This is a genomic window from Pseudomonas sp. GW823-FHT05G12 (assembly GCF_058795575.1).
The window spans coordinates 4,998,834-5,055,509 of sequence record NZ_CM179501.1 but is presented as its reverse complement, the minus strand read 5'-3'; the positions used below and the strand labels follow the sequence as shown (position 1 = coordinate 5,055,509).

51 protein-coding genes and 1 pseudogene (2 of these 52 running past the window's edge) are annotated in these 56,676 nt (G+C 61.6%); 27 read left to right on the top strand and 25 right to left on the bottom strand.

Annotated features, from left to right (window positions below; translation table 11 throughout):
* The 4 genes from AC3RCM_RS23120 to AC3RCM_RS23105 all read left to right on the top strand — a co-directional run.
* On the top strand, window positions 1-407 hold the 3' end of the coding sequence (locus AC3RCM_RS23120; RefSeq protein ID WP_019752517.1) for a LysR family transcriptional regulator. The gene continues 499 nt to the left of window position 1, outside the view; 407 of the gene's 906 nt are visible here — the last part of the coding sequence; its start codon lies off the left edge, out of view; the stop codon is at window positions 405-407.
* 136 nt (window positions 408-543) lie between these two features.
* A complete protein-coding gene (locus AC3RCM_RS23115) occupies window positions 544-2,085 on the top strand; it encodes an MFS transporter (RefSeq protein WP_492629163.1) in 1,542 nt (513 codons plus the stop codon).
* Window positions 2,086-2,113: 28 nt separating this feature from the next.
* Entirely contained in the window at window positions 2,114-3,175 is a 1,062-nt protein-coding gene (locus AC3RCM_RS23110; protein WP_049587435.1) for an HlyD family secretion protein, read from the top strand.
* On the top strand, window positions 3,172-4,626 hold the full coding sequence (locus AC3RCM_RS23105) for an efflux transporter outer membrane subunit (protein WP_492629162.1): 1,455 nt from the start codon (window positions 3,172-3,174) through the stop codon (window positions 4,624-4,626). The genes AC3RCM_RS23110 and AC3RCM_RS23105 overlap by 4 nt, the downstream gene beginning before the upstream one ends.
* Before the next feature lie 234 nt (window positions 4,627-4,860).
* Here AC3RCM_RS23105 and AC3RCM_RS23100 read toward each other — a convergent pair whose 3' ends face one another.
* On the bottom strand, window positions 4,861-5,673 hold the full coding sequence (locus AC3RCM_RS23100; RefSeq protein ID WP_492629161.1) for an SDR family oxidoreductase: 813 nt from the start codon (window positions 5,671-5,673) through the stop codon (window positions 4,861-4,863).
* Window positions 5,674-5,798: 125 nt separating this feature from the next.
* Window positions 5,799-6,263 carry a hypothetical protein gene (locus tag AC3RCM_RS23095; RefSeq protein ID WP_014592314.1) on the bottom strand — a complete coding sequence of 155 codons (465 nt, stop codon included), beginning with the start codon at window positions 6,261-6,263 and terminating at the stop codon, window positions 5,799-5,801.
* Between the two features lie 169 nt (window positions 6,264-6,432).
* On the opposite strand from AC3RCM_RS23095, the gene AC3RCM_RS23090 reads away from it, so the two are divergent.
* Entirely contained in the window at window positions 6,433-6,885 is a 453-nt protein-coding gene (locus AC3RCM_RS23090; protein WP_492629160.1) for a hypothetical protein, read from the top strand.
* A 39-nt stretch (window positions 6,886-6,924) separates the two neighbouring features.
* On the opposite strand, the gene AC3RCM_RS23085 is transcribed toward AC3RCM_RS23090, so the two are convergent.
* From AC3RCM_RS23085 to yaaA, 13 genes are all read right to left on the bottom strand, one after another.
* Window positions 6,925-8,379: a mannose-1-phosphate guanylyltransferase/mannose-6-phosphate isomerase gene (locus AC3RCM_RS23085; protein ID WP_003251742.1), complete on the bottom strand. Its 1,455-nt coding sequence runs from the start codon at window positions 8,377-8,379 to the stop codon at window positions 6,925-6,927.
* 35 nt (window positions 8,380-8,414) lie between these two features.
* Window positions 8,415-9,062, bottom strand: a complete 648-nt coding sequence (locus AC3RCM_RS23080) for an alginate O-acetyltransferase AlgF (RefSeq protein ID WP_492629159.1) — start codon at window positions 9,060-9,062, stop codon at window positions 8,415-8,417.
* Window positions 9,063-9,082: 20 nt separating this feature from the next.
* Window positions 9,083-10,240, bottom strand: coding sequence for an alginate O-acetyltransferase (locus tag AC3RCM_RS23075; protein ID WP_003251747.1), 1,158 nt, complete (start codon window positions 10,238-10,240; stop codon window positions 9,083-9,085).
* Between the two features lie 11 nt (window positions 10,241-10,251).
* Window positions 10,252-11,709, bottom strand: a complete 1,458-nt coding sequence (locus AC3RCM_RS23070; RefSeq protein ID WP_064490715.1) for an MBOAT family O-acyltransferase — start codon at window positions 11,707-11,709, stop codon at window positions 10,252-10,254.
* Window positions 11,710-11,907: 198 nt separating this feature from the next.
* On the bottom strand, window positions 11,908-13,011 hold the full coding sequence (locus tag AC3RCM_RS23065) for a mannuronate-specific alginate lyase (RefSeq protein WP_492629158.1): 1,104 nt from the start codon (window positions 13,009-13,011) through the stop codon (window positions 11,908-11,910).
* Between the two features lie 8 nt (window positions 13,012-13,019).
* Entirely contained in the window at window positions 13,020-14,459 is a 1,440-nt protein-coding gene (locus AC3RCM_RS23060) for an alginate O-acetyltransferase (protein WP_492629157.1), read from the bottom strand.
* A 13-nt stretch (window positions 14,460-14,472) separates the two neighbouring features.
* A complete protein-coding gene (algG, locus tag AC3RCM_RS23055; RefSeq protein WP_492629156.1) occupies window positions 14,473-16,032 on the bottom strand; it encodes a mannuronan 5-epimerase AlgG in 1,560 nt (519 codons plus the stop codon).
* Window positions 16,033-16,053: 21 nt separating this feature from the next.
* Window positions 16,054-17,532, bottom strand: a complete 1,479-nt coding sequence (locus AC3RCM_RS23050) for an alginate export family protein (protein ID WP_492629155.1) — start codon at window positions 17,530-17,532, stop codon at window positions 16,054-16,056.
* On the bottom strand, window positions 17,529-18,974 hold the full coding sequence (algK, locus tag AC3RCM_RS23045) for an alginate biosynthesis TPR repeat lipoprotein AlgK (protein WP_129932687.1): 1,446 nt from the start codon (window positions 18,972-18,974) through the stop codon (window positions 17,529-17,531). Before algK ends, AC3RCM_RS23050 begins: the two co-directional genes overlap by 4 nt.
* An 88-nt stretch (window positions 18,975-19,062) precedes the next feature.
* Window positions 19,063-20,229 carry a PilZ domain-containing protein gene (locus AC3RCM_RS23040; protein ID WP_020193026.1) on the bottom strand — a complete coding sequence of 389 codons (1,167 nt, stop codon included), beginning with the start codon at window positions 20,227-20,229 and terminating at the stop codon, window positions 19,063-19,065.
* Window positions 20,230-20,266: 37 nt separating this feature from the next.
* Window positions 20,267-21,748 carry a glycosyltransferase family 2 protein gene (locus tag AC3RCM_RS23035; RefSeq protein WP_003251762.1) on the bottom strand — a complete coding sequence of 494 codons (1,482 nt, stop codon included), beginning with the start codon at window positions 21,746-21,748 and terminating at the stop codon, window positions 20,267-20,269.
* Between the two features lie 86 nt (window positions 21,749-21,834).
* Entirely contained in the window at window positions 21,835-23,151 is a 1,317-nt protein-coding gene (locus tag AC3RCM_RS23030) for a nucleotide sugar dehydrogenase (RefSeq protein WP_010952417.1), read from the bottom strand.
* 837 nt (window positions 23,152-23,988) lie between these two features.
* Entirely contained in the window at window positions 23,989-24,768 is a 780-nt protein-coding gene (yaaA, locus tag AC3RCM_RS23025) for a peroxide stress protein YaaA (RefSeq protein WP_010952418.1), read from the bottom strand.
* A 136-nt stretch (window positions 24,769-24,904) separates the two neighbouring features.
* Here yaaA and AC3RCM_RS23020 point away from each other — a divergent pair, with 136 nt between their 5' ends.
* The 5 genes from AC3RCM_RS23020 to moaE all read left to right on the top strand — a co-directional run bounded on the left by AC3RCM_RS23020 (window position 24,905) and on the right by moaE (window position 29,068).
* On the top strand, window positions 24,905-26,032 hold the full coding sequence (locus AC3RCM_RS23020; protein WP_064490720.1) for a polysaccharide deacetylase family protein: 1,128 nt from the start codon (window positions 24,905-24,907) through the stop codon (window positions 26,030-26,032).
* Between the two features lie 281 nt (window positions 26,033-26,313).
* Entirely contained in the window at window positions 26,314-27,708 is a 1,395-nt protein-coding gene (locus tag AC3RCM_RS23015; RefSeq protein WP_003251772.1) for a PhoH family protein, read from the top strand.
* A 195-nt stretch (window positions 27,709-27,903) separates the two neighbouring features.
* Window positions 27,904-28,374, top strand: coding sequence for a cyclic pyranopterin monophosphate synthase MoaC (moaC, locus tag AC3RCM_RS23010; protein ID WP_003251775.1), 471 nt, complete (start codon window positions 27,904-27,906; stop codon window positions 28,372-28,374).
* A complete protein-coding gene (gene moaD / locus AC3RCM_RS23005; RefSeq protein WP_003251777.1) occupies window positions 28,374-28,619 on the top strand; it encodes a molybdopterin converting factor subunit 1 in 246 nt (81 codons plus the stop codon). Before moaC ends, moaD begins: the two co-directional genes overlap by 1 nt.
* Window positions 28,620-28,621: 2 nt before the next feature.
* Window positions 28,622-29,068 (top strand): molybdopterin synthase catalytic subunit MoaE, encoded by a 447-nt coding sequence (gene moaE / locus AC3RCM_RS23000; protein ID WP_010952421.1) that lies wholly within the window; start codon window positions 28,622-28,624, stop codon window positions 29,066-29,068.
* A 262-nt stretch (window positions 29,069-29,330) separates the two neighbouring features.
* On the opposite strand, the gene rhlB is transcribed toward moaE, so the two are convergent.
* Window positions 29,331-30,773, bottom strand: coding sequence for an ATP-dependent RNA helicase RhlB (gene rhlB / locus AC3RCM_RS22995; protein WP_003251780.1), 1,443 nt, complete (start codon window positions 30,771-30,773; stop codon window positions 29,331-29,333).
* 100 nt (window positions 30,774-30,873) lie between these two features.
* Window positions 30,874-31,530 (bottom strand): alpha/beta hydrolase, encoded by a 657-nt coding sequence (locus AC3RCM_RS22990; protein WP_010952423.1) that lies wholly within the window; start codon window positions 31,528-31,530, stop codon window positions 30,874-30,876.
* A 332-nt stretch (window positions 31,531-31,862) separates the two neighbouring features.
* Here AC3RCM_RS22990 and AC3RCM_RS22985 point away from each other — a divergent pair, with 332 nt between their 5' ends.
* From AC3RCM_RS22985 to AC3RCM_RS22970, 4 genes are all read left to right on the top strand, one after another.
* Window positions 31,863-32,891, top strand: coding sequence for an amino acid ABC transporter substrate-binding protein (locus AC3RCM_RS22985; protein WP_064490721.1), 1,029 nt, complete (start codon window positions 31,863-31,865; stop codon window positions 32,889-32,891).
* Between the two features lie 67 nt (window positions 32,892-32,958).
* Window positions 32,959-34,137 (top strand): amino acid ABC transporter permease, encoded by a 1,179-nt coding sequence (locus tag AC3RCM_RS22980; RefSeq protein ID WP_064490722.1) that lies wholly within the window; start codon window positions 32,959-32,961, stop codon window positions 34,135-34,137.
* A gap of 10 nt (window positions 34,138-34,147) precedes the next feature.
* Window positions 34,148-35,245, top strand: a complete 1,098-nt coding sequence (locus AC3RCM_RS22975; protein ID WP_010952426.1) for an amino acid ABC transporter permease — start codon at window positions 34,148-34,150, stop codon at window positions 35,243-35,245.
* Between the two features lie 10 nt (window positions 35,246-35,255).
* On the top strand, window positions 35,256-36,020 hold the full coding sequence (locus AC3RCM_RS22970; RefSeq protein ID WP_003251792.1) for an amino acid ABC transporter ATP-binding protein: 765 nt from the start codon (window positions 35,256-35,258) through the stop codon (window positions 36,018-36,020).
* 129 nt (window positions 36,021-36,149) lie between these two features.
* Here the strand turns inward: AC3RCM_RS22970 and algW are convergent, their stop codons facing one another.
* Window positions 36,150-37,310, bottom strand: a complete 1,161-nt coding sequence (gene algW / locus AC3RCM_RS22965; protein WP_014592300.1) for a Do family serine endopeptidase AlgW — start codon at window positions 37,308-37,310, stop codon at window positions 36,150-36,152.
* A gap of 168 nt (window positions 37,311-37,478) precedes the next feature.
* On the opposite strand from algW, the gene AC3RCM_RS22960 reads away from it, so the two are divergent.
* The 3 genes from AC3RCM_RS22960 to cysN all read left to right on the top strand — a co-directional run bounded on the left by AC3RCM_RS22960 (window position 37,479) and on the right by cysN (window position 41,296).
* Entirely contained in the window at window positions 37,479-38,237 is a 759-nt protein-coding gene (locus AC3RCM_RS22960) for a Nif3-like dinuclear metal center hexameric protein (RefSeq protein WP_457251887.1), read from the top strand.
* Between the two features lie 223 nt (window positions 38,238-38,460).
* A complete protein-coding gene (gene cysD / locus AC3RCM_RS22955; RefSeq protein WP_003251799.1) occupies window positions 38,461-39,378 on the top strand; it encodes a sulfate adenylyltransferase subunit CysD in 918 nt (305 codons plus the stop codon).
* A 16-nt stretch (window positions 39,379-39,394) separates the two neighbouring features.
* A complete protein-coding gene (cysN, locus tag AC3RCM_RS22950) occupies window positions 39,395-41,296 on the top strand; it encodes a sulfate adenylyltransferase subunit CysN (protein ID WP_003251801.1) in 1,902 nt (633 codons plus the stop codon).
* A 40-nt stretch (window positions 41,297-41,336) separates the two neighbouring features.
* Here cysN and AC3RCM_RS22945 read toward each other — a convergent pair whose 3' ends face one another.
* From AC3RCM_RS22945 to AC3RCM_RS22930, 4 genes and pseudogenes are all read right to left on the bottom strand, one after another.
* Window positions 41,337-41,648: a bacteriocin immunity protein gene (locus AC3RCM_RS22945; protein WP_064490724.1), complete on the bottom strand. Its 312-nt coding sequence runs from the start codon at window positions 41,646-41,648 to the stop codon at window positions 41,337-41,339.
* A gap of 133 nt (window positions 41,649-41,781) precedes the next feature.
* A complete protein-coding gene (locus AC3RCM_RS22940) occupies window positions 41,782-42,045 on the bottom strand; it encodes a bacteriocin immunity protein (RefSeq protein ID WP_064490725.1) in 264 nt (87 codons plus the stop codon).
* Window positions 42,042-44,265 (bottom strand): annotated as a pseudogene (locus tag AC3RCM_RS22935) (pyocin-S2/colicin E7-DNase domain-containing protein). Before AC3RCM_RS22935 ends, AC3RCM_RS22940 begins: the two are co-directional and overlap by 4 nt.
* 112 nt (window positions 44,266-44,377) lie before the next feature.
* Window positions 44,378-44,857 (bottom strand): Lrp/AsnC family transcriptional regulator, encoded by a 480-nt coding sequence (locus AC3RCM_RS22930; protein ID WP_003251803.1) that lies wholly within the window; start codon window positions 44,855-44,857, stop codon window positions 44,378-44,380.
* 127 nt (window positions 44,858-44,984) lie between these two features.
* On the opposite strand from AC3RCM_RS22930, the gene AC3RCM_RS22925 reads away from it, so the two are divergent.
* Window positions 44,985-46,181, top strand: coding sequence for a methionine gamma-lyase (locus tag AC3RCM_RS22925; RefSeq protein WP_064490726.1), 1,197 nt, complete (start codon window positions 44,985-44,987; stop codon window positions 46,179-46,181).
* A 162-nt stretch (window positions 46,182-46,343) separates the two neighbouring features.
* On the opposite strand, the gene AC3RCM_RS22920 is transcribed toward AC3RCM_RS22925, so the two are convergent.
* Entirely contained in the window at window positions 46,344-46,781 is a 438-nt protein-coding gene (locus AC3RCM_RS22920; protein ID WP_010952432.1) for a Z-ring associated ZapG family protein, read from the bottom strand.
* A 135-nt stretch (window positions 46,782-46,916) separates the two neighbouring features.
* Between AC3RCM_RS22920 and AC3RCM_RS22915 the strand changes: the two genes are divergently transcribed.
* The 3 genes from AC3RCM_RS22915 to zapE all read left to right on the top strand — a co-directional run bounded on the left by AC3RCM_RS22915 (window position 46,917) and on the right by zapE (window position 50,234).
* Window positions 46,917-47,552 carry an alpha/beta hydrolase gene (locus AC3RCM_RS22915; RefSeq protein WP_492629154.1) on the top strand — a complete coding sequence of 212 codons (636 nt, stop codon included), beginning with the start codon at window positions 46,917-46,919 and terminating at the stop codon, window positions 47,550-47,552.
* A 25-nt stretch (window positions 47,553-47,577) separates the two neighbouring features.
* On the top strand, window positions 47,578-48,927 hold the full coding sequence (locus AC3RCM_RS22910) for a tryptophan--tRNA ligase (protein WP_020189995.1): 1,350 nt from the start codon (window positions 47,578-47,580) through the stop codon (window positions 48,925-48,927).
* 212 nt (window positions 48,928-49,139) lie between these two features.
* Window positions 49,140-50,234 carry a cell division protein ZapE gene (zapE, locus tag AC3RCM_RS22905; protein ID WP_064490729.1) on the top strand — a complete coding sequence of 365 codons (1,095 nt, stop codon included), beginning with the start codon at window positions 49,140-49,142 and terminating at the stop codon, window positions 50,232-50,234.
* 106 nt (window positions 50,235-50,340) lie between these two features.
* On the opposite strand, the gene AC3RCM_RS22900 is transcribed toward zapE, so the two are convergent.
* Window positions 50,341-51,261, bottom strand: coding sequence for a GlxA family transcriptional regulator (locus tag AC3RCM_RS22900; RefSeq protein WP_196766167.1), 921 nt, complete (start codon window positions 51,259-51,261; stop codon window positions 50,341-50,343).
* A 190-nt stretch (window positions 51,262-51,451) separates the two neighbouring features.
* Window positions 51,452-52,492: an NADP(H)-dependent aldo-keto reductase gene (locus tag AC3RCM_RS22895; protein ID WP_003251817.1), complete on the bottom strand. Its 1,041-nt coding sequence runs from the start codon at window positions 52,490-52,492 to the stop codon at window positions 51,452-51,454.
* 258 nt (window positions 52,493-52,750) lie between these two features.
* Here AC3RCM_RS22895 and rplM point away from each other — a divergent pair, with 258 nt between their 5' ends.
* The 6 genes from rplM to AC3RCM_RS22865 all read left to right on the top strand — a co-directional run.
* Window positions 52,751-53,179: a 50S ribosomal protein L13 gene (gene rplM / locus AC3RCM_RS22890; protein ID WP_003251819.1), complete on the top strand. Its 429-nt coding sequence runs from the start codon at window positions 52,751-52,753 to the stop codon at window positions 53,177-53,179.
* 14 nt (window positions 53,180-53,193) lie between these two features.
* Window positions 53,194-53,586 (top strand): 30S ribosomal protein S9, encoded by a 393-nt coding sequence (rpsI, locus tag AC3RCM_RS22885; protein WP_003251821.1) that lies wholly within the window; start codon window positions 53,194-53,196, stop codon window positions 53,584-53,586.
* 262 nt (window positions 53,587-53,848) lie between these two features.
* On the top strand, window positions 53,849-54,442 hold the full coding sequence (gene petA, locus AC3RCM_RS22880) for a ubiquinol-cytochrome c reductase iron-sulfur subunit (RefSeq protein WP_003251823.1): 594 nt from the start codon (window positions 53,849-53,851) through the stop codon (window positions 54,440-54,442).
* Window positions 54,442-55,653: a cytochrome b gene (locus tag AC3RCM_RS22875; protein WP_010952438.1), complete on the top strand. Its 1,212-nt coding sequence runs from the start codon at window positions 54,442-54,444 to the stop codon at window positions 55,651-55,653. The genes petA and AC3RCM_RS22875 overlap by 1 nt, the downstream gene beginning before the upstream one ends.
* Entirely contained in the window at window positions 55,653-56,432 is a 780-nt protein-coding gene (locus AC3RCM_RS22870; protein WP_020190056.1) for a cytochrome c1, read from the top strand. The genes AC3RCM_RS22875 and AC3RCM_RS22870 overlap by 1 nt, the downstream gene beginning before the upstream one ends.
* Window positions 56,433-56,548: 116 nt before the next feature.
* A protein-coding gene (locus AC3RCM_RS22865) for a glutathione S-transferase N-terminal domain-containing protein (RefSeq protein ID WP_014592290.1) crosses the window boundary here: on the top strand, window positions 56,549-56,676 show its beginning. 496 nt of this gene lie beyond the right edge of the window; only the first 128 of its 624 coding nucleotides appear in the window; the start codon lies at window positions 56,549-56,551; its stop codon lies beyond the right edge, outside the window.

Here is a 56,676-nt window from a genome sequence, read left to right as displayed (position 1 = left end):
CCTACTTCGTGGGCTTGGCGCGTGAAGGGCACCCGGTTTTCGATGACGAGATCACCCCTGAGCGCTTCGCCGCCTACCCGCACATCAGCGTGTCACGCCGTGGCCGTGCCAATGGGCCTATCGACGTGGCGCTGGCCAATTACAAGGTGGAGCGCCGGGTAGCGCTGATCACGACGAGTTTTCACTCCGCGATGTTTTCGCTGCCGGACTCGGACCTGATCTTGCCGATACCCGCCAATATCCTGAACAGTGTGAACCGGCTGAAACTGCCATTGCGGTCCTTCGAGATCCCTGTGCCACTGGAAAAGGTCAACGTCATGCAGGCATGGCACCCGCGGTTCGATAACGACCCGGCCCATCGCTGGCTGCGGCAGACGTTGAAGGCGTGCGGCAGGATGGACCCTTGAGGCGTGGGGCACGTGCGCATCCGCTGCCCGATTGCGTTTGACGCAATATAAAACTGCCAACAAGTCAGTTTTCGTAAGCATTCGACCTTTTTAGACTTGCTCCAGTCGCAAATTTTGTTGCCGGAGATGTCTGCCCATGAGTTCCCTGTCCGTCCCGTCTGCCGCCATGGCCGCCGCCCCTGCGCCGGCTGCGCCCGCGCAGGCTGCGTTCGGCCTGCAGGTAGTGGTCGGGTTGTTCGGTGTATTGCTGGCTGTGCTGTGCGCCGGCCTCAACGAGTCGGTAACCAAGATTTCCCTGGCCGATATCCGCGGCGCCATGGGCATCGGCGCCGATGAAGGTGCCTGGTTGCTGGCGGTATACAGCGCCGCTTCGGTCTCGGCCATGGCCTTTGCGCCGTGGCTGGCCACGACCTTCTCGCTGCGCCGCTTCACCATGAGCGCAGTGGGTCTGTTCGCCGTGCTTGGCCTGCTGCAACCGTTCGCCCCCAACCTGCACAGCTTGATGTTGCTGCGCGTACTGCAGGGCTTTGCCGCTGGCGCCTTGCCGCCGATGCTGATGAGCGTGGCCCTGCGCTTTCTGCCGCCAGGTATCAAGGTCTATGGCCTGGCCTGCTACGCCCTGACCGCCACCTTTGGCCCCAACCTCGGCACGCCGCTGGCGGGGCTGTGGACCGAATACGTCGGTTGGCAATGGGCATTCTGGCAGATCATCCTGCCGTCGCTGCTGGCCATGGTCTGCGTAGGCTGGGGGCTGCCGCAGGACCCGCTGCGCCTGGAGCGTTTCAAACAGTTCGACTGGCGGGGCGTACTGCTGGGCCTGCCCGCCATCAGTTGCACTGTGCTGGGCCTTTCGCTGGGCGACCGCTGGGGTTGGTTCGACTCGCCGCTGATCTGCTGGCTGCTGGGGGGTGGCCTGCTGTTGCTGGTGTTGTTCATGTACAACGAGTGGTCCGAGCCGTTGCCGTTTTTCCAGTTGCGCTTGTTGCAGCGGCGCAACTTGAGTTTCGCCTTGGTGACCCTGGCCGGTGTGCTGATCGTGCTCTCGGGTGTGGGCAGCATCCCCTCGGCCTACCTTGCGCAGATCCAGGGCTACCGCCCAGCGCAGACCAGCCCGTTGATGATGCTGGTGGCCATGCCGCAACTGATCGCCCTGCCGCTGACGGCGGCACTGTGCAACATCCGGGCAGTGGACTGCCGCTGGGTGCTGGGCATTGGCCTGGTGCTGCTGGCGGTGTCCTGTGTTGGCAGCAGCCTGCTGACCAGCGAGTGGATCCGTGGCGACTTCTACCCGTTCTACCTGCTGCAGGTGTTCGGCCAGCCGATGGCAGTGCTGCCGCTGCTGATGCTGTCCACCAATGGCATGACCCCGCAGGAAGGCCCGTTCGCCTCCAGCTGGTTCAACACCGTCAAGGGCCTGGCCGCCGTCATCGCCGGTGGCCTGCTGGATGTTCTTGGCACCCTGCGCCGGCATTTCCATTCCAATCACCTGGTGGACAGCCTGGGCAACGCCCCGCTGGTCGACGGCAACGCCGCCGGCCTGGCCAAGCGCATTCACGACCAGGCGCAGGTATTGACCTCGGCTGACCTCTATCTGGTGCTGGCCTGTATCGCCATGGCCCTGATCTGCCTGATTCCTTTCGTGCCTACCCGGGTCTATCCGCCGCGTGCGGTGGCTTGAACCCTGGATGATTTCGAGAACCATTGAAATGACCAACAACCGCAAAACCCTTTTCATCGGCTCGGTGCTGGCCGTGGCCGTCCTGGCCGGCATCGTCGGCCCCTGGATGTTTGGCAGCGATCACCGCCAGAGCACCAATGACGCCTATGTGACCGCCGACTACACCGTGGTCGCGCCCAAAGTCGCCGGTTTCATCAAGCAAGTGCTGGTGGAAGACAATCAGCAGGTCACGGCTGGCCAGTTGCTGGCGACCATCGACGCGCGTGACTACCAGGCCGCGCTGGATGCTGCGCAGGCGCAGTTACTGGTAGCCCAGGCACAAAGCGCCGATGCCCGCGCCACGCTTGAACGCCAGGACGCGCTGATTGCCCAGGCAGAAGCGGCAGTGAAGGCGGCCCAGGCTGAGGTGGCGTTCGCCGACCATGAAGTCAACCGCTACAGCCGCCTTGCCGAGCAGGGCGCGGGTACCGTGCAGAACGCCCAGCAGGCGCGCAGCGCGGTCGATCAAGCCCGTGCTCGCCTGGCCAACGCTCAAGCTGCGCGGGTGGCGGCGCGCAAGCAGGTGGACATCCTCACGGCTCAAGTGGCCAGCGCCGATGGCCAGCTCAAGCGTGCCGAAGCAGGCCTGGAAAAGGCCCAGCTCGATCTGTCCTACACCCGCATCACAGCGCCGGTGGACGGTATGGTCGGCGAACGCGCCCTGCGCGTGGGGGCCTACGTCAACCCGGGCGCTCGCCTGCTGTCGGTGGTGCCGTTGCAGCAGGCCTATGTGGTCGGCAACTTCCAGGAAACCCAGCTGACCCACGTACAGCCGGGCCAGCCGGTGCGCATCAGCGTCGACACCTTCTCCGGCGAAACCCTGCAAGGCCATGTGCAGAGCATTGCCCCGGCTACCGGCGTCACCTTCGCCGCAGTCAAGCCAGACAACGCCACCGGCAACTTCACCAAGGTGGTGCAACGCATTCCGGTCAAGATCGTTCTCGATGATGGCCAGCCACTGCTCACCCGCTTGCGTGTGGGCATGTCGGTCGAAGCCACCATCGACACGCGTGGCGACAAGCTGGACGGCAAAGAGGTAAGCGCGCGATGAAACCGGGATTACGCTTGAGCCCTTTGCTGCTGGCTGTGCTGCTGACCGGTTGCACCCTGGGCCCGGATTTCCAGCGCCCAGATAGCCAGGCCCCGCAGCAGTGGGCGCCGCTGCAAGGCGAGGCGGCGGCCAGCCAGCCGCAGGCCGAACCGCTTGAGCTGCGCTGGTGGGAAACGTTCCACGATGCCCGCCTGAGCGCGTTGATCCAGCGCGTTGCCGAACGCAACCTCGATCTGCAGATGGCCAGCGCGCGGTTGCTGCAAAGCCGTGCCCTGCGCAGTACCTTGGCTGCCGACGAAGTACCGTCGGTGGACGTGAACGCCGGTTACAGCCGCGCTCGTAACAGCGCCGATGGCTTGAGCGATCCGTCCGGCAAGGCCGGTAAAGAAGCCTTCAACCTCTGGCAGGGCGACCTGGTGGCCGGTTGGGAACTGGATCTGTGGGGCCGTGTGCGGCGTCAGGTCGAGGCTGCCGATGCCACGGTCGAAGTGGCCGAGAATGACCGCCGCGGTGTGCTGTTGGCACTGCTTTCGGAAACCGCCGGTAATTACATCCAGCTGCGTGCCGTGCAGCACACCCTTGAGGTGACGCAGGATAACCTCAGGGTCGCCCGGCACAGCCTGAAGTTGTCCCAGGACCGCCAGGCCGAAGGCGTTGCCACGCGCCTGGATGTGGCCCAGGCCAGCGCCCAGGTCGCGTCTATCGAGTCGCGCCTGCCAAGCCTGGAAGCGCGGCGTGATGACCTGATCAATGCCCTCAGCCTGCTCGCTGCCGAGCCGCCGCGCAGTCTCCAGGCCGAATTGCTGCAAGGCGGCGAGCTGCCTGCGCCGCAGCAGAAGTTTGCCATCGGCTTGCCGTCCGAACTGGCCGAGCGCCGCCCGGACATCCGCCAGGCCGAGGCCCGCCTGCATGCCGCCACTGCCAGCATTGGCGTGGCCAAGGCGGATTTCTACCCGAGTATCCGCCTGTCGGGCAGTGTCGGTTTCCAGGCCCTGCAGCTGTCGGATTTCGGTGGCTGGGATTCGCGCCGGTTTGCCTTCGGTCCACAGATGTCGCTGCCGATTTTCGAAGGTGGCCGGCTCAAGGGCACCCTGGAACTGCGCGAGGCGCAACAGCAGGAAGCCGCGCTGAACTATCGCAAGGTGGTGCTGGGGGCCTGGCATGAAATTGACGATGTGCTACGCCTGTACAACGCCAGTCAGTTGCGCCGTGATCACCTTGCCGAGGCCGTGCGGCAAAACCGTATCGCCCTGGAAACCGCCCAGCGCCAGTATGTGGAAGGGGCGGTGGACTTTCTCAATGTGCTGACGGTGCAAGGCGCGCTGCTGGCCAGCGAGGAGCAATGGATCGACAGCTCGGCCGCGGTGTCGCAGGCGCTGGTGGGGCTGTACAAGGCGCTGGGTGGAGGCTGGCAGGCGTTTGATGAGCCGCCGCCGAATGCTCACGGTTAGAGAGGACGCGCAGTATCTGGAGGGCGGGGTACTGCGGTCCATGGCATGATGCTTTACAGCCTGTACTGGCCTCTTCGCGGGTAAACCCGCTCCTACAGCGGCCTGTGTCCAACCACCGATGCGTGTGTGTAGGAGCGGGTTTACCCGCGAATACGGTAGCGGCGGCAACGGTGAACGGCGGGTGAAAATTGGCCAGCAGGCCCGGCCCTTTCGCGGGTACAGGCAGGCGATCACTCAGAGCGGGCGCAGCAGGCCAAAGCGCTTGCGCAGCGCCCAGTCCAGCAACCGCCGCGGCAGCAACCGTGCCATCAGCGGCAAGGCTGTACTGCCATTCCCCAAACGTACCACTGCGGGCGCCGGCGACTTGCCGACTGCTGCCAGCACGCCTTGGGCAAATACCGCCGCCGACGTTGGCTTGTCCTGCGATGCCCGCGCCCGTGCCTGCACATGCTCACGCAAAGGCCACCACGCCGAGTCTGCCGCCAGCACCTGTTCGGCCTGGCGCTGGGCATTGCTGGCGAACTGCGAGGCAATTGCGCCCGGCTGTACTTCCATTACCCGTACACCGAACGGTGCCAGTTCCAGGCGCAAGGCATCGCTCAGGGCATGCACAGCCGCCTTCGAGGCGCAGTACGCGCCAGCGAATGGCGTGACCAGTACGCCCGATACACTGCCGATATTCACCACCAGGCCGCGTGAGCGGCGTAGCAGCGGGAACAGCGCCCGGGTAACGCCGACCACGGCGAAGACGTTGGTTTCGAATTGCTGGCGCAGGGCGTCGACGCCACCATCGAGCAGTGGGCCCATGGCGCCGTAGCCGGCGTTGTTGATCAGGATATCGAGGGTCTCAAGTTCCTCTGCCAGGCGGGCCAGCGCCTTGCCATCGTTTACATCCAGCTGCCGGGCCGTGTAGCCGGCGGCACTCAGCTGCTCGACATCCTCAGGCTTGCGGGCGGTGGCCCAGACATGGTGGCCCGCATCGCGGAAGGCGTCGGCCAGGGCGCGGCCGATGCCGCTGGAACAACCGGTGATCAGGACGGTGGGCATGGTTGGGGCCTGTTGTCATGGAGGATTGGTTGTGTGGCCTGTGCCGGCCTCTTCGCGGGTAAACCCGCTCCTACACACCCTGCAGGAGCGGGTTGACCCGCGAAGAGGCCGGCATAGGCAACACATCAATTGGCAAATGTACCTTGCAGGCGTTCTGCGCGGAATTCCAGGGTCTGCGGCCGATACCCGGAACGCAGTGGCGGCAATGGCAGGCAGTCTTGCCACTCGGCCCCCGGCTGCAATTCACCTGGCCCTCGGTATCGCGGGGCGTTGTAGGTGTTCTCGGCCAGGTTCACGGTATCGCCCGGTGCGTACGCCGCCACGCGCCAGCGCAGTTCGGTCAGCGGCACGTCGTTGCCGTTCTTCATGCGTACCTGCAAGGCACGGTCGGCGGGGCAGTGTTCGGGGGCGTAGGTCAGACGCAGGTCCAGGCGCGCCAGTCGACTGCTTTCGCGGCTGTCTTGCCAGACGACGAACAAGGCCACCAGGCCCAGGCCACACACAGCCGCCAGGGAGATGGGAAGAGCCTTGGCTGGGTAACGCAACAACAACACCAGCCAGGTGAGGATCAGCAGGGCACCGATCAGCATCGCGTAATCGCCTCATTCGCGCGCAGGGATGGCTACAGCCTACCTAAAACCCAGCAGTCAGGTAACCGGTGAGCAACCATGCCACAAGCCAGACCTGGCAATACTGCGAGTAGTGGAAACGGTACATCCATTCTAGATTCCGCCATGCCTATTCAAAAGGAGCATGGCCATGAGTGACACATCGGTTGAGCAAAAACCTGTGCAAGAAATGAAAAAAACGCCTGCCAACGGCAACGTTACGGCTGTCATCAGCCTTGCGGGTCAAAAGGAGGATTTCGTTTCCGAGGGCGTGGACTACGGGAACGCTGAAAAATCAGCGTGGTTGTACGCCTACAAGGGGCAGGCCGAAGATGCGGACGTCTACATTGACTTCGATCTGGAACTACAGGAGGGCGTGAGGGATGTCGTTATCGGAGGTGAGGCGAACCGGGCGCTTGTTCACAAGCGCGGCACAACCTATGGCGGCTATGCGAAATCCGGGTGTATCCGGAAACTCGAAATGACTGCCACGAGCATCAGGGCTGAATCCTTCGAATTTGAAGGGGAGGATGATTTGCAGCGACCTTTCAAGGTGGTGGGTGGCCCATTCGACATCTACGTCATAGCCCCGAGCGGTGAGTGAGCAGGCTCGCCCCTGGTCAGCCCAGGGGCGAGTCAGCATTTACTGCGCGATGGTCTTTACCGAAACGCCGCGCTCGATGGGGGTGGACGTGCGCCCATACACATCCTCGAAGCGCTCGATGTCATCCTCGCCCAGGTAGCTGCCGGACTGCACTTCGATGATCTCCAGCGGGATCTTGCCCGGGTTGCGCAAACGGTGCACCGAAGCGATGGGGATGTAGGTCGACTGGTTCTCGGTCAGCAGGAACACGTTCTCGTCGCAGGTCACCTCGGCGGTACCGGATACCACGATCCAGTGCTCGGCGCGGTGATGGTGCATCTGCAGCGACAGGCTGGCGCCCGGCTTGACGGTGATGTGCTTGACCTGGAAGCGGCCGCCCATGTCCACCGAGTCGTACGAGCCCCACGGGCGATACACTTCCAGGTGGTTCTGGGTTTCCGTGCGGCCCTGTTCGTCGAGGGTCTTGACCATCTGCTTGACGCCCTGGACCTTGTCCTTGTGGGCAATCATCATGGCATCCTTGGTCTCGACCACCACGATGTTCTCCAGGCCGATCACCGACACCAGTTTGCCGTTGCCGTGGATCATGCAGTTGCGGCTGTCTTGAACCACCACGTCGCCCTTGGTGACGTTGCCGTTGTCGTCTTTCTCGTGCACTTCCCACAGCGACGACCAGCAGCCTACATCGCTCCAGCCGGCCGACATCGGCACCACGCAGGCACGCTGGGTTTTCTCCATCACCGCATAGTCAATGGAATTGTCCGGGCAGCAGGCGAAGGTGGCTTCGTCGATGCTCAGGACATCGCCGTCTTCCTGGCTGCGCTCCAGGGCCAGTACGCAGGTATCGTAGATGTCGCCGTCGTGCTTTTTCAGCTCTTCGAGGAAGCGGCTTGCGCGGAACAGGAACATACCGCTGTTCCAGAAGTAACCACCGGCCTGGACGAACTCGGCCGCGCGTTTTTCGTCGGGCTTCTCGACGAACTGCGCAACCCGCGCCACGCCTTCGGGCAGCAGCGCATCCTGGCTGGAACGGATGTAGCCGTAGCCGGTTTCCGGCTTGGTCGCTGGCACGCCGAACAGCACCATCTCGCCACGCTCGGCGGCCACGGTGGCCAAGGCCAGGGCACGTTGCAGGGCTTTCTGGTCATCGATCACATGATCGGCAGGCAGCACCAGCATCAGCTCGTCGCGGCCTTCGTTTACCAGCTTCATGGCAGCCATGGCCACGGCCGGCGCGGTGTTGCGGCCGAACGGTTCCATGAGGATGCCTTGGGTTTCCAGCTTCAGTGCGGCCAGTTGCTCCTGGACGATGAACTTGTGGTCCTTGTTACAGACCACGATCGGGGTGTCCATGCCCTCGAATACAAGGCGCTCGATGGTTTGCTGGAACAGCGTGTGCTCACCGGTCAGGGCCAGGAACTGTTTGGGGAACTGCTTGCGCGACAGAGGCCACAGACGGGAACCGCTACCACCAGAAAGAATTACCGGGATCATCATGTTTCTCCAATAGTCGTTGAGAGGCAGGGGAATCAGTTGCTAGCCACGGGGCGAGTTACCCACACCGGCGACAAGGTGTTGCCGGAACCCGTTACGTACAGCACTGCGGCTTCGCCGCGCTCCAGGGCGACGGGTTTCACGTCACCCACTTTCTTGTCTCCTTGGTACAGCGCCAGGTTGACCTTGACCGGGTTGATTTCGCGTTCGCCACGGCCGTTGGCGGCCACCGGCTTGACCACTTCGGTCTTGCCGTCGGCGGTTTTCAGGGTCAGTTGCTGGTCGCTCAGGTTCTGCACGCGCACCAGGGCTTTCTGCTTGTTCTTGAACGGTGGTTCTTCGATCAGTTTCGGGGTGCCGGTGTTGCTGTTGACCAGGGTGTAGTACTTGTCCGAGGCCAGCTTGACCGGCACGCTCTTGCCGCCGACCTGGGCGGTGTAGTCGCCGCCTGGCAGGAAGCTGAAGTCGCTGCTGGCCTGTGCGCCAACCTGTTTGATCTGGGTGTTGCCGACCGACGCGGCGGCCGGTGCGCTGGTCGCGTTGTACAGGCGTACGAAGGTCGAGCCTTTCGGCGCGCTTGGGCCATACAGTGCGGCGTCGGCACCGGCGAAGGCCTGCATCGAAGCAAGGGAAAGGCCGGCCGCGAGGGTGAGGGCTTTGGCAATGGAAGTCTTGGTAGTCATGTGCGTTTCCTCTCTATCAGTCAGTGGTCTGTCCGGGTGGACGACAAGGCCAGGTTTTCTTCGGATTTACGGGAGTTTTTCAGCTGCGCGATCCACTGCGGATCGAAGCTGCTGAGGTCGTTTTTCATTGGCAGATAACGTTCGGGGAATTCCCACACCACCACTTGTGGTGCGGCGTTTTTAAAGGCATCGCTTTGCAGGTACTTGAGCATCGGCAGTAGCGGGCCATGGCCGTCTTCGGCGTAGTTGGCGACGTCACTGCGCAGGGCCTGCTGCAGCGCGCCGAGGAAGTTCCAGTGCGGGTTGGCGCTGTAGCTGGTGCCTACCAGTGCAACCGGGATCTGCTTGTCGGCGAACAACGCGTCGCCGGCGTCACCCTCGGCATCGACCGGCCGGGTGGTGCGTTTCTGCAGGTTGTCCGGGGCTGGCAGCAGGTTGCTGAACAAGGGGTCCAGTGGCAGGAAGTTGGTCAGGTCGCCCTTGTAGGGGGCGGTATTGCCGGCTTCGGTGATGAAGGCTTGTGGGTCGCCGTTGAGCAGGCTCTGGCGGCTGACCGCTTCGGCCAGCGCCTGCGCTGCCACTTCGGCACCCATAGGCGTCCAGTGGGTATCGGTACGCAGGAACACCTGGCCGCGGGCCTTGGCCTGCTCCATCGGTGCCATCAGGTCCGGTGCGAACACGTTGGCCTGGCGTGCCTGGGCATGGAACTGGTTGTACAGGTCGTCATGCAGGCTGGCAGGCCGCTCTTTGCCCAGGTACTCGGCGTAGACCCGCGCCTTGGCCGGCACGATCGCCAGCACCAGCTGGCTACCGTGTTGCTGCAGGGTGTCGCGTACGCCACGGATCAGTGCCAGGTTTTCCTGCATCAATTGCTCGGCACCGGCGGTGGGCTTGAATTCTTCGTCGCTGAACAACCACTGGTCGCGGCCCAGTACCACACCCGGGCGGCCTTCGTTGAACAGCTTGAAGTCCATTGCCGCCCACAGGTTGGTGCCCAGGCGCTTGATCGGGAACTCGGCGTCGTAGTGGGTCTCGGCGGCCTTGGCCAGCTTGCCGTTGAGCAGGGTCATCTGCTCGGTGCGCTGGAAGCTCTGCAGGCCACCGGTGGACCAGGCGCCCATGCCGACAAGCAGGCCGAGGAACGACAGGGAGTAGGTGATGCGTAATGTCCGGGTCATGGTCATCAACCTCAGAACTGGAAGTAAAGGAACGGCGAGTAGCTTTGCGCCGAAAGCTTGAGGATCGAGGCGACGAACAGCAGCAGGATCAGTGCGCGAGTCATCACCCGGGTCCAGTCCAGGCCGATCGAGCCGTCAGCGTTGATCTGCACCGGGGTCGCCTTGGGCGTCGGCCTGGCATTGCGGTAGAAGTCGCGCAGGCCGAAGAACGCCAGGGTGAGGTAGGCGATGACCAGGGTGGCCACCTGCAGACCGGTGAGCTGGGCGCGGTTGAGCTCCGACAGCTGCCAGTCGCCGAAGCTGAACATGGCGCCGTACATACGGGCGGCCACATGCAGGTTTTCGGCGCGGAAGATCACCCAGCCGACCACCACCAGCAGGAAGGTGAAGGCCCACTTCACCGGGTTGAAGCGCTGCGGGTTGGTGTCGAGGCCCAGCGCGCGCTCGATGGCCAGCCACATGCCGTGCCAGGCGCCCCAGATGATGTAGGTGAAGTTGGCACCGTGCCACAGGCCGCCCAGCAGCATGGTCAGGAACAGGTTACGGTAGGTATTGAAGGTGCCTTTACGGTTACCGCCCAAGGTGATGTACAGATAGTCGCGCAGCCAGGTCGACAGGCTGATATGCCAGCGCCGCCAGAACTCGGTGATCGACTGGCTGATATAGGGCTGCTTGAAGTTTTCCATGAAGCGGAAGCCCATCATCAGGCCCAGGCCGATGGCCATGTCGCTGTAGCCGCTGAAGTCGAAGTACAGCTGTGCGGTGTAGGCCAGGGCGCCGAGCCAGGCATCGCCCGTGGTGGGGTTTTGCAGGGCGAAGCAGTGGTCGGCGACCACGGCCAGGGTGTCGGCGATGAACACCTTCTTGATGAAGCCCTGCATGAAGCGGGTGCAGCCTTCGGAGAACTTGTCCAGGGTGTGGGTGCGGTTGTTGAACTGGTCGACCAGGTCCTTGAAGCGCAGCACTGGGCCTGCGATCAGGTGCGGGAAAATCGCCACGAACGCTGCGAAGTCGATCAGGTTGCGGGTAGCCGGGGTGTCACCGCGGTATACGTCGATGATGTAGCTGATCGACTCGAAGATGTAGAACGAGATACCGATCGGCAGCAGCACGTGGGTCAGAATGAATGGCTCCAGGCCAAACGACGTCATGATCGCGTTCAGGCTGTCGACGCCGAAGTTGGCGTACTTGAAGTAGCCGAGTATCGCCAGGTCGACACCCACACCGAGCAGCAGCCAGCGCTGCGCCGGCTTGGTGCGCACACCGGCGGCACCGACTTTCAGGCCGATCCAGTAGTTCCACAGGGTGACGCCGGCGAACAGTGCCAGGAAGTCCACCCGCCACCAGGCGTAGAAGATGTAGCTGGCGACCAGCAGCAGCAGGTTGCGATAACGTTGCCCGCTCAAGTAGTACAGGCCGAGGAAGATCGGCAAGAACAGGAACAGGAACACGTTGGACGAGAAGACCATCCCGGTTCTCCTAATTTGTTCACAGCATCCAGGGCAAAGCGCCCCCCAAACCCCCCAGTGCAAGACTGGAAGGCAACTTAGATCCCTGTGGGAGCGGGCAAGCCCGCGAACAAGGGCGAAGCCCTTGCCATGCACCGCGGTGGCTTCTTCGCGGGCATGCCCGCTCCCACAGGTTCCGCCCCCACAATGGGGGTCAATTCATTTCTTGCTCTCTGCACTCGGGTCATAGACCCGGGTCACATCGCCCCCCAGCCGGAAGCTGTTGAACGGCTGCATGTCGTGCTTGCGCTCAAGCGTGTCGCCAACGCAGTGGTACAGCGCACACCAAGGCTCGAGCCAGGAGTACTTGCTGTCGACCTTGAGGTCGGTCATGTCCTGTTTCTTGCCCGCCCGCGCCTTGAAGTGGCTGGGATCGCGGGCGCCGGCCAGCACGCCTTCACCCAGGCGCTGCAAGGCGAAGTTGTTCTCGGCGCGCAGGTCGACGCCATTGGCCTGGGCGAAGCTGGCAATCATCGCCAGCGGCGGCAAGGCGTAGTTGTGATAGGCCAGCGCGCGCTGATTGCGCTTGATTTCGTTGGGCAGGAAGCCCTGGTCATCCACCTGGTTGGCGCCCACCTTGTATTCCTTCACGGCCCAGTCGAACAGGTCGCGACGGTCGGTGGCGACGGCGGTAGCCATGACCGACCAGGCCGCCCAGTAGCTGTGGTTGTTGATCTTCTCCAGCGGCAGGTCGCTCCAGTCACGCACAGTCTGCTCGGCCAGGCGGGTGAGCCATTTTTCGATCAGGTCGGCCTCGGCCTGGTGTGCCGCCAGCGGCTGCGAGTTGGAGAATTTCAGCCGCAACCATGAACCGCTCATGCTGCCCAGCGCCCATTTGCGCATCGACTTGCCGGTATGGTTGTAGTCGGTGGACAGCAATGCACCGGCGCGTGCCCAGGTGCCCAGCCACGTCAGGGTGCAGTCGAGTTGCGCCGGGCGGCCGTCGCGCATGTACTGGCCGACCATCTTGCTCACGCCTTTTTCAAGCGTGGTGATGTCTTCGGTCGACTTGCGGAAGGCCTTTTCCGAGGCTGCGTTGAGCGTTGCCCGTGCCTTGTCTGAGCCTTCGTACTTGCTGCGAAACTGCAGCGGGCCGGTGTATGGCTTGGGCGCCGCTTCGCAGCGGAAGTTACCCTCACCGGTCTTGAGCTTTTCGATCCCTTGGTAGTAACCCTGCGGCGGTACCAGCGCGGCGTGCGCGGCACCACCAAACAAGGCCAACGCGAGCAGGGCGGGGCTGGAAATTCGCTTGAAAATGGTCATGGGTCGCCTCACTGGCCAGCCTGCGCGGTCTGCGCAGGCACGGCGAAGTTGTTGCGTTTGCAGAGCTTGGCTTCGACCTTCTGGGTGCCGCTTTCCGGCCCCTGTACCTCGAACGCCAGCAGGCTCTGGCTGGCCCAGTCCTCGTCTTCGCGCATCTGGAAGACGAAGCGGCCGTCGGTGTCGGAGGTTTCCGGTTTTTCCAGCTTGATGTCCTCGTGGCGGCCGTTGAGGTACCAGAGGGTGGCCTGCAACACCTTCACCGAGGGGTCTTCGAACTTGACGTCCATCTGCAGGTTGCGGTTGATCAGGTCTTTGATCACGCCGCCCTTGCCGTTGACCATCAGCTCGTTCTTGCCAGGCTTGAGGGTGGTGCTGGCGCTCATCAGGGCTGGGCGGTCGTCGCAGCCGTCGTCGAGCAGGCCAAGGATTTGCCGCCAGATGGTTTCCTGGTCCAGGCGGTACAGCGGGGAGAATTCCCAGATCAGGATCTTCGGCGGGTTCTTCTGGAATTCCTCGCTGCCCAGGTACTGGATCATCGACCCTTCCAGGCCACCGCCTGGGAAAGCGACGTTGAGCACGTCGGCGCCGATGTATTGCTCGAGGAAGCCCGAGAAGTTGTAGTTCTTGCCACTGTGGCTGGTACCGACCAGGGTGATCTGCGCGTTGCCGCTGTCACCGAACAGGTCGTCGCCGCCGCTCGCGCCTTTCGGCTCGGTGGCGAACTGGTCCATGTACTGGACGGCGTAGCTGGTGCCGCACAGTTGGCCGGCAACGTTGTGCAGGGTGCCGGTCTTGCCCATGCGCCCGGACTTCCTGGTCTCGAATTCCTTGCGCGGGATGCCTTCGAAGGCCGGCATCTTGTGCACGGTGTCCGCCACGATCTTCGCCGCGCGCTCGGCACCGTATGGCGTCCAGTGCTGGTCGCCACGGAAGTAGAAGTCCTTGCCCTGGTCAGCGGCGGCCAGTTGCTCGTTGGTCAGCGGTGACAGGTCGGGCACGTTGTAGCCCATGCTGGCGAAGCGCTTGAGCATGGCCTGGTAGTTGCCCAGGGCCTTCTGGTAGTCGAACGCGGCTTTTTCGGCCGGGTTGAGCATGTTGCGGTTCACCAGGCCACGGGTCGGCTGGTACACCACCACCAGTTCCACACCACGTTTCTTGAACGCGTCGTGCACTTGCTGCAGGCGTTTGTAGCCGGCCGGGGTGGTGTTGAACTCGGTGCGCAGGTCTTCGCGGGTGCGGAACAGCCAGTCGCCCTGGGCCTGCACCAGCGTGGTGAAGTTTTGCTGATAGCGGGTGGTGTAGCGGCTGGCATCGTGCGCTTCAGGGCACAGCTGGCAGCACGGCTCGGCGCTGAAGGTCGGGGCCTTTACGTCTTCGGCGCGCACGCCCTGGCTGATTGCCAGAAGGGCGGCGGACAGGCCCAGCAGTTTCATCAGGTGTGGAGTCATGGTCTGGGCTTCCTTAATCGATCATTTCGGTCTGGCGTTCGACCGGGTCGATCAGCACAGCCTTCTGCTGGCGTACCAGCAGGTCGAGGATTTCGTCCTGGCGCTCGCCCAGCACACCATTGAGGCTGATGCCGCTGGCCTTGCGTGGGGCGAGCATGGACACCTTGTACAGCTCGACCGACAGCGGCGAGTCGATCGACAGCGGGCCGGAGCCGTTGGCCGACAGCTCGCCACCCACCACGATCAGCGACACCTTGGTGTCGAACGGGTCGAGGGCGATGTCGCGGTCGGTGTCGGACAGGTCCTTGATGTGGCCGTATACGCCGACCAGGCCGTTGGCCATGGCGACGTTTTCATACAGGCGGATGTTCACGCTGTTACGCACGCGGATGCCGTGGCGGCGGTTGTTGACCAGCTTGTTGCCCCAGATCAGGTTGTCGCCGCTTTCGTACAGGGTGATGCCGTCGGTGTGGTTGCGGTAGATCTCGTTGTAGGCCACCAGGTTGTTGACGCTGTTACGGTCGATCACCACGCCCGAGAGCTTGTTGTCGTAGCTCTTGTTGTTGATGATCCAGCTGTCGTTGACCTCACGCGAAACGATGATGCCGTGCTTCTTCTTGGTGCCGTACACCGTGTTGCCGGCGATGATCAGGCGATGCGAACGGTCGTGCGGGTCGATGCCGTAGACGATGTTGTCGCGGTAGGTGCTGTCCTTGATCACGAAGTCCTGGGTTTCGTAGCAGTAGAAGCCGTACCACATGTCGCTGAACTCCGAACCGATGATCCAGCCGGTGGGCTCCGGGCGGCCCATGCGCTTGGCCATGTTCGGCGTGTACTGCGAGATGCTTACGCCATACGACTTGGACTTGGCGTAGCCGAAGCTGGCCATCTTCGTATTGACGATGTAGGTCTCGGTGCCGCCCCACGACAGCAGGAACGGGCGGAATTCCTTGGGCGAGCGGAAGGTCGCCGGGCCGTTGTCCTTTTCCCGCCAGCCGGTCACCTGGGTGTCGGTTACGAACAGCTTGCCGTCATTGACCAGAAATGCGCCGCCCTCCTGGGACAGGCGCAGCTGATTGACCTTGCCGTCGATCTCGAGGATGCCCTTTTGCCCGACCACGATCGGCAGGCGTGCCAGGTAAACCCCAGGCTCGACTTCGCTGAAGTACTGTTTGGGCACCTTCTTGCTCAACTCGGTCAGGTCGACATGGCCGTCATCGACGAAGATCGCCTGCGGGATGCCGTGCTGGCGCTGCACCCACTCGGCGGCCTTGTTGTCGCCGCCGACGAACTCCTTGAGGGTGTCCTCCTGGAACATACGGCGCAGGCTGACCTTGCCCTTGTGGCGGCGGTCGATTTTCTTCTGCACCGCCTCGGCCGTGAAACCGGTGAGGTCGGGCAGCTTTGGCGGGTCCATCTGCAGCGGTTCGATCGGTGCGCTGGCCACCGTATAGGTCTTGGCCTGCTGCAGCTCCTTGGCGATCACCTGGGGCTCTGCGGCAGTGGCCAGGCCGCTTGCCAGCAGCAAGGCACTGGCCAACAGGCTGTGACGTAAGTGCGGGTGAAGGTTCATCACGGTCAGTCCCCTACGGCCTCAGAAGCGCCAGATGACGTCGACGAAGGCGCGGTGCATGTACGAGTCCGCTTCCTTGCCGTAGGCGTCGCCCGGCTTGAATACACCGGCACGCAGGCGCACCAGGGCTGACGGCTCGTCGATTGCCTGGCTCATCGAAGCCGGCAGCAGGCCTTGCTTGAAGTACTTGGTCACGACCACGTCCATTTCCTGGCCAAGGTCCTTCTCGCCGTCGACCAGCTGACGGTTCACGCCGTTGTCGTCGACCACCGCGTTGATACCGCTGGAGCCGATGTTCTGGTTACCGTCGACACGCCAGAACTTGTGGTAGATCAGGCTGGCGTCATAGTCGTCACGCAGCTGCCACGAAGCGAACAGGGTGGCGGCCTGCAGGTTGCCCAGTTCGCCGCGGAAGGCTTCGCCGAAGCGGTGCACGCGCGAGCGGGTGCCGGTGAAGTTGGAGCGGTTGCTCTCCAGGCCGGTCTGCTCGAAGTTGTTCGAACCGTCATCGCCGCCGCCGCCGCTACCGCGGGCGTAGGCAGCGCCGACCTGCCATTGCGGGTCCAGGCGCAGGCGGATACCGAGGTCGGTTGCCCAGGCGTTGACGTCACCGCTCTGCTTGCCGGTGGCGACCTGGTCGTCGCCCACCTGCTGGGTGCTCAGCTTGTCGCGGTCACCGGTCAGCCAGGTGACGCTGCCCCAGTAATTCACGGTGTGGTCGTTGCGCCAGTTGTAGGCGTCGCTGTTGGCCTCCAGACCCAGCCAGGTGAGGTCGCCAGTGCGGGTCTTGTCCAGCGCGTCGACCATTTCGCCGGGGCTCTTCAGGCTGCCGCTGTCATGTGTGTGGTGAGCGCGCAGGCCAACCCAGTGGCCAGGGGTCCACTGCGTGGCGACGTTGCCGTAGATGTGGGTGCGGTCCTTGTCTTCCGGCGCCAGCTCGGTGAGGTCGGTGCGGTATTCGCTGAAACGCTGGGCTACGCCAAGGTCGGCCTTGAGCAGCGTGGTGTCGAAGGTCCAGTTCAGCGCTTCGATGTTGGTATCGCGCCACATGCCATCGTCGCTGCGCAGGCGCTGGCGACCGAAGCGCAGTTGCTCGCCGGGGTAGGCGGTAAGGCCGCTGTAGCCGACCCAGAACTCGCGCATGGCCAGGTAGCTTTTGTCTGGTTGACGGCTGTCGTCGCCGGTGTCGGTGCTGGTGCCGTCGTCGTTCTGGCGCAAGGTGTCGGTTTCGATGGTGTCGGTCGCAGCGACTGCCTGGCCCATGGCGTAGGCACTCCAGTTACCGCGCTCGCCATACACCCACGGGCGCAGATCCAGACCCAGGCCGTTGACGTCGCCGCCAGAGCGGGTGCCGAGGTCACGGTCGTCTTCCGACTGGCCGGTGATTTTCACGTCCAGGCCGAAGTTTTTTTCAGCGGTCATTTCCGCCAGGGTCGGGCAGGACCACAGCAGGGCGAAGCTCAGGCCGATGCCGGCTTTCACGAAGGGATTGAGCGTCATAGCGAGTCCTCACCGTCTACTTCTTTTTCGTCGTCTTGCAAGGCTTCGAGGGCCAGGGTGCTGTTCGCGCCCTGCGCCATGCTGCCGCGTGCACGCTTTTCCTGGTCCAGCAGTTGCTGGGCCTGGTTGCGCTGGTCAGGTGTCAGTTGCTGGTCGAGCTGCTGCAGCAGTTCGGCTGATTGCGGCGTCGGGTTGGCCTGCGACAGCTGGGCGAACACCCAGGCGTTGCCCGGTTGCGGGCGGATGCCGTGACCCTCGCTGAACAGCTGGGCCAGGGCATAGTCGGCGCTGTTCTGCCCGCCACGGGCGGCGGCCAGCAGGTGGTCGACGGCCTTCTGCGGCTCGACATTGCCCAGGTAGCCGCGGCGGTAAAGCTGGCCCAGGTAGTAATGGGCGCTGATCTCACCGGCTTCGGCTGCGGCTTGCAGGTGCTGCTCGGCTTTTTGAGCGTCGGCTGGCAGGGTTTTGCCTTCGTAGTACAGACGGCCCAGCAGCAGTTCGGCGCGGGGCTGTTCAGCTTCGCGGCCTTTGTCGATGTAAGCCATCAACTGGTCGGTGTCGCCCAGTTCGGGGAAGTCGTATACCAGCTGTGCCAGGCTGACCCAGGACGCCGGGTTGGCCGGGGCTACTTGCTCGAGCAGCTCCTTGGCGGTTTTTTCGTCGGTCTGGCCAAGGCTACGGTCGGCCAGCACCCGGGCCACGCTGTCAACCCGGGTGGCCGGTACGGCGCCACGGGCATAGGCGGATTTCAGCTGGCCGAGCAGGGCGGCTTGCTGATCGGCCTGGCCACGTTTCTGGTACACGGTGGCCAGTTCGACGTAGCAGATGTCGGTGGTGTTCAGCGCGGCCTTGCAAATCTTTTCCACTTCACCCAGGTGCTGGTCATAGGTGCCCTGGGTGCGGTACAGCAGCACCTGGGCCAGGCCCGCTTCCGGGTTGCCGGCGGCGCGCCACTGGTCGATCTGCTGCTGCGCGTTGACCTTGGGGAAACTCTGCGGGTAGCTGAGGTAGAGCATTGCCAGCGGAATCAGGGTATTGCTTTGGCCCTGTTGCGCGGCCTGCTTGAGCAGGGTTTCGGCTTCCTCACGTTCGGCCTGGGTGCTGTCCGGCTTGGCCACCAACAGGCGGCCAAGGCGTGCCTGGGCGCGTGGCGACGTGGCGGCCGCAGCGCGATAGGTGGCCTCGGCTTCCTTGATTTGCGAGGGGTCGCGGGTGGCCACCTTGATGTCCGCCAGGCCGACTTGCGCTTCGCTGTAGCCCAGGTCGGCCAGCGCCTTGTAGTTGCGCTCGGCCAATGCCGTGTCACCGCGCTTCATGGCCTCGTTGGCCAGGCGCTGGTCGGGCAGGCCGGCACAGCCGGCCAACGTGATGGCGGCGGCCAGTGCACACAATCCCAGATTCACGCGGACCCTGTGGGAGCGGGCAAGCCCGCGAATTGGCATGGCCGACGATGCTGTCCCTGCTGGCCTCTTCGCGGGCATGCCCGCTCCCACAGGATAGGTGTTGGTATCAGAGATCATTGTCCGTCCCTCACAGGCCACGGGCCACGGCTTTGTCGATCAGCCAGTTCAGCGATGGGCCACGGTCGCTGTTGACCGAGGCCGGGCGGCCGGCCAGTTCGGCGGGCAGGCCGCTGTCTGGCTTGATCTGCACGCGGATGTCGGAGGACAGGTCTTCGCTGTTGAGGCTGGTGCTGCTGACGATCTGACCGGTGCGCACTTCGTCTTCGCCGGCCACCTGGAAGTTGACCCGGGTACCCGGCTTGACCTCGTCGAACTGGCGGTAGCTGAAGCGCGCCTCGACCATCGGGGTGGTGGTGCGTGGGATCAGCTGGAAGATTGGCTGGCCCTTGGCGGCGTACTGGCCGTCGTCCACCAACTGGCGCGCGACCACGCAATCGCAAGGGCTGGTGAGGGTGCCGGACAGCTGCTTGCCGAACAGTTCCTCGATCTTCGCCGGCTCCAGCTGTGCGTCTTCAAGGTTGCCCTTGAGCATGTCCAGCATGCTGGTGGTGAAGCTGGCCAGTGGCGCGCCCTTGGCGATCTGCCCACCGCTTTCGACCAGGCTGCTTACGGTACCGTCGCGCGGCATGGTGACGTTGGTGGTTGGCACTGCGACCACACCGGCTTCGGCGTGGCTGACGAAATACATGCCATACAACGATTTGGCGACGAAGCCGAAGGCCGCAACGCCGACCACGAACACGCCCAGTGTGACGGTGACTGCCTTGAAGCGGCCGAAGGCGCTCAGGCCCGACCCACCGTCCTTCTGCTTGCGCGCCTTGGTGAAGTTGTCACGCTGCAGGGTGCTGAGGACGTCGCCGATGCTGATCAGCTCACCCGACAGGTGGCTGGTGATGATGTGCCGCAACGTGGCGATGTCGCGAGGTTCAAGGTTCTGGAACTGCGCACCGATACGGCCATTGTCCGGGTTGTACGAGCGCACCTGGAACTCGATGTCCATCGACAGGCCCAGGTTGTCGACCACGAACTGCAGGCGCCCGCGCAGCACATCGCCCACCGACTGCGGTTGCTTGGCGTGGAAGCTCAGGCCGCCGGCAGAAAGGTCTTCGACCTTGACTTCGTGGACCTGGCGCTGGGCATCCAGGAACCGCAGCTTGGCGGGAATGCGTACCCGGGCGTGTTGGCGCTGGGCTTCGGACTCATGCACGACATTGACGTTCACGGCGGTATTCATGGTGGTTTGTTCCTGTTAGATCCGATCCGGGTTGGGCTCACACGACCATGAACAGCACAGCAACGAAGATGCTGGCAGCCGAGAAGGTCATGGTCCGCGAGGACCAGGTGTTGAACCATTGTTGAAAGCTGGCGAGGTCACGCTTGAGGGCAGTGGGCTGACGCGTCCACGACTGCTTGTCGAGGCGGAAGAACACGTAGATCTTCATCAGCGCGCCGATGATCTGGTTGTAATAGAGAATCAGCGGGTAGGCCGGGCCTACGTTGTGGCCGGAGCACAGCAGCATGATGGTGAGGATCAGGCGGGTGATGCCGATCCACAGCAGGTACACCAGCAAGAAGGCCATGCCGAACTTGAGGCTGGCGATCACCGCCACGGTCAGGCCCAGGAGGCTGGTCCACATCGACACGCGCTGGTCGAACAACACGATGCTGGTGAACAGCCCCAGGCGACGCAGGCCAAGGCCCAGTGCCCGTGAGTTCTGCCGCAGGTTGTTGCCGTACCAGCGGTACATCAGCTTGCGGCTGGCCTTGAGGAAGCTTTTTTCCGGCGGATGCTCGACCGTGTTGATGGCGGCGTCCGGCACGTAGAAGGTGTCGTAGCCCAGGCGCATCAGGCTGAACCAGCTGGACTTGTCGTCCCCGGTAAGGAACTTGAAGCGGCCCAGGCGCCAGTGCATCAGCGAGTCGCTTTCGACGTCGGCGATGAACTCGGGGTTGGTCACCACGCTGGCGCGGAACATCGACATGCGCCCGGTCATGGTAAGCACGCGCTTGGACAGGGCCATCGAGCACATGTTGATGTGGCGCTGGGCGAAGCGCAGCTTGTGCCACTCGCTCATGATGTAGCCGCCGCGCACTTCGCAGAATTCATTGGTGGTCAGGCCGCCCACATTGGGGAACAGCTTGAACCACGGCACGGTCTTGCGCACCACGCCGTCGGCCAGCACGGTGTCACCGTCGATCACCGCCACCACGGCGTTCTCGTCCGGCAGCATGCGCGAGATGGCGCGGAAGCCGTAGGCCAGGCCATCGCGCTTGCCGGTACCGGCAATACGCACGATGTCCAGCTTCACGTGGGCCGGCGGGTTGTACTTGGCCCACAGGCTCTTCACCAGCAGTTCATCGGACATTTCCACCAGCGAGCAGACCACGGTGGTGGGGAAGCCGCAGTTGATCGCCTCGCGGATCACCGAGCTGTACACCTGGGCGGTGGTCAGCGCTTCGATACGGAAGCTGGTGACCATCAGGTAGACATGCGACGGGTCGGTGGCATTACCCATTTTCTGCACCTTGCGGCGCAGGTACGGGTACACGCCGTAGAGGAAGATCATGCCGCGGATGAAATGGGTGGCGCCCATGGAGTAGCGCCAGATGCCGACTGCGCCGACCAGGAAGATGAAGTGCTTCGACTGCGAGTCGAAGATATCAGCTGGCAGGGCCAGGGCGATCAGCATGAGCAGGCTCATGTAGAGCAGCCACCCGGCGCACTGCAACAGCACTGTCTGGAGCCTTTGCATGTTCAGCATCCGTCGAGAATTCGGGAAAGGGTGGGCAGCGAGGAGGCGGCTCTTGTCGAGTGCCTCGTCGCTGCCCGGCCGGGCACTTACCAGCAGATGCCTTCGGTACGGGCGGTGGTGCTGGTCGGTTTGTTCATGAAGCCGACCAGGTCGATCACCTGCTTGCCGGCTGGCGCTTGCAGGGCCAGCGCACGGAACTGCTCGTCACGGTTGCCGAGGACGATGATGTCGGCGTTGTCGATCACCTGCTGCAAGTTGGCGTTGAGCAGCGACGACACGTGCGGGATCTTCGACTCGATGTAATCCTTGTTGGCGCCGTGAACACGGGCGTACTGGACGTTCTCGTCGTAGATGTCCAGCTGGTAGCCCTTGCCGATCAGGCGCTCGGCCAGTTCCACCAGCGGGCTTTCGCGCAGGTCGTCGGTGCCGGCCTTGAAGCTCAGGCCCAGCAGGGCGACCTTGCGCTTGTCGTGGGCTTCGATCAGCTCGAAGGCGTTCTGCACCTGCGATTCGTTGCTGCGCATCAGCGAGTCGAGCAGCGGCGCACGGACATCGAGGCTGGCGGCGCGGTAGGTGAGGGCGCGTACGTCCTTGGGCAGGCAAGAGCCGCCGAAGGCAAAGCCAGGGCGCATGTAGTACTGGGACAGGTTGAGGACCTTGTCCTGGCAGACCACGTCCATCACTTCGCGGCCATCGACGCCCACGGCCTTGGCGATGTTGCCGATTTCGTTGGCGAAGGTGACCTTGGTGGCATGCCATACGTTGCAGGTGTACTTGATCATCTCGGCCACTTCGATCGGCTTGCGGATGATCGGGGCGTCGAGCTCTTCGTACAGGGCCTGGAGGATGTCACCGCTGGCGCTGTCCAGTTCGCCGATGACTGTCATCGGTGGCTGGTCGTAGTCCTTGATGGCGGTGCTTTCACGCAGGAATTCCGGGTTGACCGCCACGCCGAAGTCGACGCCGGCCTTCTTGCCCGAGCAATCTTCGAGGATCGGGATGACCACGTTCTTGACGGTGCCAGGCAGCACGGTGCTGCGCACCACGATGGTGTGACGGCGGGTGGTGTCACGCAGCACGTAGCCGATTTCGCGGCACACGGACTCGATGTACTCCAGGCCCAGGTCGCCGTTTTTCTTGCTGGGGGTGCCCACGCAGATCATCGACACATCGCTGGCACGGATGGCTTCGGCGAAGTCGGTAGTGCCGCGCAGGCGGCCATTGGCGATGCCCTGTTGCAGCAGTGCTTCCAGGCCAGGTTCGACGATGGGCGACTTGCCCTGGTTGATCAGGTCGATCTTGGTGCTGGACACGTCCACACCGATCACTTCATGGCCACGCGCCGTCAGGCAGCCTGCACAGACTGCACCCACATAACCCAAACCAAAGATGCTGATACGCATCGCTATCACCTCATGTGTTTATCACGCCGACGCCTCCGCAGAGAGCCGGGCTGGGTTGATTAACAACAGTTTTCGGGCGCACGGATCCATGGCGAATGCACACTTCGCCGAGCGCAGGCAAAATAAATCCGGAACGCAAAAAGTTATGCGCTCAAAGTTGGCACTCAATAGCCATTCATTAAAAAACGTGCCCTGAAATGCAGCCGTCTTTATTGCAATGCGTTACTTGGCGCGTTGCTGTGCTTGTTTTTTCAAGTGAATAAATCCTTTGAAATCAACCACTAGGACGATTTGTAAGGGGCGCGTCTCTCCTGCATGGACAAGGTCTTCGGAGGTTTCCGTGATCCCTGTCGATTTTCTCATGGCGGGCAGTGGATACCCGCTGCTGTCATCTGTAAGTCATCTCTCACAGCCCGTAGGCAGGAAAATCGTTACGGCACTATGAGCGATTGGCTTTGGCAGAAGTTCCTGAGCCCGTTTCGCCCGAATGAAAGATTTCTAAATATTTATTCAGTTGCGGACAGTTTCAAATTGATAGCACGTGGGTGTTTCACCCCCGTGTATAAAGGACGTAACTGTTGCGAGATATTTTTATGCCAGCATCTGAAAAATTTTTTCGGAATTCGTCAAAAAAGGTATGAACGGTCTTATGGCGTTTGGCGATAAAGGGAGGTGTGACGGATTTTTGGCGTCGGATTCGTGGCGTGATGGCGGTTTGCAGCGTGCCCTGTTGCAGGGCAGAGAGGGGGGCAGAGCTGCTGGCCTCTTCGCGGGTGAACCCGCTCCTACAGGTAGCGCATTACCTGTAAGAGCGGGTTTGGCCGTGAAGGGGCAGGCTCACTCCGCGGGGTGATCGCGCAGGAACACCAAATGGTCCGGCTTGGACTGCTCGGCACTGTAGTAGTACCCCTGAGCATCAAACTGCTTGAGCTGTTCCGGGGTGCTGATGCGCTGCTGGATGACGAAGCGGCTCATCATGCCGCGGGCTTTCTTGGCGTAGAAGCTGATGATCTTGTACTGGCCGTTTTTCTGGTCCTTGAAGTCGACGTTGATCACCCGGGCCTTCAGTGCACTGCGTTTCACTGCACTGAAATACTCGTTACTGGCCAGGTTCAACAGCACGTCATCGCCTTGGTCGGCCAGGGCCTGGTTCAGCCATTCGCTGATGCGCGTGCCCCAGAAGGCGTACAGGTCCTTGCCGCGGGCGTTGGCCAGCTTGGTGCCCATCTCCAGGCGGTAGGGCTGCATCAGGTCGAGCGGGCGCAGCAGGCCATATAGGCCCGAAAGCATGCGCAGGTGGCCCTGAGCGTAGCTGAAGTCGTCTTCACTCAGGCTCTCGGCATCGAGGCCGGTGTACACGTCACCCTTGAACGCCAGCAGCGCCTGCTTGGCATTGGCCGGGGTGAAGTCTGGGGTCCAGCTGCCAAAGCGCGCAGCATTCAGGCCGGCGAGCTTGTCGGACAGGTGCATCAGCTCGCTGATCTGCGCCGGCGACAGTTCGCGCAGCTGCTGGATCAGGGCCTGGGATTCATCCAGGTACTGGGGCAGGGTGAAACGCTCGGTCACTGGCGGGGTGTCGTAGTCGAGGGTCTTGGCGGGGGAAATCACCGTCAGCATCGGGTCGGCTCCTGGCATCGTTGGCCGAGGATTCTACGGGGTGGGCGGTACAAGTCCAAACTATGGCGACGATAGTCACAGCCCATGGTCGGTGCAGACGCTATAGTTCGCGTTTTGTCGTTGCGGAGCCTCCACTGTGCGCATTGCTTCTGCCTTGCTGGCCGGCCTGCTGAGCCTGGCCGTGCAAGCCGCCCCTTCACCCCAGGTCAGCCTGGACCGCAGCCTGTGGCCCGAACAGCTGGACAGCCCGGCGCTGTTCGATGTGGCCTCTCGGGCAGAAATCCTTTCGTTCGCTCAAGCGCTGCACGAAAGCGAGTTGCTGGATGACGCAAGCCTGGCGGCCCGGCTGGGGTTGCGGCAGATCAACCTGCAGAAGGTGCGCCAGGTTCGTGCGCGCATGTGGCAGCGGTTGTGGGAGGGTTATCAACAGGCGCAGCGCAGCTGTGAGCAGGACGCATCATTCTGCTACCCGGTTACGTCCATGGCGGAGTTGCGCACACAAGCGGCGACGTTCGCTGCCGATGTCGGTGCGTTCTATACCGGCTGGATCGAGCCGAGCCACCAGTTCCATGTCCGCTATCTGGACGAGCAACTGCGCAAGGCGGCGTTGCTGCCGCAGACCAGCAGCGAAATCGAGCGGCTGTCTTCGCGTGAGCGCAAGGGTGACGAACTGAACGACCGCATGTTCCTGCTGACCTTTGTCGGTGGGCCCGGGCCCGAGGGGGGCAGTACGGATCTACTCACCGATTACCTGCGCCGGCAAAAGCTCGAAGGCACGTTCTTCACGCTTGGTAACCGCTTGCAGCAACGCCGTGATGGCGCGGCGGCAAACGCCTTGCGCCAGCTCTATGACGGGCAGTGCGTGGGTATCCAGGGGTGGGAATACCGCTCCCATGCGCAGTGGACCGACTGGCAGGATTCGCTGCGGCGCAGCCAGGCGCGGGTGCAGGCTGATCTGCCCGAGCAGTATGTGCCGCTGTTCCGCCCACCTTATGGCCAGCGCCGGGCTGACGGCGAGGCGTTCATGGTCCGCCAGCAGTTGCGGGTATCGTTGTGGGACATCGATGCCCAGGATGACGGTGCATTGAGCGCAGAGGCGTCCGCACAGCGCGTATTGACCCTGATGCTGTTGTGGCGCAAGGGCGTGATCCAGTTTCATGACAGCCTTCCCAAGGCGCAGCCGGCGGTGGATTGGCTGTTGCGCAATACCGCGCAAAGCGGCATCGGCTGGGAGGATTGCCGGGAATATGGATACCGCGAATAGAGGGTATGACTTCTGAGCGTAGTCCCCTCTGACGCTGGCGCCAAGGCCTCTTCGTCAATCGGAAAAATAAACTTCAAAAATGCGTAAAAGTGCTTTTTTCGGTCATGGTTTTTGCGGTATGAAGAAACCAGACAGCCGATTCCTGCAGCACAGGTGGCGTCATCCAGGCCCACCTAGCCAGGTTCGCTTCCCGCCCGTAACAACGCGGATACGGGGACAGCGGCAGTCACTCTGCGGCGTAACAGACCACGCCGTGTGGCTTCGACATAAGGTGACCGAGTATGGATGACCAAGGACGCAACCCTTCCTCCAGCAAGCCAATCCTGTATGTGCTCGATACCAACGTCCTGATTCACGACCCTAACGCGTTACTGAACTTCGAGGAGCACCATGTCGCCATCCCGATGACGGTGCTGGAGGAACTCGACAAGCTCAAGACCGGCAAACAGAGTATCGCCGCCGAATGCCGCCAGGCCATCCGCCTGATAGACCAGACCCTCGGTGACGCTTCGCCCAGCGATGTCGAGCAGGGCGTACCGATCCAGCGCAACAAGAGCGGCCCCAAGGGGTTCCTGTCCATCCTGATGACACCGCGCAACGAGCCGAACAAGCTGCTGCCGGAAAACCTCAACGACAACATCATCATCAACCAGTTGCTCGAAGTCCGTGCCCGGCGCACCGACCTGGACGTCGTGCTGGTCACCAAAGACATCAACATGCGCCTGAAGGCGCGCGCTTGCGGTATAGCGGCTGAGGACTACAGCACCGACCAACTGGTCGATGACGTGTCCTTGCTGTCCAAGGGCTACCATTCGGTCACCGGCTCGTTCTGGGACCGCGTGAGCAAGGTCGATACCCGCCAGGAGCGCGGCCGCACCTGGCATCGGGTGCAGATGATCGACAACCTGCCAGCCGTGCACGTCAACGAGTTCATCATCGATGAGCAGGGTTTCGTCGGGTGGATCAAGGGCATTCGTGACGACGAACTGTTGCTGCTCGACCTGCACCAGGAGCCATTGCTGCACCAGGAAGCCTGGGGCCTGAAACCACGCGACATTCACCAAAGCCTGGCGTTGTTCGCCCTGCTGGACCCGGATATCCACCTGGTGAACCTGACCGGCGCCGCCGGCTCCGGTAAAACCATCCTGGCGCTGGCTGCGGCCATCGAGCAAACCATGGTCAGCAAGCGCTACCGGCGCATCATCGCCACCCGCAGCGTGCAGGGGCTGGACCAGGAGATTGGCTTCCTGCCGGGTACCGAAGCAGAGAAGATGGAGCCGTGGCTGGGCGCCATCACCGACAACCTCGAAGCCTTGCACATGGATGACGAAAGCACCCATGGCAGCGTCGAATACATCCTTGAGCGCGTGCCGCTGCAGTTCAAGTCGCTGAACTACATCCGTGGCCGTAGCTTCCAGCAGAGCCTGATCCTGATTGACGAGTGCCAGAACCTGACGCCGCACCAGATGAAAACCATCATCACCCGTGCCGGCTCCGGGTCCAAGGTGGTCTGCCTGGGTAACCTGGCGCAGATCGACACCCCCTACCTGTCCGCGACCAGCTCGGGCCTGACCTACCTGACCGAGCGCTTCAAGGACTTCCCCCACGGCGTGCACATCACCCTGCAGGGCGTGCCTCGCTCGGTGCTGGCCGAGTACGCCGAGTCTCATTTGTAAACCCTGTAGCCGGGCAGATTACTGCCCGGCCTCTTCGTGGACACGCCCGTTCACAGGATCTCCACTTGATTCGAGGCCGTGGAGCTCCTGTGGGAGCGGGCGTGCCTGCGAAGAGGCAAAACCTGCCGACACATACCTCTGCTCAAACCTGACCCACAGGTTTACACTGCGAACTCCCTTCACAGGAGCAGAGCAGTGCTGACACATCTTGATTCCCAGGGGCGGGCCAACATGGTCGACGTCACTGAAAAGGCCGTGACCGAGCGCGAGGCTACCGCCGAGGCGCGGGTGCGCATGTTGCCGCAGACCTTGCAGATGATCGTCGACGGTGAACACCCCAAGGGTGACGTGTTCGCCGTGGCGCGCATTGCCGGGATACAGGCGGCGAAAAAAACCAGCGACCTGATTCCGCTGTGCCACCCGCTGATGCTCACCAGCGTCAAGGTCGAGCTCAGCGCCGAGGGGCAGGATGCCGTGCGCATCGTCGCACGCTGCAAGCTGGCCGGGCAGACCGGTGTGGAGATGGAGGCGCTGACCGCCGCCAGCGTGGCCGCGCTGACGATCTATGACATGTGCAAGGCTGTGGATAAAGGTATGGTCATCGAGCAGGTGCGCCTGCTGGAAAAACTCGGTGGCAAGAGTGGCCATTACAAGGTGGAGGCGTGATGAAGGTCAAGGTGATGTACTTCGCCCGTTACCGCGAACTGTTGGGCGTGGATGCCGAGCGGGTGGAGGGTGCGTTCAAGGTGCTCGATGATGTGCGCCAGGCCTTGGTTGCCAAGGGCGGGCAGTATGAAGTGCTGGCCGAGCAGAACCTGATGTGCGCGCGCAACGAAGAGCTGTGCAAGCTCGATGAACCGCTGGAAGAGGGCGATGAAGTGGCGTTCTTCCCGCCGGTGACCGGAGGCTGAACATGGCGGTGCGAGTGCAGGAAGGCGCGTTCGACCCGGGGGCTGAGACCAATGCCATGCATGCAGCCAATGTGGGCGTGGGCGCGGTGGTCGGTTTTGTCGGCTATGTGCGGGATTTCAACGATGGCCGCGAAGTGGCGGGGATGTTCCTCGAACATTATCCGGGCATGACCGAAAAGGCCCTGGCCAAGATCGTTGTCGAGGCCGAGCAGCGTTGGCCGCTATTGAAGGTGGAGGTGCTGCACCGCATCGGTGCGCTGGAACCGGGCGAACCGATTGTGTTCGTAGGGGTGGCCAGTGCCCATCGGCAGGCGGCGTTCGATGCCTGCAACTTCATCATGGACTACCTGAAGACCCGGGCGCCGTTCTGGAAGAAGGAGAATACCCAGGAAGGGCCAAGGTGGGTGGAGGGGCGGCAGAGTGACCAGGATGCGGCTGGGCGCTGGTAATCAAGGCGCCACCGGTCGCCTGTAGGAGCGGGTTTACCCGCGAAAGGGCCGGCCCTGCTGGCCAATCTCCACCCGCCGTTCACCGTTGCCGCCACTACCGTATTCGCGGGTAAACCCGCTCCTACAGGGGGACCTTGTGTCGCGAAAGGGCCGCGTAGCGGCCCCCGACAATCTGCGCATCAAAGCCGAAATCCCGGGGCCGCTGCGCGGCCCAATCGCGACACAAGGCCGCTCCCACAGGGCGCAGGTAGCGCGCTGAAGGTCAGTGATGCTTGCGCGGCACCGGCTTGAGCAGTTCATCCGGCGGCATCTCGCACTTGATCTTGCGCCCCAGCAGCGCTTCGATCGCCGGCAGCTGATACGAGTCATCTTCACCGGCAAAGCTGATCGACACACCACTGGTGCCGGCACGGCCGGTACGGCCAATGCGGTGCACGTAGTCGTCAGGGTCTTCCGGCAGGGTGAAGTTGATCACGTGGCTGATGCCATCGATATGGATCCCGCGCCCGGCCACGTCGGTGGCCACCAGCACGGTGATGCGCCCTTCGCGGAAGCTCTCCAGGGTTCTGATGCGCTTGTGCTGCGGCACGTCGCCCGACAGCTGGGCCGCATTGATACCGTCGCGTACCAGCTTTTCCTCGATGCGCCGCACTTCGTCCTTGCGGTTGGCGAACACCATCACCCGTTCCCACTTGTTCTGGGTCACCAGGTTGTACAACAGTTTGTACTTGTCGCTGCCGGCCACCGCATACACGTGCTGCTCCACCGTTTCGCTGGCCACGTTCTCCGGCTCGATCTCGACGATGGCCGGGTTGGTGGTCCACTGCTTGGCCAGGTTCATCACATCGTCGGTGAAGGTGGCGGAGAACAGCAGGGTCTGGCGCTCGCTTTTCGGCGGTGTCTGACGAATGATTTGGCGGACCTGGGGGATGAAGCCCATGTCGAGCATGCGGTCGGCTTCGTCAAGCACCATCACCTCGACCATGTCCAGGTGCACTTCGCCACGCTGGTTGAAGTCCAGCAGGCGGCCCGGGGTAGCCACCAGGATATCGCAGTGGCGCGCTTCCAGGGCTTTGAGCTGCTTGTCGAAGTCCATGCCACCGACGAAGCTCATCACGTTCAGGCCGGTGTACTTGGTCAGGGCAGCGGCGTCCTTGGCGATCTGCACCACCAGCTCGCGGGTGGGGGCGATGATCAGCGCGCGCGGTTCGCCCATGTAGCGTTCTTTAGGCGGTGGCGTCTGCTGCAACTGGGAAATGATCGAGATCAGGAAGGCCGCCGTCTTGCCGGTACCCGTCTGGGCCCGGCCGATGGCGTCCTGGCCACGCAGGGTGTAACCCAGGACCTGCGCCTGGATCGGCGTGCAGTACGGGAAGCCCAGGTCGTGGATGGCGTGCATCAGCTCGTTGGACAGCTTGAAGTCGTGGAAGCGGGTTTTGCCTTCCTGCGGCTCGACCACGAAGTCTTCGGGCTTCCACAGGCTGGCCTGCGGCTTGGGCTTGCGTTCGCGGCGCGGTTTGTCCTTGGCCGGTTGTTCGGCAGGTGGCGTCGCGGCGGCAGGTTGCTCGGCCTTGGGGGCGGGGTTGGCATGTGGTGCGGCCGGTTTTGCCGCGGGCCGGGCTTCCGGCGTCACGCTGGCAGCAGGAGCGGCGGCTTGTGGCGCGGCCTCTCCCTTGCCGAATATTTTTCTGAGTGCTTTGAGCACGGTCGTCTCATCAACTGATTAAGGAATGTACGCCGGGCAGTGTAATGCAAGATCCGGGCGCGGCGTAGCGGAATACGCCCACAACTACAAGCGAGGCTGCCTATTGCAGCTGCTTGCTCAGCCAGTCGTGGATATCGTTCAGTTCTTCGACCACCACTTCGTGTTCCATCGGGTATTCGTACCAGCGGGCAGCGACGCCCCAGGTGTTCAGGTACTCGAAGGCGGTACGGCCCATGGACGGGATGACCACCGAGTCATGCACGCCATGCAGGCACAGGGCCGGGGTGCGTTGCTGGCAGGCACTCAACTGGTGCTGGTCATTGAACGTCGGGGCATAGGTGGACAGGGCGATCACCCCGCCCAGTGCTTCCTGCCACTTTATATAGGCAGTGTGCAGCACCACCGCGCCGCCCTGGGAGAAGCCGGCCAGGAAGATTCGCGTCAGGTCGATGCCTTTGGCCTGTTCGGCCTTGATCAGGGCAACCACCTGCTCGGCAGATTCTTCCAGCTGCGCTTCGTCGATGGCACGGGCCGGGGTCATGGCCTTGATGTCATACCAGCTGGGCATGGCATAGCCGCCGTTGATGGTCACGGGGCGGGTCGGTGCCTGGGGCATGATGAAGCGTGTGCTGAGCAAGCGCTCCTGCATGAATTCGGCCACAGGTAGGAAGTCGTAACGGTCGGCCCCCAGACCGTGCAACCAGATCACACAGGCGTCAGCGGTTTTCTGTGGTTCGAGAATCAGCGGGTTGGTCATGACTGCTCCGAAAGTGTGCGGGTCTTGTTATGGCGTGCGTGAAAACAAAGCACCGGAAATGATTGTCGGAAAAAGAATGTCGCAACGATACAACTTTTCCTACTTGACGAGCGCTTAAACGCTACAGCCAGAAAATTTGGTACGCGGTTTGCAACTACACCTGTGATGCAAAGGGCAGGCCGTGACGGTAACACCCTCTGCACGCGAAGGCTGTCACAGAACAGTCCATTGCGCCAATTGACCCAATAACAAGCCAATACGGGTCGGATACGCCTCAAAAGGGTGCGGTGCAATTCCGGCTCGATACAACAAGAGCGATTTGGAGGTTGTGAATGAAGATGTTGAAAACCACCCTGGCAGTCCTGACCGCTGCCGCCGCGCTGGGCGCCGTGAGCACTGCCCAGGCCGGCGCCACCCTCGATGCGGTAAAGAAGAAGGGCTTCGTCCAGTGTGGCGTGAGCGACGGTCTTCCAGGCTTCTCGGTACCTGATGCGCAGGGCAAGATCGTCGGCATCGATGCCGATGTCTGCCGCGCCGTGGCCGCCGCCGTGTTCGGCGATGCCACCAAGGTCAAGTTCAGCCAGCTCAACGCCAAGGAACGCTTCACTGCCCTGCAGTCGGGCGAGGTCGACGTGCTGTCGCGCAACACCACCTGGACCAGCTCGCGCGATGCCGGCATGGGCCTGGTGTTCGCGGGTGTCACCTACTATGACGGCGTCGGCTTCCTGGTCAACAAGAAGCTCGGCGTTTCCAGCGCCAAGGAGCTCGATGGCGCGACCATCTGCATCCAGGCCGGCACCACCACCGAGCTGAACGTGTCGGACTTCTTCCGCGCCAATGGCCTGAAGTACACCCCGATTACCTTCGACACCTCTGACGAGAGCGCCAAATCGCTGGAGTCGGGCCGTTGCGACGTGCTGACTTCGGACAAATCGCAGCTGTTCGCCCAGCGCTCCAAGCTGGCCGCGCCGACCGACTACGTGGTGTTGCCTGAAACCATCTCCAAGGAGCCGCTGGGCCCTGTAGTGCGTAAAGGCGACGAGGAGTGGTTCAGCATCGTCAAGTGGACCCTGTTCGCCATGCTCAATGCCGAAGAAGCGGGCATCACTTCCAAGAACGTCGAGGCCGAGGCCAAGTCCACCAAGAACCCGGATGTCGCCCGACTGCTGGGTGCGGATGGCGAGTACGGCAAGGACCTCAAGCTGCCCAAAGACTGGGTAGTGCAGATCGTCAAGCAAGTGGGTAACTATGGCGAAGTGTTCGAGAAGAACCTGGGCCAGAGCACTGACTTGAAGATCGACCGTGGCATGAACGCCCTGTGGAACAACGGCGGCATCCAGTACGCGCCTCCAGTGCGCTGATGGCTGCACCCTGCGGCGGCATCCCGCCGCCGCAGGCTGTTCGAATCCCTACTGTCCGGGGCACTTCATGCAAAATCAAATCGGCGCACCCAAGGGCTTGTCCCTTAACGATCCGCGTGTGCGCGCGTGGCTGTTCCAGATCCTCACGATCGTCTTCGTGGTCGGCCTGGGCTGGTACCTGTTCCACAACACGCAAACCAACCTGCAACACCGGGGCATCACCTCGGGCTTCGACTTCCTCGACCGCAGTGCCGGCTTCGGTATCGCCCAGCACCTGATCCCCTATGTGGAATCCGACAGTTATGCGCGGGTGTTCGTCATCGGCCTGCTCAATACGCTGTTGGTAACCTTCATCGGCGTCATTCTGGCGACGATACTGGGCTTCATCATCGGTGTGGCTCGCCTGTCACCGAACTGGATGATCAACAAGCTGGCGACCGTCTATGTGGAAACCTTCCGCAACATTCCGCCGTTGTTGCAGATCCTGTTCTGGTATTTCGCCGTGTTCCTGACCCTGCCGGGACCGCGGGGCAGCATCAACATCCAGGACATGTTCTTCATCAGCAACCGTGGCTTGAACATGCCTGGCGCGTCCATGGCCGATGGCTTCTGGCCATTTGTGGTGGCTTTGGCGCTGGCCATTGCCGCTATTGCCGTGATGGTGCGCTACGCCAACAAGCGTTTCAACGAGACCGGCGTGCCGTTCCACAAGTTCTGGGCGGGGCTGTTGCTGTTCATCGCCATTCCGAGCCTGAGCGTGCTGTTGTTCGGCAGCCCGGTAACTTGGGACATGCCGCAGCTCAAGGGCTTCAACTTCGTCGGGGGCTGGGTGCTGATCCCCGAGCTGCTGGCGCTGACCCTGGCGCTGACTATCTATACGGCAGCCTTCATCGCCGAAATCGTGCGTTCCGGCATCCGTTCGGTCAGTCATGGCCAGACCGAAGCGGCTCGCTCGTTGGGCCTGCGCGAGGGCCCGACCCTGCGCAAGGTGATCATCCCCCAGGCACTGCGGGTGATCATTCCGCCGCTGACCAGCCAGTACCTGAACCTGGCGAAGAACTCTTCGCTGGCGGCCGGTATCGGCTACCCGGAGATGGTCTCGCTGTTCGCCGGTACCGTGCTCAACCAGACCGGCCAGGCCATCGAGGTGATCGCCATCACCATGAGTGTCTATCTCGCCATCAGCATCAGCATTTCGCTGCTGATGAACTGGTACAACAAGCGCATTGCGCTGATCGAGCGGTGAGGATACGCCCGTGAATGCCCATGTTTTCAAACCCGATATGCCGCCACCGGTGAAAACTGTCGGCGTGCTCGCATGGATGCGTGCCAATCTGTTCTCCAGCTGGCTCAACACGCTGTTGACCCTGTTCGCCATCTACCTGGTGTGGCTGATCGTGCCGCCGTTACTGCAGTGGGCGTTGATCGATGCCAACTGGGTCGGCACCACGCGCGCCGATTGCACCAAGGAAGGCGCCTGCTGGGTGTTCGTGCAGCAGCGCTTTGGCCAGTTCATGTACGGCTATTACCCGACTGAGCTGCGCTGGCGTGTGGACCTGACCGTGTGGCTTGCCGTGCTCGGCGCCGCGCCGCTGTTCATCAAGCGTTTCCCGCGCAAAGCCTTCTACGGGCTGGGCTTCCTGGTGCTGTACCCGGTACTGGCCTATACCCTGCTGCACGGGGGGTATCTGGGCCTGGAAAGCGTACCGACCAGCCAGTGGGGCGGGCTGATGCTGACCCTGGTGATCGCCACCGTGGGCATCGTCGGCGCCTTGCCGCTGGGCATCCTGCTGGCACTGGGCCGGCGTTCGAGGATGCCGGCCGTGAAAGTGGTGTGCGTGACCTTCATCGAGTTCTGGCGGGGCGTACCGCTGATCACCGTACTGTTCATGTCGTCGGTGATGCTGCCGTTGTTCCTGCCAGAAGGCATGAGCTTCGACAAGCTGCTGCGGGCGATGATCGGTGTGATCCTGTTCCAGTCGGCGTACATCGCCGAGGTGGTGCGCGGCGGCCTGCAGGCCATCCCCAAGGGCCAGTACGAAGCCGCCGCGGCCATGGGCCTTGGCTACTGGCGCTCGATGGGGCTGGTGATCTTGCCGCAGGCGCTGAAGCTTGTGATCCCCGGCATCGTCAACACCTTCATTGCCCTGTTCAAGGACACCAGCCTGGTGATCATCATCGGCCTGTTCGACCTGCTCAACAGCGTCAAGCAAGCAGCCGCAGACCCTGCCTGGTTGGGCATGGCCACCGAGGGCTACGTGTTCGCCGCCCTGGTGTTCTGGATTTTCTGTTTCGGTATGTCCCGCTACTCCATGCATCTGGAGCGCAAGCTGGACACTGGCCACAAGCGTTAGGAGTTTCGAAATGAGTGAAGCGATCAAGCAGCCTGCTGGCCCCGAAGGCATCATCCAGATGCAGGGTGTGAACAAGTGGTACGGCCAGTTCCATGTGCTCAAGGACATCAACCTGAACGTGCGCCAGGGCGAACGCATCGTGCTGTGCGGGCCGTCCGGCTCGGGCAAGTCCACCACCATCCGCTGCCTTAACCGCCTGGAAGAGCACCAGCAAGGGCGCATCGTGGTCGATGGCGTGGAACTGACCAACGACCTCAAGCAGATCGAGGCCATCCGCCGCGAGGTGGGCATGGTGTTCCAGCACTTCAACCTGTTCCCGCACCTGAGCATCCTGGAGAACTGCACCCTGGCGCCGATGTGGGTGCGCAAGATGCCACGGCGCAAGGCCGAGGAAATTGCCATGCACTACCTGGAGCGTGTGCGGATTCCGGAGCAGGCACACAAGTACCCTGGCCAATTGTCTGGCGGCCAGCAGCAGCGTGTGGCCATTGCCCGCGCGTTGTGCATGAAGCCCAAGATCATGCTGTTCGACGAGCCGACCTCGGCACTGGACCCGGAAATGGTCAAGGAAGTGCTCGATACCATGGTGGGCCTGGCCGAGGATGGCATGACCATGCTCTGCGTGACCCACGAAATGGGCTTTGCCCGTACCGTGGCGAACCGGGTTATCTTCATGGACAAGGGCGAGATTGTGGAGCAGGCCGCGCCGGATGACTTCTTCGACCGGCCGCGCAGTGATCGGACCAAGTTGTTCCTCAGCCAGATCCTGCATTGATGCTGTTTGGGCTGCGCGGCAGCCCTTCGCGGGCACGCCCGCTCCCACAGGTTTAGCGCTGGCTTTGGAGCCTGCGTAATTCCTGTGGGAGCGGGCGTGCCCGCGAAGGGCCGCAACGCGGCCCTGGGTTTATTTCTCTTCCTGGCTGGCAGCCGGCGCCGGTGGCGGCCGCAGCCCCACCTCGGCGATCAGCTTCAACTGCTGCCCGTTGCGCATCACCTCGATGGTGATCTTCTCGTTGGGCTTGATCCGCGCTACCTGGTTCATCGACTTGCGCCCGTCGCCGGCCGGCTCGCCATTGATGCTCAAGATCACGTCACCCAGATGCAACCCGGCCTTGGCCGCTGGCCCTTCGCGGAAGATACCCGCCACCACGATGCCTGGGCGGTCCTTCATGCCGAACGATTCTGCCAGCTCCTGGCTCAGTGGCTGCACTTCGATACCCAGCCAGCCACGGATCACCTGGCCGTGTTCGACGATCGACTTCATCACCTCCAGTGCCAGTTTTACCGGGATGGCGAAGCCGATGCCCTGCGAGCCACCGGACTTGGAGAAGATCGCGGTATTGATGCCGATCAGGTTGCCATTGGCATCCACCAGTGCACCACCGGAGTTGCCCGGGTTGATCGCCGCGTCGGTCTGGATGAAGTCTTCGTAGTTGTTCAGCCCCAGCTGGTTGCGGCCAGTGGCGCTGATGATGCCCATGGTCACAGTCTGGCCGACGCCGAACGGGTTGCCGATGGCCAGCGACACGTCGCCGATGTGAATAGTGTCGGAACGGCCGATGGTGATCGCCGGGAGGTTCTTCAAGTCGATCTTCAGCACCGCCAGGTCGGTTTCCGGGTCGCTGCCGATCACGCGGGCCAGGGTTTCGCGGCCATCCTTCAGGGCTACGACGATCTGGTCGGCGCCGCTGGTGACATGGTTGTTGGTCAGCAGGTAGCCCTCTGGGCTCATGATTACCGCCGAACCCAGGCTTGATTCCCAGCGGCGCTGTTTGGGCAGGTTATCGCCGAAGAAGCGGCGGAACTGCGGGTCTTCGAACAGCGGGTGGGCGCTTTTGTTCACCACCTTGGTGGTGTACAGGTTGGCCACCGCCGGGGCGGCCAGGGTCACGGCGTCGGCGTACGACACCGGGCCTTGCATGATCCGGGTAGTCTGTGGCGCTTGCTGCAGGTTGACGTCCTGGCTGGGCAGCCCGACCCATTGCGGAAAACGCTGGATGATCAGCATGGCGATCAGTATGCCGGTAAGCAGGGGCCAGCCGAAGTAACGCAAAGCCTTGAACATGAACGAATCCTGGAAAGAGCATGGGCCAGCGGCCTGGCAGTGGGGCATGAGCGCGCGCGATCATACACCGGTTCCCCCAGTGACAGCGACGGCCCATAATGGCCGGCATTATACGGGCGTTCGTCAGGCGTTGCGCCCGAGAAAAGCGCAGTTTTCGAGGAGATTTTCATGGCCGTCGCTCTAAACACCCTGGTCGAGGAAGCCGAGCGTTACCTGGGCAGCGCGAAGATCCAGGATTATTGCCCAAATGGCCTGCAGATCGAAGGCCGGCCGCAGGTCAGCCGTATTGTCAGTGGTGTTACCGCCAGCCAGGCATTGCTGGATGCCGCGGTCGAGGCCGAGGCCGATCTGGTGCTGGTGCACCATGGTTATTTCTGGAAGGGCGAGAACCCGTGCATCACCGGCATTCGCCAGCGTCGCCTGAAGACCTTGCTGAATAACGATATCAGCCTGTTGGCGTTCCACCTGCCCTTGGACGTGCACCCGGAAGTGGGCAACAATGTGCAGCTGGCGCGGCAACTGGAGATCACTGTCGAAGGGCCACTTGACCCGGAAAACCCCAAAGTGGTCGGCCTGGTCGGTTCGTTGGCCGAGTCGATGACCGCGCGCGATTTTGCCCGGCGGGTGCAAGAGGTGCTGGGGCGTGAGCCGTTGCTGGTCGAAGGCGATCAGATGATCCGCCGGGTGGGCTGGTGCACCGGCGGCGGGCAGGGCTATATCGACACGGCGATTGCCGCCGGGGTCGATCTGTACCTGACCGGCGAGGCGTCCGAGCAGACCTACCACAGTGCGCGCGAGAATGGCGTCAGCTTCATTGCTGCCGGGCACCATGCCACTGAGCGCTACGGGGTGCAGGCACTGGGCGATTACCTGGCACGACGGTTTGCCGTGGAGCACCTGTTCATCGATTGCCCGAATCCCATCTGAAGGCGGTGTCGCCCCCTTCGCGGGTGAACCCGCTCCTACGCGCGGGCCTCGTAGGAGCGGGTTCACCCGCGAAGAGGCCGGCCCTGCCAGCCCAAACCCCCAGTCATATCGTTAGACTTTTTCGATCTAGCCAGCCTCCTAAATAGAAGCAGCTGCTGTGATAAAGTGGCTCGCTCGAACACGGCCCGCAGGCCGTCCATAAGATCGTTTTTCGTGAGTAGCCATGGTCGACAAACTGACGCACTTGAAACAGCTGGAGGCGGAGAGCATCCACATCATCCGCGAGGTGGCCGCCGAGTTCGACAACCCGGTGATGCTGTACTCGATCGGCAAGGACTCCGCCGTGATGCTGCACCTGGCGCGCAAGGCCTTCTTCCCGGGCAAGCTGCCGTTCCCGGTGATGCACGTCGACACCCAGTGGAAATTCCAGGAGATGTACAGCTTCCGCGACAAGATGGTCGAGGAAATGGGCCTGGAGCTGATCACCCACGTCAACCCCGAGGGTGTGGCGCAAGGTATCAACCCGTTCACCCATGGCAGTTCCAAGCACACCGACATCATGAAGACCCAAGGCCTGAAGCAGGCGCTGGACAAGCATGGTTTCGACGCTGCCTTCGGTGGTGCGCGCCGCGACGAAGAGAAGTCGCGGGCCAAGGAGCGTGTGTATTCGTTCCGTGACAGCAAGCACCGCTGGGACCCGAAGAACCAGCGCCCCGAGCTGTGGAACGTGTACAACGGGAAGGTCAACAAGGGCGAGTCGATCCGCGTCTTCCCGCTGTCGAACTGGACCGAACTGGACATCTGGCAGTACATCTACCTTGAAGGTATCCCGATCGTGCCGCTGTACTTCGCCGCCGAGCGTGAAGTCATCGAGAAGAACGGCACCCTGATCATGATCGACGACGAGCGCATCCTCGAGCACCTCTCCGAGGAAGAAAAAGCCCGCATCGTCAAGAAGAAGGTGCGTTTCCGTACCCTCGGCTGCTACCCGCTGACGGGCGCTGTCGAGTCGGAAGCCGAGACGCTCACCGACATCATTCAGGAAATGCTCCTGACGCGCACTTCCGAGCGCCAGGGCCGGGTCATCGACCACGATGGCGCCGGTTCCATGGAAGACAAAAAACGTCAGGGCTACTTCTAATTTTCAGGGTTACTCCATGTCGCACCAATCCGATTTGATCAGCGAAGATATCCTCGCTTATCTGGCTCAGCACGAGCGTAAAGAACTGCTGCGTTTCCTCACCTGCGGCAACGTGGATGACGGCAAGAGCACCCTGATCGGGCGCCTGCTGCACGACTCCAAGATGATCTACGAGGACCACCTCGAGGCCATCACCCGCGATTCGAAGAAAGTCGGCACCACCGGCGAAGAAGTCGACCTGGCACTGCTGGTAGATGGCCTGCAGGCCGAGCGCGAGCAGGGCATCACCATCGATGTCGCCTACCGCTACTTCTCCACCGCCAAGCGCAAGTTCATCATCGCCGACACCCCGGGCCATGAGCAGTACACCCGCAACATGGCCACCGGTGCGTCCACATGCGACCTGGCGATCATCCTGGTCGATGCCCGCTACGGCGTGCAGACCCAGACCCGTCGCCACAGCTACATCGCGTCGTTGCTGGGCATCAAGCACATCGTGGTCGCGGTCAACAAGATGGACCTGAAGGGCTTCGATGAAGGCGTCTTCGAGTCGATCAAGGCCGACTACCTGAAGTTTGCCGAAGCCATCAACCTGACCCCGAGCAGCCTGCACTTCGTGCCGATGTCGGCGCTCAAGGGTGACAACGTGGTCAACCACAGCGAGCAATCGCCGTGGTACGCCGGCCCGACGCTGATGGAAATCCTCGAAACCGTCGAGGTTTCGGCCGACCGCAACTTCACCGACCTGCGTTTCCCGGTGCAGTACGTCAACCGTCCCAACCTGAACTTCCGCGGCTTCGCGGGCACCATCGCCAGTGGCGTAGTGCACAAAGGTGACGAGATTGTCGTGCTGCCGTCGGGCAAGAGCAGCCGGGTCAAGTCCATCGTCACTTACGAAGGTGAACTGGAAAACGCCGGCCCAGGCCAGGCCGTGACCCTGACCATGGAAGACGAGATCGACATCTCCCGTGGCGACCTGCTGGTACATGCCGACAACGTGCCGCCGGTCACCGACCAGTTCGACGCCATGCTGGTGTGGATGGCCGAGGAGCCGATGCTCCCGGGCAAGAAATACGACATCAAGCGTGCCACCAGCTACGTGCCAGGTTCGATTGCCAGCATCACCCACAAGGTCGATGTGAACACCCTGGAGCAGGGCGCTGCCAGCGCGCTGCAACTGAACGAGATCGGCCGCGTCAAGGTAGCCCTGGACACCTCGATCGCCCTCGACGGTTACGACAGCAACCGCACCACCGGTGCGTTCATCGTCATCGACCGCCTGACCAACGGCACCGTTGGCGCCGGCATGATCATCGCCCCGCCCGTGTTGCCACACGGCAGCACCGGCCATCATGGCAAGCAGGCCCACGTGTCCACCGAAGAGCGCGCCCTGCGCTTCGGCCAGCAGCCAGCCACCGTGCTGTTCAGCGGACTGTCGGGTGCTGGCAAGAGCACCTTGGCCTATGCCGTTGAGCGCAAGCTGTTCGATATGGGCCGTGCGGTGTACGTGCTCGATGGCCAGAACCTGCGTCACGACCTGAACAAGGGCCTGCCACAGGACCGCGCTGGCCGTACCGAGAACTGGCGCCGCGCCGCCCATGTGGCGCGCCAGTTCAACGAAGCCGGCATGCTGACCCTGGCTGCGTTCGTGGCCCCGGATGCTGAAGGCCGCGAACAGGCCAAGGCACTGATCGGCAAGGAACGCCTGGTGACCGTTTACGTCCAGGCCTCGCCGCTGGTTTGCCGCGAGCGTGACCCGCAAGGCCTTTACGCTGCCGGTGGCGACAACATCCCGGGTGAAAGCTTCCCGTTCGATGTGCCGCTGGATGCTGATCTTGTGATCGACACCCAGGCCACCAGCGTGGACGAGGGCGTGAAACAGGTGCTGGACGTGCTGCGTCAGCGTGGCGCGATCTAAGCGCTAGCCTGCAAGGAAAACCCCGCTTCGGCGGGGTTTTTTATTTGTGTTTTCCACAGGCTGGCGTGGGTTCTGAGCTGGCTTTTGTCGCGTTCTGATCCCTGAACAGTGGTAGCCCCCACGACTTTCTCCACTTCACGATGAGTGCCATTACTTTTTCGGCATTGCCATCCTCTTCGTTGCTTGGGTAAAAGACCAGGTCCGAACCGTCGGGATACGCCACAAATTCGATGAATGGCTCCAGCAGCCGTTCCTGCCAGTCTGGAGAACCTGTCGCCTGTATCAATTCTTCGACAATCGAATGGAACTGCGCGTATGAATAGTCTGCAAGGCAGTGCTTTTCACTGATCACCGTGGCGACTCCGATGATAGTGAATACTGCATGGCGCTCATGATCCGCAGGTTTTCAGGGTCGTACATCAGCCCACCCAATTGGGTTAGGCTCAGATGGACAATCTGCACCCCGCGTGAGCGGGGTGTCGGATTCATTCTGGTTTGAATCCTGGCTTGCCGTTGGCTGCACGCCACTCTTTTATTATGCGTAGAATTTCTTCAGGTGTATCAAGGCCGCCTGCCTCAGGCCAATATATTAGGTCTGAGCCGTTGGGGTGTTCGCTCAAAGCCTTGAATACCATGATTTGTGCATCAAGCTCTTGATCGCTTACGTTGTCTGGTGGGTTGATTATTGATTTGATAAAATTCAAGAATTCAAGTTCTGTATATTCGGAGATCGTGCTTTTTTGAGTCATTTGGAGGCTCCGTAGTGGATGTCGTGATGCGCCGCTGGCGTGACTACTCTTAAGTTGTCTACGTCGTATACAGCTCCATTTTCGGAAATTGGAATCACGTGGTGGAGTATGAAGGTTGCGTGACCTTTGTGGTGATCTTTGTCGCGCGCTTTGGGCGCGCGCCCTTTGGCGATGAGAATTTTGTTTGCATCATTGAACTGGCTAGAAAACTCTTGTGTATCTGATATCGCCTTCCAGAATGCGGTTCTAAATGCATCGAAATCTCCAAACTCTCTTCCCCTCAGCGCACTTGCAATTTGTGTCGGGATTTTTGCTCCGGTCTCCCTGGTTATGTCCCCAAGCCAGATACCATCGATCTGCGCGCCTGAGCCCGTGGCAATACCCGGCTCATATCTCGGGCTCTTGAACACCACCAGAATAGGTGGTAAACCCGAGTCCATGGGGAAGGTGATGATCAGTCGTTCCTGGTCCAGCAGATCGAGTGCGGGGTAACCCTCCTGTTCGGAAATGACAGGGTCCAGGCTGCTGCCCGTGTAAACAACGGTGCCGGGTGGGACTTGCGGCAAGCTGGTGGAGCTTCCGCCTTCACCACCCGGCGCGTTGGCCGGTGTCCAAGTCAGAATCCGCTGCGGATTTTCCAGTGCAAGGCTGTAGACCAGACGTTCAGTGTCGAATGTCGCCGTGCGCACCGGTACTGGCCTGCCCCCAGGCACCACATACAGGTCCAGGCCGTTGTCATGCTCGGCGCCTGCCAACAAATAGGGTAAGTCGATGCTGGCTGATGACAGAGCCAAGGCTGAAAGGTCCGGCCCGCCGGGCGGCGTAAGGCTGGCTAGTGGGGTGCTGATCAGGTACCTGCGCTCACTGTTACCCAGCGTTGATGGCCAGGCCATCGCGAGGGTACCTACCGCAAGCGAGGAGATGGTAGTCGCAACGAGGCGGGTAATCGCCGCTGTGATCGCTTCGCTCAAAGCCTTATAAGACGTTTCGGCCACCGCGAATGTTGCTGTACCAATCGGGATTACGGCTGGCGTCGATCCCGATAAACGCGCTTCATTGATATAGGAGATATTACGCCGCAGCGTCTCTTGCCTTTGCCGCTCGGCTTCTGCAGCCAAGCGCTCGGCTTCGGCCTGCTGGCGTGCAGCTTCTTCCTGTGCAGCAAGTTGGGTCTGGAGGTTTTCCACCTCAGCGGCGCGCTGCATCAGGTTTTGCGTGGCACCTGCATATACGCCCAAAAACCTGATCGATTCGGTTAGCGCGAGTGCCAGATGGTATTCCTGCCAGCGCGGACCAGCCCTTCAAGTTGGGGCTTCGACAGGGGCCCGCTGATTCGGGGTTGTAATCAGAGTGTTGCGGAATTTGTGATTGCTTGGCCTGCACCAAGGCAGCCGCGGTTGCCAGGTAGGCACTGAAGGTCTGGGCAAGCGTAAGCGCGTCGTCGATTACGGTTTGCCCCAGTTCATGCTGAAGAACATTGGGTAAACAATCGAAGTGTATTTGCCGCTCTGTGTGAATCTGCGCCGTTCTGCGCGAAATCATTTTCGACAGATCTGGAGGTTGGTGGCTGAGCTCCTCCTGATCTACTTGGTCTGCCAGCCCTTGAAGTTCGTCTGCCAGTGCCTGGTGTTTCTGAGCTTCCAGATGTAGGCGGTATGCGCCATCCCAAGACTTCTCCAGCCTCGTGGCCCATTCAATACCTAACTCTTCGCCCGTTGTGGCAGCGAAGAAACCCGGGTCCAAAAACCGGCTCATCATTGAGTCGCCGCGCTTGTAGAATGCGGGTACGCCAAAGTAGCTGTTGGCGTCGGGCAAAATTTGTAAATAATTCTCTCGAAGCTGACTGATTCGCGATGATAGGATTTGCTGTTCTGCTGTGCGTGGTGGTACCCCGCCATTTGTACTGTTCGCCTCAGCTTTGATCTGGGCTTTCAATGCATTGATGGTTTCAGGGAGCTGGTTTATTTCGTGAGCATACTTATCTGAAGAGCCCTTCTCGATGCCTTGAAATTCTTCTGTCAGCACCCTGCGCGTGGAAATAACCCTGGCAATATCGGGTTTGGTAGGGCTGGTGCCCGGCGGGATGCCTTCGCTAAATCCCCATCCCCCGCTACCTGGGCCACCTCCACCATTACCGATTAACCGTAGTTCAGCGCCGGTGGGGGCCTGCGCATTAATAAATAAAGCCTCGTTAAGATAATACGTGTTGTCCCGTGCCATGTAGGTTCTCCTGATCACTACATGGGCTAGGTTTACGTATATCGAATTTGCGGTATGTCAGCTGCAGCCTGTCAATCAGTAGGAAGCTTCGTGTTGCTCGGAAAGATCCGTCTCAGATATGTTTCTCCGACACCGGTATCACCCGTCTTTCCTTCACCGCTTTGTACGAAAAACTCGAATAGATCTCCTTCACCCCCGGCAACCGCTGCAGCACCTCCCGGGTAAATTCCCCAAACGACTCTAGGTCCCGTGCCAGGATCTCCAGCAGAAAGTCATAGCGGCCGGAGATGTTGTGGCAGGCGACGATCTCGGGGATTTCCATAAGCCGCTGTTCGAACGCCAGCGCCATGTCCTTGGTGTGCGAGTCCATCATGATGCTGACGAACGCGGTCACGCCAAACCCCAGCGACTTGGGCGAGAGGATGGCTTGGTAGCCGGTGATGTAGCCGTTTTCCTCCAGTAACTTGACCCGTCGCCAGCAGGGCGAGGTGGTCAGTGCCACCTGGTCGGCGAGTTCGGCAACGGTGAGACGGGCATTGTCCTGCAAGGCGGCGAGCAGGGCGCGGTCGGTGCGGTCGAGGCTTGAAGGCATTTTTTGCCCTCCTGGTCCGTTGATTATTGTTTTTGTTCCAGCAAGCACGTGTATGCGTAGGCTATTTTGGAAAAAATCGGGCAGCTCGGTGGCATAAGCTTATAGCAAACCACAAGAGGCTGTTGCCATGCGCGACTCCCACCACAACACCGGTTTTTCCACGCGGGCCATTCATCATGGCTATGACCCGCTTTCCCATGGTGGCGCCCTGGTGCCACCGGTGTACCAGACGGCTACCTATGCCTTCCCCACTGTCGAATACGGTGCTGCCTGCTTCGCCGGGGAGGAGCCTGGGCATTTCTACAGCCGCATTTCCAACCCCACGCTGGCCTTGCTGGAGCAGCGCATGGCGTCGCTGGAGGGCGGTGAAGCGGGGTTGGCGTTGGCCTCGGGGATGGGCGCGATTACCTCAACCCTCTGGACCCTGCTCAGGCCTGGCGATGAGCTGATTGTCGGGCGCACCCTGTATGGCTGTACCTTCGCTTTTCTGCATCACGGTATTGGTGAGTTCGGGGTGAAAGTTCGCCATGTCGATCTCAACGATGCCAAGGCTCTTAAAGCGGCGATCAACAGCAAAACACGGATGATCTACTTCGAAACACCGGCCAACCCCAACATGCAACTTGTGGATATCGCGGCGGTTGTGGAGGCGGTGCGGGGGCATGATGTGCATGTGGTGGTCGATAACACCTACTGTACGCCGTACCTGCAGCGGCCACTGGAGCTGGGGGCGGACCTGGTGGTGCACTCGGCAACCAAGTACCTCAGTGGGCATGGTGATATCACTGCCGGGTTGGTGGTGGGGTGCAAGGCGTTGGTAGACCGTATCCGCCTGGAAGGGCTGAAGGATATGACCGGCGCGGTGCTGTCACCGCATGACGCGGCGTTGCTGATGCGCGGTATCAAGACCCTGGCCCTGCGCATGGACCGGCATTGCGCCAATGCCCAGCAGGTGGCTGAGTTTCTCGCTCGGCAGCCGCAGGTGGAATTGATTCATTACCCGGGGCTACCGTCTTTTGCCCAGTACGCGTTGGCCCAGCGACAGATGCGTTTGCCTGGCGGGATGATTGCCTTTGAGCTCAAGGGTGGCATTGAGGCGGGGCGGCGCTTCATGAATGCGCTGCAGCTCTTTGCCCGGGCGGTGAGCCTGGGGGATGCCGAGTCGCTGGCGCAGCACCCGGCGAGCATGACGCATTCCAGCTATACGCCGCAGGAGCGGGCGCATCACGGGATATCGGAGGGGTTGGTGCGTCTGTCGGTGGGGCTGGAGGATGTGGAGGACCTGCTGGCAGATGTCGAACAGGCATTGCAGGCCTGCTGTTAGGTTGTCTGCACCGGCCCCTTCGCGGGCACGCCCGCTCCCACAGGTATTCCACAAGTTTCACATGCTGTGGTGTACCTGTGGGAGCGGGCGTGCCCGCGAAGGGGCCAGTGAATCCAGCCCACAAAAAAGGCCTCTTGCGAGGCCTTTTGCATCTTCAGCAGATCAACGCTTGAGCCCGTAGCTTTCGTCGAGCATGCCCGGCGAGTTAGGCGCTTTCGGTGCATAGTCGCGCGGCACTTCGGCGGTGTCTTTAGGTGGGGTCAGGCGGTCACGCGGGCCTTGCGGTGCATCGGAGTGCAGCGCAGCCAGCAGGCGTTGGCGGGTGACGTCATCGAGGGCCAGGCTGTTGGCGCCTTCAGCCAGGTGATCCTGTACGTCCTGATAGCTCTGGGTCAGTTTCTTGACCAGCATGGCGGTGCTGTTGAAGTGGGTGACCACTTCGTTCTGGTAGCTGTCGAAGCGCTTCTGGATGTCATCCAGTTGACGTTGGGTGTTGCTCGGGGCCGCATTGGGCAGCAGGCGGGCAACAATGAAACCGACTGCCACACCGATGACCAGGGCCAGGGTTGGCAACAACCAAACAAGGAGCGAGAGTTCCACGAGTCCTTCCTCTATAAACGGCTTTGCTTTACGTTAACGGCTCAGACCTGCGCTGTATACCGCGAGCGATCGCAAATCAGAACAGAATTTCACACCTAGACGAATCGACCCTTCCCGAGGTCACGGAGTAGTGCCTTGCTTGTCCGCGAAACCCCCTTGTTCATCGATGGCCCCAGCGGCCAGCTGGAAGCCTTGCACCTGGACGTGGCCAATGCCCGTGGCGCGGTGCTGATCTGCCACCCCAACCCGGTCCAGGGCGGCACCATGCTCAACAAGGTGGTCTCGACCCTGCAGCGCACCGCACGTGATGCCGGCTATGTGACCCTGCGTTTCAACTACCGTGGCGTCGGCCAGAGCGCCGGCAGCCACGACATGGGCGCTGGCGAAGTGGCCGATGCCGAGGCCGCAGCAGCATGGCTGCGTGCCAGGCACCCCGGGCTACCGCTGGTGCTGATGGGCTTTTCGTTCGGTGGTTTCGTTGCCACCAGCCTGGCCGGGCGCCTTGAAACTGCCGGCGTCGAGTTGCAGCACCTGTTCATGATCGCCCCGGCAGTCATGCGCCTGACCGCCGAATTTCCGCTGCCGCAGCGCTGCCCGATCACCGTGGTGCAGCCGGACGCCGACGAAGTCGTCGCGCCGCAGCTGGTTTACGAATGGTCCGACAGCCTGCCGCGTCCCCATGAGCTGCTGAAAGTGGCAGAATGCGGACACTTCTTCCATGGCAAGCTGACCGATCTGAAGGATCTGCTGCTGCCGCGCCTTTCGAACTGAGCCAAGCCTGAATAAGCGAACACCCATGACCACGCGCATTCTTACCGGTATCACCACCACCGGCACTCCGCACCTGGGCAACTACGCCGGCGCCATCCGCCCGGCGATCCGTGCCAGCCAGCAGCCCGGTGTCGACTCGTTCTACTTCCTGGCCGACTACCACGCCCTGATCAAGTGCGACGACCCGCTGCGCATCCAGCGCTCGCGCCTGGAAATCGCCGCCACCTGGCTGGCCGGTGGCCTGGACCCGGACAAGGTGACCTTCTATCGCCAGTCCGACATCCCGGAAATCCCCGAGCTGACCTGGCTGCTGACCTGCGTTGCCGCCAAAGGCCTGCTGAACCGCGCGCATGCCTACAAGGCCTCGGTGGACAAGAACGTCGAGAACGGTGAAGACCCGGACGCCGGCGTGACCATGGGCTTGTTCAGCTACCCGGTGCTGATGGCCGCCGATATCCTGATGTTCAACGCCAACAAGGTGCCGGTCGGTCGTGACCAGATCCAGCACGTGGAAATGGCCCGCGATATCGGCCAGCGCTTCAATCACCTGTTCGGCCAGGGCAAGGACTTCTTCGCCTTGCCGGAGGCTGTGATCGAGGAAAGCGTGGCGACCCTGCCGGGCCTGGACGGGCGCAAGATGTCCAAGAGCTATGACAACACCATCCCGTTGTTCACCAGCGCCAAGGACATGAAAGACGCCATCTCGCGCATCGTCACCGATTCGCGCGCGCCAGGTGAGGCGAAAGACCCGGACAACGCGCACCTGTTCACCCTGTATCAGGCCTTCTCCACGCCTGAACAATGCGCCGGTTTCCGCGAAGAGCTGCTGCAGGGCCTGGGCTGGGGCGATGCCAAGCAGCGCCTGTTCCAGCTGCTGGACGGCCAGCTGGCCGAGAAGCGCGAGTACTATCACCAGTTGATCGCCCGGCCGGCGGACCTGGAAGACATCCTGCTGGCTGGCGCCGCCAAGGCCCGCAAGATCGCCACGCCGTTCCTCGAGCAGCTGCGCGAGGCCGTTGGCCTGCGTTCATTCCGCAGCAGCGTGCAGGCCACCGCCGAAGTGAAGAAAAAAGCCACCAAGAGCGCGCGTTTTGTCAGCTTCCGTGATGAAGACGGCAGCTTCCGCTTCCGCCTGCTGGCCGCTGACGGCGAGCAACTGCTGTTGTCGCGCAGCTTCGCCGACGGCAAGAGTGCCGGCGCCGTGAGCAAGCAGCTGCAGCAAGGTGGCGAGGTTGATGTGCGCGTCGAAGGCCTGAGTTTCGGCCTGTGGCTCAATGGCGAGCAGGTCGCCGACGGGCCGCAGTTCGACAGCGCCGAAGCCCGTGATGCGGCCATTCAGAGCCTGAACGAAGCCTTGGCGCCACAGCAGGACTGAGGCTGCCAAACGGTGGGAGTAACTGTCTTGCTCAATTTCTGAAAGCTGGCGCGATCCGTGTGGGAGCGGGCATGCCCGCGAAACAGGCGCCGCAGTGCATGGCACCGGCTTTGCCGGTGTTCGCGGGCACGCCCGCTCCCACAGACTGATTGCCATTAAGCGGGCCTGTCGCTACAGTGACGGCCCGTTTTTTGTTGCCTCGCTAACGAATCATGACTCCCTTAGAACGCTATCAAGCAGATCTGAAACGTCCCGACTTCTTCCATGACGCGGCGCAGGAAACTGCGGTGCGTCACCTCCAGCGCCTGTACGACGACCTGGTGCACGCGCAGAACAACAAGCCGGGCGTGTTCGGCAAGCTGTTCGGCAAGAAGGAGCAGACTCCGGTCAAGGGCCTGTACTTCTGGGGTGGGGTGGGGCGAGGCAAGACCTACCTGGTTGATACCTTCTACGAAGCGCTGCCGTTCAAGCAGAAGATGCGTACGCACTTCCACCGCTTCATGAAGCGTGTGCACGAGGAGATGAAAACCCTCAAGGGCGAGAAGAACCCGCTGACCATCATTGCCAGGCGCTTCAGCGAAGAAGCCAAGGTGATCTGCTTCGACGAATTCTTCGTGTCGGACATTACCGACGCCATGATCCTCGGCACCTTGATGGAAGAGCTGTTCAAGAATGGCGTGTCGCTGGTGGCCACCTCCAACATCGTGCCGGACGGCCTGTACAAGGACGGCCTGCAGCGTGCGCGCTTCCTGCCGGCCATCGCCATGATCAAGCAGTACACCGACGTGGTGAACGTCGATAGTGGGGTCGACTACCGCCTGCGTCACCTGGAGCAGGCCGAACTGTTCCACTTCCCGCTCGATGACGCGGCGCACCAGAGCATGCGCGCCAGCTTCAAGGCGCTCACCCCTGAGTGCACCCAGGCGATCGAGAACGACGTGCTGATGATCGAGAACCGCCCGATCAATGCCCTGCGTACTTGCGACGACGTCGCCTGGTTCGACTTCCGCGACCTGTGCGACGGGCCGCGCAGCCAGAACGACTACATTGAGTTGGGCAAGATCTTCCACGCCGTATTGCTCAGCAACGTGGAGCAGATGGGCGTCACCACCGACGACATCGCCCGCCGCTTCATCAACATGGTGGACGAGTTCTACGATCGCAACGTCAAGCTGATCATCTCGGCCGAGGTGGAGTTGAAGGACCTGTATACCGGTGGGCGTCTGAGCTTCGAGTTCCAGCGTACCCTGAGCCGGTTGCTGGAGATGCAGTCGCACGAATTCCTGGCGCGCGCGCACAAGCCCTGACGCCAGCGGCAAGCTTCAGGCGGCAAGGAAAATTCAGGGCAATGCGCGATCCGCTCTGGTTTTTCCTTGTCGCTTCAAGCTCGAAACCTGCCGCACTGGAAGCCTTTCAGGCTTCCTGCATGAACTGCTGCCGATACTGGTTCGGCGACAACTCGGTGTGCTGGCGGAACAGCCGCGCAAAGAAACTGGCATCGTCATAGCCCACCTCGTAACTGATGGTCTTGATGCTCTTGCGCGTACTCGACAACAACCCCTTGGCTGTCTCGATGCGTAACCGTTGCAGGTAGTGCAGCGGCTTGTCACCTGTTGCGCCCTGGAAGCGGCGCATGAAGTTGCGGATGCTCATGCCGTGGTTGCGGGCCACATCCTCGAAGCGGAACTTGTCGGCGAAGTGCTCCTCCAGCCAGTGCTGGATCTGCAGGATGATCAGGTCCTGGTGCAGCTTCTGCCCGCCAAAGCCCATGCGCCCTGGGGTGTAGTTGCGTTGCACTTCGTAAAGGATATCGCGGGACACCGCACGGGCCACGTTGGCACCGCAGAAGCGTTCGATCAGGTAGATGTACAGGTCGCAGGCTGAAGTTGCACCGCCGGCGCAATAGATATTGTCGGCATCGGTCAGGTGCTTGTCCTGGTTCAGGCGGATCTGCGGGAAGCGTTCGGCAAAGCTGTTGAAGAAGCGCCAGTAGGTGGTCGCCTCCTTGCCATCGAGCAGGCCGGATTCGGCCAGCCAGAACACACCACTGGCCTCGGCGCACAGCACCGCGCCACGCGCGTGCTGTTCACGCAGCCACGGCAGCACCTGTGGATAACGTTGCAGCAGGTTGTCGAAATCATCCCAGAAGGCAGGGAGGATGATTACATCAGCGTCGTCCAGGCCGCCGTCAACCGGTAACTGCACATTGCTGAAGCTGTCCACGGGCTGGCTGTCGGGGCTCACCAGACGGATTTCGAACATGGGCTGCAAGCCCAGGCCCAGCTGCTTGCTGTAGCGCAGGCTGGCGAGGTGGAAGAAGTCCTTGGCCTGCATCAAGGTCGAAGCGAACACCTTGTCAATGGCCAGGATGCTGACGCGCCGCAGCGACGCTGAGGGTTGGGTAAACATCATTGTCATTGTTCTTATAGGGTAGAGTGGTCAATCACCGGCTGGATCGTCTTATTTTTTGGCGATTGTGTCTACCCCATGTAACAGCGGCGCGAAGCGGGGCGCAGTGTTTGGCTCAAGGCGCCGGGTTGGGCTGCTCCTGATGAATGGCTTCGATCGCTGTCAGCAGATCGGCGCTCAGGTTCAGTTCAAGGCTGGCCAGGTTGCTGTCCAGTTGCTGCAGGCTGGTGGCGCCAATGATATTGCTGGTCACGAACGGCTGTCGGGTGACGAACGCCAGGGCCATTTGCGCCGGGTCCAGGCCGTGCTCGCGGGCCAACTGCACGTAGCGGCTACAGGCCGCCACGGTCTGTGGGTTGGAGTAACGGGCAAAGCGGCTGAACAGGGTCAGGCGTGCATTGTCTGGCCGTGCGCCGTTCTCGTACTTGCCCGAGAGCATGCCGAAGGCCAGCGGCGAATAGGCCAGCAGGCCACATTGCTCGCGTATGGCCACTTCTGCCAGGCCCACCTCGAAGCTGCGGTTGAGCAGGTTGTACGGGTTCTGGATCGATACCGCCCGTGGCCAGCCCCGGCTCTCGGCCAGTTGCAGGAACTTCATGGTGCCCCACGGCGTTTCGTTGGACAGGCCGATGTGGCGGATCTTGCCCGCACGCACCTGCTCGTCGAGCACTTCGAGGGTTTCTTCCAGTGGGGTGAAGTGATCCTGCGGCAGGTGCTGGTAGCCCAGCTTGCCGAAGAAGTTGGTGCTGCGCTCTGGCCAGTGCAGCTGGTACAGGTCGATACGGTCGGTCTGCAGGCGCTTGAGGCTTTCGTCCAGCGCCGCGACGATGTGCTGACGGTTGTGCTTGAGCTGCCCGTCGCGGATATGGCTGATGCCGTTGCCCGGGCCTGCCACCTTGCTGGCCAGGATCCACGCGTCGCGGTCGCCATGGTCACGGAACCAGTTGCCGATGATGCGCTCGGTGGCCGCGTAGGTCTCCGGGCGGGGAGGGACCGGGTACATCTCGGCGGTGTCGATGAAGTTGACCCCGGCAGCCTTGGCCCGGGCAATCTGTTCGTAGGCCTCGGCCTGGATGTTCTGCTCGCCCCAGGTCATGGTGCCCAGGCACAGGGCGCTGACGTTGAGGTCGGTACGGCCGAGCTGGCGGTATTCCATCGGTTATTCACTCCTTGGCAATAGAAGCCAATCAAAGCAGGTTGAAATTTTTCGCGCAATCTGGATAATTCAGCCCCTCTCCGCGTGGCGGAAGTGATGCACCATCACGCAGGAAGAACCCCGTCGAACATTGGCGTGCCCGACCCGAGCCCCCAAAAGCGTCTGTGTTCGGCTGCGCGCTTGCCCTTGGCAAGCTGTGCACTATCCAGTAAGATTCGCCGTCTATTTTTCGCTGGGCGGCCTCTGAGGCTTTAGAGAATGAAAACTTTTACTGCTAAACCGGAAACAGTAAAGCGCGAGTGGTTCGTAGTCGACGCCGCTGGCCAGACCCTGGGTCGTCTGGCTACCGAAATCGCTACCCGTCTGCGTGGCAAACACAAACCAGAATACACCCCTCACGTTGACACCGGCGACTACATCGTCGTTATCAACGCCGAGCAGGTTCGTGTGACTGGTGCCAAGTCTTCCGACAAAATGTACTACTCCCACTCCGGTTTCCCAGGCGGTATCAAGGAAATCAACTTCGAGAAGTTGATCGCCAAGGCCCCTGAGCGTGTTATCGAAACTGCGGTCAAAGGCATGCTGCCTAAGAACCCGCTGGGTCGCGACATGTACCGCAAGCTGAAAGTGTACGCGGGTGCTGCTCACCCTCACACTGCTCAGCAGCCTCAAGAACTGAAGATCTAACGGGATAGTTCATTATGTCGGCGACTCAAAATTACGGCACTGGCCGTCGCAAGACCGCAACCGCTCGCGTATTCCTGCGTCCGGGTACTGGTAACATTTCCATCAACAACCGTTCTCTGGACGTGTTCTTCGGTCGCGAAACCGCTCGCATGGTTGTTCGCCAGCCGCTCGAGCTGACTGAATCCGTTGAGAAATTCGACATCTACGTCACCGTTTCCGGTGGTGGTGTCAGCGGTCAGGCCGGTGCGATCCGTCACGGTATCACCCGCGCTCTGATGGAATACGACGAAACCCTGCGTGGCGCTCTGCGTCGTGCTGGTTACGTCACCCGCGACGCTCGTGAAGTTGAGCGTAAGAAAGTGGGTCTGCGTAAAGCGCGTAAGCGTCCTCAGTACTCCAAGCGTTAATACCGCTTCGGCAGTCGAAAAAAGCCCGGTTCCTTGGAACCGGGCTTTTTTTTTAGCCTTGAACTAACCTGTCAGCAGTCAGTGGCCGCTTGTCGCATAGACGTAGATCAAGCAAAGCGTGGGTTGTCGCCCTTGCCGGGGTAATCACCTTGTCAGTGTGTGGATTTGTTTCTTACCATGACGGCCAATTTTTAGTGCCATTGACACAACCTAAGTACAGGCCAGGTCCAACTGGCCAAGCAAGCTGATGGGAGAGGACTGAATGAGCAATGACGGCGTCAACGCAGGCCGGCGCCGCTTCCTCGTAGCCGCGACATCCGTGGTCGGGGCGGCGGGGGCAGTGGGGGCTGCGGTACCGTTCGTGGGGTCATGGTTTCCCAGTGCCAAGGCGAAAGCCGCGGGTGCACCGGTGAAGGTCAACATCGCCAAGGTCGAGGCAGGGCAGCAGATGGTGGCCGAGTGGCGTGGCCAGCCCGTATTCATCGTGCGGCGAACGGAGGAAATCCTTGGCAATCTGAAAAAAATCACGGGTGACCTGTCCGACCCCGAGTCCAAGGCCTCGGTACAGCCAGCGTACGTCGACCCTGAGGTTCGCTCGATCAAGCCGGAAATTCTCATTCTCGTCGGCCTGTGCACGCACCTGGGCTGCTCGCCCACCTTCCGGCCAGAAGTGGCGCCCGCCGACCTTGGGCCGAAATGGGTGGGTGGTTACTTCTGCCCGTGCCACGGCTCTCACTATGACCTGGCTGGTCGTGTCTACAAGTCCCAGCCGGCGCCTCTCAACCTGCCCGTGCCACCGCACTCTTATGAGTCGGACGAGATCATCGTCATTGGCGTCGACCAGGAGAACGCATGATGAGCAAGTTCATGGACTGGATTGATGCTCGCTTCCCCGCCACCAAGATGTGGGAAGACCACCTCAGCAAGTATTACGCACCCAAGAACTTCAACTTCCTGTACTTCTTCGGCTCCCTGGCATTGCTGGTGCTGGTCAACCAGATCGTGACCGGCGTGTGGCTGACCATGAGCTTCACGCCCTCGGCGGAAGAGGCGTTCGCCTCGGTCGAGTACATCATGCGTGACGTGGAATACGGCTGGATCCTGCGCTACCTGCACTCCACGGGGGCGTCAGCGTTCTTCATCGTGGTCTACCTGCACATGTTCCGCGGCCTGCTCTATGGCTCCTACCAGAAGCCACGCGAGCTGGTCTGGCTGTTCGGCATGCTGATCTATCTGGCGCTGATGGCTGAAGCGTTCATGGGCTACCTGCTGCCATGGGGGCAGATGTCGTACTGGGGCGCCCAGGTGATCATCTCGCTGTTCGGTGCCATCCCGGTGATCGGTGATGACCTTACCCAGTGGATCCGTGGTGACTACCTGATCTCGGGCATCACCCTGAACCGCTTCTTCGCCCTGCATGTGGTTGCCCTGCCAATCGTGATTCTCGGCCTGGTGGTATTGCACATCCTCGCCTTGCACGAAGTGGGTTCGAACAACCCTGATGGCGTCGACATCAAGAAGAAAAAGGACGAAAACGGTATTCCGCTGGATGGTATTCCGTTCCACCCGTACTACACCGTCAAAGACATTGTCGGCGTGGTGGTGTTCCTGTTCGTGTTCTGCGCCGTGGTGTTCTTCTTCCCTGAAATGGGCGGTTACTTCCTGGAGAAACCTAACTTCGAGCAGGCCAACGCCTTCAAGACTCCAGAGCACATCGCGCCGGTGTGGTACTTCACACCGTTCTACGCAATCCTGCGTGCGGTGCCTGACAAACTGATGGGCGTCATTGCCATGGGGGCGGCCATCGCCGTGCTGTTCGTACTGCCTTGGCTCGACCGCAGTCCGGTGCGTTCCATGCGTTACAAGGGCTGGATCAGCAAGGTCTTCCTGCTGGTGTTCTGCGTGTCCTTCGTCATCCTCGGCGTGCTGGGCGTACTGGCACCGACACCTGGGCGTACTTTGCTGTCGCAGGTATGCACGGTGCTGTACTTCGCCTACTTCCTGCTGATGCCGTTCTACACAAGGCTCGAGAAGACCAAACCGGTTCCGGAAAGGGTGACTGGCTGATGAAAAAGTTGATTGCAGTATTTTTGCTGGCAGTGATGCCCGCCTTTTCCTTCGCTGCCGAACATGGCCTGGAGCTGGACAAGGTCGATATCGACCTGACTGACAAGGCCGCCATGCAGGACGGTGCGCGTACCTTCGTCAACTATTGCATGGGTTGCCACAGTGCCAAGTTCCAGCGCTACGAGCGGGTGGCTGACGACCTGGGTATCCCGCATGAACTGATGCTCGAGAAGCTGGTGTTCACAGGTGCCAAGATCGGTGACCACATGCAGATCGGCATGAAGCCCAGCGACGCCAAGACCTGGTTCGGTGCCGCGCCGCCCGACCTGACACTGGTCGCCCGCGTGCGCGGTACCGATTGGCTTTACACCTACCTGCGCAGTTTCTATGAGGACCCATCGCGCCCTTATGGGGTGAACAACAAGGTATTCCCGAACGTCGGCATGCCTAACGTGCTGGTGGGTCTGCAAGGTAACCAGGTGGTGGGTTGCAAGCAGGTGCAGACGGTGGTCGATGGCAAGAAGCAATTCGACCCGTTGACCGGCAGCCCGTTGACCCATGAAGCTTGCGATCAGCTGACCATTACGCCGAATTCCGGTACCCTGACGGCCGAGCAGTTCGACGAGAAGGTCAAGAACCTTGTGACCTTCCTGGCCTATTCGGCCAACCCAGTCAAACTGGAAAGCCAGCGCATCGGCACCTATGTGTTGCTGTATCTGGCTTTCTTCTTCGTATTCGCCTACTTGCTCAAGCGTGAATACTGGAAGGACGTGCACTGATCACGCAGTAGTTTCTGGTTGTTGAACGCGCCCGGGGTGGCCTAGCAGTATTGCCAGGCCACCCCGGGCGCGTTTTCATTTAAAGTTGCACAAGCATCCGTGCGAGGAGCCGCTACATGGGCGCAACCAACAGGTTAGCCTGCTATTCCGATCCCGCTGATCACTATTCTCATCGGGTGCGCCTGGTTCTGGCCGAGAAGGGCGTCAGCGTGCAGTTGATCGATGTCGATCCCGCCCGCCTGCC

Bases quoted from the DNA above. Each gene is read 5' to 3' on its own strand.
- AC3RCM_RS23115 (WP_492629163.1), top strand. From the start codon at position 544: ATGAGTTCCCTGTCCGTCCCGTCTGCCGCCATGGCCGCCGCCCCTGCG.
- AC3RCM_RS23110 (WP_049587435.1), top strand. From the start codon at position 2,114: ATGACCAACAACCGCAAAACCCTTTTCATCGGCTCGGTGCTGGCCGTG.
- AC3RCM_RS23105 (WP_492629162.1), top strand. From the start codon at position 3,172: ATGAAACCGGGATTACGCTTGAGCCCTTTGCTGCTGGCTGTGCTGCTG.
- AC3RCM_RS23100 (WP_492629161.1), bottom strand. From the start codon at position 5,673: ATGCCCACCGTCCTGATCACCGGTTGTTCCAGCGGCATCGGCCGCGCC.
- AC3RCM_RS23095 (WP_014592314.1), bottom strand. From the start codon at position 6,263: ATGCTGATCGGTGCCCTGCTGATCCTCACCTGGCTGGTGTTGTTGTTG.
- AC3RCM_RS23090 (WP_492629160.1), top strand. From the start codon at position 6,433: ATGAGTGACACATCGGTTGAGCAAAAACCTGTGCAAGAAATGAAAAAA.
- AC3RCM_RS23085 (WP_003251742.1), bottom strand. From the start codon at position 8,379: ATGATCCCGGTAATTCTTTCTGGTGGTAGCGGTTCCCGTCTGTGGCCT.
- AC3RCM_RS23080 (WP_492629159.1), bottom strand. From the start codon at position 9,062: ATGACTACCAAGACTTCCATTGCCAAAGCCCTCACCCTCGCGGCCGGC.
- AC3RCM_RS23075 (WP_003251747.1), bottom strand. From the start codon at position 10,240: ATGACCCGGACATTACGCATCACCTACTCCCTGTCGTTCCTCGGCCTG.
- AC3RCM_RS23070 (WP_064490715.1), bottom strand. From the start codon at position 11,709: ATGGTCTTCTCGTCCAACGTGTTCCTGTTCCTGTTCTTGCCGATCTTC.
- AC3RCM_RS23065 (WP_492629158.1), bottom strand. From the start codon at position 13,011: ATGACCATTTTCAAGCGAATTTCCAGCCCCGCCCTGCTCGCGTTGGCC.
- AC3RCM_RS23060 (WP_492629157.1), bottom strand. From the start codon at position 14,459: ATGACTCCACACCTGATGAAACTGCTGGGCCTGTCCGCCGCCCTTCTG.
- algG (WP_492629156.1), bottom strand. From the start codon at position 16,032: ATGAACCTTCACCCGCACTTACGTCACAGCCTGTTGGCCAGTGCCTTG.
- AC3RCM_RS23050 (WP_492629155.1), bottom strand. From the start codon at position 17,532: ATGACGCTCAATCCCTTCGTGAAAGCCGGCATCGGCCTGAGCTTCGCC.
- algK (WP_129932687.1), bottom strand. From the start codon at position 18,974: ATGCCAATTCGCGGGCTTGCCCGCTCCCACAGGGTCCGCGTGAATCTG.
- AC3RCM_RS23040 (WP_020193026.1), bottom strand. From the start codon at position 20,229: ATGAATACCGCCGTGAACGTCAATGTCGTGCATGAGTCCGAAGCCCAG.
- AC3RCM_RS23035 (WP_003251762.1), bottom strand. From the start codon at position 21,748: ATGCAAAGGCTCCAGACAGTGCTGTTGCAGTGCGCCGGGTGGCTGCTC.
- AC3RCM_RS23030 (WP_010952417.1), bottom strand. From the start codon at position 23,151: ATGCGTATCAGCATCTTTGGTTTGGGTTATGTGGGTGCAGTCTGTGCA.
- yaaA (WP_010952418.1), bottom strand. From the start codon at position 24,768: ATGCTGACGGTGATTTCCCCCGCCAAGACCCTCGACTACGACACCCCG.
- AC3RCM_RS23015 (WP_003251772.1), top strand. From the start codon at position 26,314: ATGGATGACCAAGGACGCAACCCTTCCTCCAGCAAGCCAATCCTGTAT.
- moaD (WP_003251777.1), top strand. From the start codon at position 28,374: ATGAAGGTCAAGGTGATGTACTTCGCCCGTTACCGCGAACTGTTGGGC.
- moaE (WP_010952421.1), top strand. From the start codon at position 28,622: ATGGCGGTGCGAGTGCAGGAAGGCGCGTTCGACCCGGGGGCTGAGACC.
- AC3RCM_RS22990 (WP_010952423.1), bottom strand. From the start codon at position 31,530: ATGACCAACCCGCTGATTCTCGAACCACAGAAAACCGCTGACGCCTGT.
- AC3RCM_RS22985 (WP_064490721.1), top strand. From the start codon at position 31,863: ATGAAGATGTTGAAAACCACCCTGGCAGTCCTGACCGCTGCCGCCGCG.
- AC3RCM_RS22980 (WP_064490722.1), top strand. From the start codon at position 32,959: ATGCAAAATCAAATCGGCGCACCCAAGGGCTTGTCCCTTAACGATCCG.
- AC3RCM_RS22970 (WP_003251792.1), top strand. From the start codon at position 35,256: ATGAGTGAAGCGATCAAGCAGCCTGCTGGCCCCGAAGGCATCATCCAG.
- algW (WP_014592300.1), bottom strand. From the start codon at position 37,310: ATGTTCAAGGCTTTGCGTTACTTCGGCTGGCCCCTGCTTACCGGCATA.
- AC3RCM_RS22960 (WP_457251887.1), top strand. From the start codon at position 37,479: ATGGCCGTCGCTCTAAACACCCTGGTCGAGGAAGCCGAGCGTTACCTG.
- cysD (WP_003251799.1), top strand. From the start codon at position 38,461: ATGGTCGACAAACTGACGCACTTGAAACAGCTGGAGGCGGAGAGCATC.
- cysN (WP_003251801.1), top strand. From the start codon at position 39,395: ATGTCGCACCAATCCGATTTGATCAGCGAAGATATCCTCGCTTATCTG.
- AC3RCM_RS22940 (WP_064490725.1), bottom strand. From the start codon at position 42,045: ATGACTCAAAAAAGCACGATCTCCGAATATACAGAACTTGAATTCTTG.
- AC3RCM_RS22930 (WP_003251803.1), bottom strand. From the start codon at position 44,857: ATGCCTTCAAGCCTCGACCGCACCGACCGCGCCCTGCTCGCCGCCTTG.
- AC3RCM_RS22925 (WP_064490726.1), top strand. From the start codon at position 44,985: ATGCGCGACTCCCACCACAACACCGGTTTTTCCACGCGGGCCATTCAT.
- AC3RCM_RS22910 (WP_020189995.1), top strand. From the start codon at position 47,578: ATGACCACGCGCATTCTTACCGGTATCACCACCACCGGCACTCCGCAC.
- zapE (WP_064490729.1), top strand. From the start codon at position 49,140: ATGACTCCCTTAGAACGCTATCAAGCAGATCTGAAACGTCCCGACTTC.
- AC3RCM_RS22900 (WP_196766167.1), bottom strand. From the start codon at position 51,261: ATGCAGGCCAAGGACTTCTTCCACCTCGCCAGCCTGCGCTACAGCAAG.
- AC3RCM_RS22895 (WP_003251817.1), bottom strand. From the start codon at position 52,492: ATGGAATACCGCCAGCTCGGCCGTACCGACCTCAACGTCAGCGCCCTG.
- rplM (WP_003251819.1), top strand. From the start codon at position 52,751: ATGAAAACTTTTACTGCTAAACCGGAAACAGTAAAGCGCGAGTGGTTC.
- rpsI (WP_003251821.1), top strand. From the start codon at position 53,194: ATGTCGGCGACTCAAAATTACGGCACTGGCCGTCGCAAGACCGCAACC.
- petA (WP_003251823.1), top strand. From the start codon at position 53,849: ATGAGCAATGACGGCGTCAACGCAGGCCGGCGCCGCTTCCTCGTAGCC.
- AC3RCM_RS22875 (WP_010952438.1), top strand. From the start codon at position 54,442: ATGAGCAAGTTCATGGACTGGATTGATGCTCGCTTCCCCGCCACCAAG.
- AC3RCM_RS22870 (WP_020190056.1), top strand. From the start codon at position 55,653: ATGAAAAAGTTGATTGCAGTATTTTTGCTGGCAGTGATGCCCGCCTTT.